Source organism: Collinsella sp. CLA-ER-H7 (assembly GCF_040092345.1).
Classification (GTDB): domain Bacteria; phylum Actinomycetota; class Coriobacteriia; order Coriobacteriales; family Coriobacteriaceae; genus Collinsella.
Genome location: NZ_JBBNLT010000002.1, coordinates 113819 through 170704 on the forward strand (window position 1 = coordinate 113819; position 56886 = coordinate 170704).

Genomic DNA, 56886 nt, shown 5'->3' on the forward strand with positions numbered 1-56886 from the left:
AAATCTCTATCCTCGCGCTGCTGGTCAACCTGGCCGTGAGCCTGTGCTTTTGGGCATGCTCGCTCACGCCCGGCATGTGGGGCGCCTACTACGACACCGGCATGATCGAGGTCAACACCGCCCTTAACGCCACTATCGGCGGCACCTGGTACGTGGTGCTGGGCTCTTCGCTGGCAATGCTCGTTTCTGCCGTGGTTAACTCGACGCTCAACCAGTCGCTCGGCCGTATGCTCAAAAAGAATAACTTTGCGAGCTTTGCCTTCCGCTCCTATGTGTCCACGGGCGTTGGCCAGTTTATCGACAACCTGGTCTTTGCCATTGTGGTAAGCCACACGTTCTTTGGTTGGACCTGGGTGCAGGTCCTTATGTGCTCGCTGACGGGTGCCATCGCCGAACTGCTGTGCGAGGTCTTCCTGAGCCCCGTGGGCTACAAGGTCGTGCGCGGCTGGGAGCGCGAGAACGTGGGCTCCGAGTATCTCGAGCGCCACGCAACCGCCTAAGGAGCAAGTATGCGGGTTTTGATCACGGGCGCTTCGGGCGGTATCGGAGCCGCATGCGTGCAGGGTTTTTTGGACGAGGGCCACGAGGTCGTGGGCTTTGATCTGCTGCCGGCGGCGATCGAACACGAGCGCTATCGCCATCTGATTGTTGATGTCCGCGAGCCGGACGCGTTTCCAGGCGACCTTGAGCCTCAGGTGATCGTGAACGTTGCCGGTACGCAGGATTCGGCGGACGACATCGCCGCCAACCTGCGTGGCACCATCAACGTGACCGAGCGCTACGCCTTTGTGGGGGAGGGGCTTGCCGCCAAGCCGGCACCGGCTATCAAATCCGTGGTCAATGTGGGGTCGGCGAGTGGGCATACGGGATCGGAGTTTCCCGCCTATGCCGCCAGCAAGGGCGGCGTTATCGCCTACACCAAGAACCTTGCAAACCGTCTGGCGCCGCAGGCCATCGCCAACAGTGTGGACCCGGGCGGCGTTATCACGCCGCTCAACCGTTGCGTGATGGAAGACGAGCACCTGTGGAACCAGATTATGGAGCTCACGCCGCTTAAACGCTGGGCCACCGCCCAGGAGATCGCCGAGTGGATCTACTTTGTGGGCGTGACCAACCGGTTTATGACCGGGCAGAGCCTGTTGATCGATGGCGGCGAGGCCGGCCGCACACAATTTATTTGGCCCGAATAGGAAACGCGCCCGATGGGAAGCCTTCGGGCGCGTTTTTGATGTATCGATTTTTAGCCGAGGCAAGTCCAGTTGACGGGGGTCGAGCCGTGCTGTTCGAGTAGCCGATTGGCTGCCGAGAAGGGGCGCGACCCCATGAAAGCGGGGAGTTCTGCCGTGGCACGGTTGGCCGAAAGCGGTGAGGGGTGCGTGGAGGCCAGGCAGAACTTGCCGGCTGCCTTGCCCGCGCCGGTCGCGGCGAGCTTGCCTTCGACCATCTGTTGGGCAAAGCGGCCCCATGCCAAAAAGACGACCGGCTGGGGCAGCTGGCAGCAGCGTTCGATAACGTAGTCGGTGAGCGTGCTCCAGCCTAGTTTGGCGTGCGAGTTCGCGGCGTGTTCGCGCACGGTGAGCGTAGTGTTGAGAAGCAGGACGCCCTGTTGTGCCCATGGCGTTAGATCTCCTGTGGCGGGAATAGGGCAGTCCAGATCGGCATTGAGTTCCTTGTAGATGTTGCGCAGGCTCGGCGGCAACTTGGTTTGCGTCGCGGGGACCGAGAACGACAGCCCCATGGCCTGGTTGGGTCCGTGATAGGGGTCTTGACCCAAGATGACAACCTTGACCTGGTCGGCCGGCGTGTAGGCGAGGGCATTGAGGATGTCGTCTTGTGCCGGGTAGATGGTTTGCTCGGCACGCAAAAGGGCGATGCGCTCGAGCAGCTGGTTCGTAGTGTCACGTACCGGCTGCGGCGCATCGCCCAACCAAGTTGCTATGTTGCGGTCGCGGATCGCGGCGTCCATGGGGCTCCTTTATGGCAGATGCTCTGTTGGCATCTATTGTAAAGGCGCACCGGTTGCCTTTATGCCACGGCTGTATGAAGAGTGGGGTCTACGAGACGTGCTCGGGCGCTCCTGCCATGCGAGCCTGTTCATGTGCGCGGAGGCGCGGAAGCTCGACGGTTGCCACCATGACGCCGGTGAGGATGAGGGCGGCGCCAAAGAAGGCGATGGGGCTCAGGACCTCGCCAACCAAGAAGAACGAAAAGACAGCGGAGCAGACCGGCTCAAGCGAGAAGGCGAAGCCGGTGGTCTCGGCGGGCACGTGGGGCTGCACGAGCGTCTGGGTGATAAAGCCATAGGCAGAGCAGATGAGTGCGAGGGCAACGACGACCACGATCTCGCTGGGCGTACTGGGAAGTGTGAAACCTCCAAAGACGCATGCGGCGATGCCCGAGAACAAGCCGCCGAAGCCCAGCTGCCAAACGCCCAGAGCAAGTGGATCGACTTCTTCGACAAAGCGCTTGGCCACGATAATGTGGCTGGCATAGATAAAGGCCGAGAGCAGCATGATGAGCGCGCCCGGGTTCAGGCTGGTAAAGTCTGCGCCCGAGAGCAGCAACATACCGCAGGTGACGATGGCGGTGCCGACGAGCACTTTGCGCTCGGGGGCGCGACGCAGCAGGGCGGCGTTGGCAAACGGCACGATTACGACCGTCAGGCTCTGCAAAAAGCCGGCGGTGGAGGCGGAGGTGAGGCTGGAGCCCAGGCACATGCAGGTGAGCTCGGTTGCCATGATGGCACCGATGATGGCGGCACGGACCATAAGGTCGCGGTTGATGCGCAACGCGTGCTTGTGGAAGAGCAGCAGGCAGACCACAAAGGCGATGATGCAGCGTAGCGCGACGATGCTCGTGGCGTTCATGCTGTCCATGCCGATCTTCATAAGGGGGTACGAAAAGCCCCATGCGACGGGAACGGAAAATGAGAGCGCGATTGCTTTTTTGCGATCCATGGGACTCCTTTTGTTACAGAACGGTTTCGTAAAAAGGATTCTGCTCCCAGATATTGATGTAGTAAAGCGAATGTATCTTCAGTATGATTAAGAAACGCTAATGTTGGCAGAAAAAGCGCTGGCAAAACGTTTTACGGCTGCATTGATGTGGAGGCACGATGGCATCGCGGTATCAGATTGTTTGTATGGTGGTCGATTGCGGCAGCCTGAAACGCGCGGCGGACGAGTTGGGCTATACGCAAAGTGCGGTGAGTCAGGCCGTCAAGGCGCTCGAGCGCGAGCTGGGCACCACGCTTATCGAGCGCGGTAAGCAGGGCGTTTCGCTTACGCGCGACGGTAAACAATATCTGCCGTACCTGCGCCAGATTGTGACCGCCGAGGCCGAGCTCGAGGGCAAGCGCCAGGAACTGCTGGGGCTTTCGTCGACCGATATTCGCATTGCGACGTTTACCAACGTGAGTCGTACCGTGCTGCCGCGCGTGATCCGCGACTTTGGTGCGCTGCACCCGGGCGTGCACTTTACCCTCAAACAGGGCGATTACACGCGCAACGCCCAGTGGGTGCACGATGGTGTGGTTGATTTTTGCTTTACGGCGCGCGGATTTACCGCTGGGCTCGAGAAACGCGTGGTCTATCACGACGAGTTGGTGGCATTGTTGCCGGCCGCGCATCCGCTGACGGCAAAGGAAAAGGTGACACTCGCCGACCTGGCGTCCGAGCCGTTTGTGCTGCTGGATGAGGGCGAACAGAGCCTGGTGCTCGATGCATTTGCGGCGCATGGGCTGTCGCCGCATGTGACGAGTGAGGTGACCGACGACTACACCATCATGGCGATGGTGGAGGAGGGCCTAGGCGTGAGCATGCTATATCGCCGTACCGTTGAGGGCATGCGGGCCGATATTCGCGTACGTCCCATCGTGCATGCTCCCTCGCGCGACGTAGTGGCGGCCTGGCGCAGCTGGGACACCATGCCCATCGCCACCAGGCGCTTTATCGACTATATGAGCTCGCATATTGTCAATTAATGATTGGCGTGGCGTTGAGTGCGGTGTTTAGCGGGCTGTCGCTTTGGCTTGGGTGGCGCGATAGGTGCGTGCCGGGTGGCAGAGTAGTACCGCCACGACCATAAAGAACGCCGTGGTGCCCAGGCTGATGGGGTAGACCATCATGATGTTCGCAAAGGTGCGGAAGTGCGGGAACACGCAGAACACCCAATAGAAGCGGATGCCGCAGACGCAGATCATGGTGATGAGGGCGGGCGTGAGCGAGATGCCAAAGCCGCGCAGGTAGCCGGACATGTTTTCGTAGAACATGCTAAAGGCGTACGCCGGGAAGATCGAACACACGCGGATATAGCCGATCGAGACAATGTTGGGATCGCTGTTGAACAGCGACAAGATCTCGCGCCCCAGACCGACAATAACGATAATCGTGGTGAGCGCGACGATACCGCCTTCGACTAGGCAGACCTTGAGCGTCTTGGTGCAACGGTCGATCTGGCGGGCACCGTGGTTTTGTCCCACAAAGGTGGTGCAAGCCTGGCTAAAGCTGTTGAGCAGGTTGTAGCATACGTACTCCAGGCTCATGGCGGCGCTCGATGCGGCCATGACCTCGGTGCCCAGACTGTTGATGGCGGACTGGATGATGATGTTGGCGACGGCAAAGACGGCGCTTTGGATGCCGGCGGGCAGGCCGATCTTGACGATGCGCTTGAGGGCGACGGGGTCGATAGCCAGGTCGCGCGGGGTGACGCGGACGACGGAGTCGGTCTTGAGCAGGCGAATAAAGAGCGTAGCGGCGCTGACGGTGTAGGCGATGGCGGTGGCGATGGCGACGCCCGCGACGCCCCAGTGGAGTACGGGGACAAAGATGAGGTCCAGGCCAATGTTGAGGACGGTGGACACGGCAAGCGCCTGCAGCGGCATGCGGGTGATGCCGACGGAGCGGAAGATCGCGGCCTCAAAGTTGTAGAGCAAAATCGAGGGCATGCTGAGCAAAAAGACGCGCAGGTAGAGCGAAGCGAGCGGCATGGTTTCGGCGGGAACGTTGAGCGCGGCGAGCATGGGCTCGGCAAAGATCTCGCCCAGCGCGATGACGACAAAGCCCACGAGCGCCATTAAAATCGAGGTATGGACGGCGCGTTTGACCATGTTCTGATCGTTGCGGCCGATAGCGTTGGCAATGACCACGTTGGAGCCAAGCGACATGCCAATAAACAGGTTGAGCATAAGACTGGTAAGCGGAACATTGGAGCCGACCGCCGCCATGGCGAGGGTTCCCTGGTCGCCCGAGAAGTTACCGATGATGACCGTGGCGATGAGGTTCGACAGCTGCTCCAAGATGCTCGTGGCGGCCACGGGGAAGGCGAACAGGGGAATATTGCGCCACAGCGAGCCGGTGGTCATGTCAATGTGCTTAGATACGGTGTCAGCCATACGCTCTCAATCTCTAATATGCTCTTTCGTGCTTATTTGCGCAGATGATGATACTCCTAATGCAACCAGTCGGCACTTAGGGACGTTCCTTTTCTGTCGGCAGCTGGGGACACTCCTTGTAGTCATTGGGGACGTCCTTAAACGACTAGTCATTCAAGAACGTCCCCAATGACTAGGTGGGAAAGGCGTGCGACAATGGTGGGCGTTGTGTTGTTCGCGCTAAGGAGTTGCCATGTTGTTGTGTCCTGTTTGCCATGAGCCGTTGGTGGACAATGAACGCGGGGCCGCATGTGCGGACGGACACCGGTTTGACCGTGCGCGCGAGGGTTATCTGTATCTTCTGCGTTCGTCCAAGAGCGGCGACTCCATGGGTGACCCCAAGTCGCAGGCGCGCAGCCGTCGTGACTTTTTGAACCGTGGATACTACGCGCCGTTGCGCGATGCGATGGTCGAGCTGGTGCGCGAACGAGCTCAGCGGTGCGCGGCTACGTCGGACAAGCCGCTGGCCTTGCTCGATATTTGCTGCGGCGAGGGCTATTACACGAGTGCCATGGGCGCGGTGCCGGGCGTAGACGCTTACGGGTTCGACTTGGGCAAAGAGATGGTGCGCCTGGCCGCCAAGCGCGGCGATGCGACCTATTTTGTGGCCAACATGAAGGATATCCCCGTGGCCGATGGCGCCTTCGATATGGTGACCGAGCTCTTTGCTCCCTTTAACGAGCGCGAGTTTGCCCGCGTGCTGGCGCCCGAGGGCTCGCTCTACACCGTCGTGCCAGGTGCACGTCATCTGTTTGGGCTTAAGGAGGTACTCTACGACACACCGTACCTTAACGATGAGAAGTTGCCGAAGACCACCGAGTTCGAGTTGGTCGGAACGCAGCGGGTGTCTGCGAATATTACGCTTCAGACCCAGGCCGATATCGAGGCGGTGTTCCAGATGACGCCGTACTACTACCGTACGCGCCCTGCCGACAAAGAGCGCCTGGCAAATTTGGACACCCTTCAAACCGACATCGACTTCATCATCGCTGAGTACCGCCACAGCTAACAACCTACCAAAAAGGGACAGGTTTATTTTGGCAGGTTTTATCTAGGCAAACGTAAAGGGCCGACCGCGGAGATGCGCGATCGGCCCTTTTTAGTTGCTTGGCTGCAGAGGTTATGAGAAGCGAGCGCTTATAGGCGGTCCTTGTTCTCGGCCTTAACGGCGTGTGCCTGCTGAACAAAGAACAGGTCGTAGACCACAATGACAAAGGCGACGATATTGACGGAGCTGCCGCCGAGCGCGGGAAGCGTGAGCACGGCCTGCGCGATCGTGGCGATTACGGCAACGATGCCGAGCTTAAACGCACCATCCACCTGCGAAGGCTTGTTGGCGCCCTTAATGCCCGCAACACCTGCGGCAAGGTCGACAACTCCCTTGGCGACAAGCACGATCGCGGCGAGCATGGCGTTCGATCCGTAGGTGGACTCGAGCTTACCGGTCGCGATACCGGCGATTCCGATGACGAGACTGGCGATGCCCAGAACAAAATAAATCAGGGCAAGGATTTTGAGTGTCTTGCGCGCGGCGCTCATGGCTGGTCCTTTCGATGCGGGCGCGGAGAATCTGTCGCACCCAGGTTGTGGCACATATCGTGAAGCACATTGTAGTTCAACGGGGCGATGCATGTGCCTGAAAGCGCTTTGAGCCCGCGCAGCCCAACCCAACCTTTCAAAAAGGAAAGCTGGGCGTAAGGCAAATCGATGGCAGCTCATGTGCGGCGCTGCGATGATGGGGCCATGGTAAGAGCTGGACCGAAGGAGGAGCCATGATGTACGGAACAGGGCAAGTGCGTGAGCCGCGGTCGTTGGGAAGGCGCATGGGTGATTCTGTGATCGCTGCCGTGTGCACGGGATTGATGGCGGTGCTTTGCATTGGGATGCTGTGGGCCATGTCGCATGTGGGACAATAGCGGACGGTTGGGTGCTGAAATGAGCGGCGCTCGCGTATTCGTTTTGCTTGCTAAGGAGTACTCATGGGCGTCGTCGATCCCTTTTCTGTTGCTCGTGCCGCGGGGCTTGAGCTGACCGGGAAGTCCGAGGGCCTCACGCTCACCGACGGCACGATGGAGCTTCGTGCCGATTTCGCCCGCATGCTTCCGCGGCTCAAACAGGGCCGTCTGCAGCAAGAGCTACTGGTGAAGGCTGCGCGCACAAAAGGCATCGAGCAACCATGGGCGATTGATGCCACGGCAGGCTTTGGCGAGGATTCGCTGCTGTTGGCGGCTGCGGGCTTTATCGTCGATCTGTATGAGCAGGATTGTGTGATTGCGGCGCTCCTCAAGGATGCCTTGGATCGCGCGGCAGATGATCCGGCGCTTGCGACTGCCGTGGCGCGCATGCGCTTGCATGCGGGCGAGGACAGCATTGCCGGCCTTCGCCATACAGCTGAGCTGATCGGGCGGGGCGAGCTTGCCGCCCCCGACGTGGTGTATCTGGACCCCATGTTTCCCGAGCGCACCAAGAGCGCGGCGGTTAAAAAGAAGTTCCAACTCTTGCACCATCTGGAACAGCCATGTACCGATGAGGAATCGCTGGTCAAGGCGGCGCTTGCTGTGCATCCGCGCAAGGTCGTTATCAAACGACCGGTGAAGGGGCCACTGCTTGCCGGCGTTAAGCCGAGCTATCAGCTTGCGGGCAAGGCCGTTCGTTACGATGTTTTGGTGCCGCCGCGCCCGTAGCTTGCGTACGATGGCTGACACTCCGTCAATGCCGTGCCGATGCGGCGCCTATTTCCAAGGGTGCGACGTCAGGTGCCATCCACCGCAGTATTCGCATTTGTAACAGGCCAAACCGCGCCGTCCGCGGTTTTCGCAGTCGGCCATAACGGCCTCGGCCTCGGCGCGTGTGTCGTAACGGTTTTTGCGCTCGCACGACTTGTAGCGCCAGGCCTCATCGCGCTCGGCGTCCAGGGCGTCGCGGCGCTCGTCCTCGCGCGCAAACAGGTCGCTCATATCGCCGCCGGTGGCAGCGCCCAAAAACTCGCTTTTTGCCTTTGACCAGGCGGCTCGCTTTTTGCTTCCCATCTGCTGCGCGCCCCTCTCCAAACGTTGGTATCATTGCTCAATCAAAGTGATACCAATAAACGTGAGGTTGCCGCGTGATGATCAGAAAAACCCTCGATACCGACATTCCCGCCGTCATGGCTATCTATGACGCGGCCCGCGCCTTTATGCGCGCGCATGGCAACGCCACGCAGTGGCCCGAGGGCACGCCTTCTGCCGAGCAGCTGGCTGCCGATATCGCTGCCGGTGGCAGCTATGTGTGCGAAGTCGACGGCCGCGTAGTGGCGACGTTTGCCTTTTTGCCGGGCCCGGACGAGTGCTATGACGTAATTGAGGACGGCCAATGGCGTAGCGACGCTCCATACGCCGTGCTGCACCGTGTGGCGTCCGATGGCACCGTGCACGGTATCGCGGCTGCGATGTTTGCCTTTGCCAAGGAGCGTGCCGATCACCTGCGCATCGATACGCACCAGGATAACCTGCCCATGCAGGGCGCGAGTATTAAGGCGGGATTCGAGCGTGCCGGCGTCGTGTATGTGTCGGACGGCACGCCGCGCGTCGCGTTCGATTGGCTGCGCGAGGCATAAGAGCGAGGGCGCGCATCAACAATTCATGCGAACGAAAATGGCCTCGGGTGGGGCTATTTTCGTCCGCCGCGCTGTTTTGCAAGCCGGCTTTCGCAAGGCGCGAACCTACGAAAATCGCCGCGCGGCAACGCGGGGCGATGAGCTCGGTCGGGGGATAGGGCCCGCTTCGCCCGCCGGCCCGTAAATTGTATCATCCAGTGTGGAACGAGGGTGCCCGTTGCCGCGTGCGATGGGCTTGCAATAAGAGGAGAGCCATGTCGAAGCAAGCGGTCGTTGGAATCTTGGCGCATGTCGATGCCGGCAAGACCACGCTGGCCGAGGCCATGCTGTTTAACGCGGGCCGCATTCGCAAGCGCGGCCGTGTGGACGATGGCGATTCGCATCTGGACACGAATGCGATCGAGCGCGAGCGCGGTATCACGATCTTCTCGTCACAGGCTGTGCTCGACCACGGTGAAACCCACGTCATGCTCGTGGATGCGCCGGGGCATGTCGATTTTTCTGCCGAGGCGGAGCGCACACTGCGTGCCCTGGACTACGCGATTTTAGTCGTGGGTGCCAACGATGGCGTGCAGGGGCACACCGAAACCCTGTGGCGCCTGCTTGCGCGCTATGACATTCCGACGTTCATCTTCATCAACAAAATCGATTTGGAGAATCCCGGCCGCGATGTTTTACTGGCACAGCTGGGGCAGCGTCTCTCCGAGGGCTGTCTGGACGCCAACGAACTGCTGGTGGGTGGGGCCGTTCAGGAGGATGCTGCCGCATTGGACGAGGCGGCGCTCGAGGAGTTTCTTGAGGTGGGTGAGCTTTCCGTCGCAACGCTGTCGCGCATGGTTGCCGAGCGCAAATTGTTTCCCTGCTTTGCGGGCTCGGCGCTCAAGGACCAAGGCGTGGACGAGCTGCTGGATGGCATATGTGCGCTGATGCGCGAGCGAACATGGCCCCAGGAGTTCGCCGCGCGTGTCTACCGCGTGAGTCGTGGAGACCGTGGCGAGCGTCTTGCCTGGGTCAAGGTGACGGGCGGTGTACTGCGTGCAAAGCAAGTTGTCGAGGGATGCTCTGGCGCCTCCACTTGGGAGCAAAAGATCGACCAGGTGCGCATCTATAACGGCGAGAAGTATGAGCTTGCCCAAGAAGTTGCTGCTGGCGGTATTTGTGCCGTGACGGGTCTTGCGCACGTTCGCCCAGGGGACGCCCTGGGCGCGGAGCCCGCGGGCGATGCGCCTGTCATTGCGCCGGTTCTCACCTATACGGTGCTGCCGAACGAGCACGATGTCCATACGGTGTTCCAAGCGCTGGCCGAGCTTGCCGACGAGGATCCCATGCTCGGCGTAAGCTGGAACACGCATCTTGAACAAATACATCTGCAGCTCATGGGAGCGGTGCAGCTCGAGGTCGTGCAGCGCGTGCTTGCCGATCGTTTTGGCCTTGCGGTCGAGTTTGAGCCCGGCGGCATTCTCTATAAGGAGACTATTTCGCAGCCGGTCGAGGGCGTGGGCCACTTTGAGCCACTGCGCCACTATGCCGAGGTGCACCTGCGTCTGGAGCCGTTGCCAGCGGGTTCGGGCGTGCAGTTTGGCACCGTGACCTCGACCGATGAGCTCGATCTTAACTGGCAGCGTTTGGCACTCACCAACGCCATGGAGCGCGATCACTTGGGCGTGCTGACCGGCTCGCCCATCACCGATATTCGCATTACGCTCACGGGTGGCCGCGCTCATGCCAAGCACACCGAGGGCGGCGACTTTCGCCAGGCCACGTACCGCGCGATTCGTCAGGGTTTGATGCAGGCGCGTGAGGCCGGCGCGGCCGTGTTGCTGGAGCCGTGGTACCACTTTGAGCTCGAGGTGCCGGGGGAGTGCGTGGGTCGGGCGCTCTCGGATGCCACGCGCATGGGTGCCGAGTACGAGCCGCCGACGATGGCGGGGGACCGGGCGAAGCTTGTGGGTCGCGTGCCGGCATCAGAGGTGCAGGATTACGCGCTGGAGGTGGCTGCCTACACGAGCGGTCGCGGTCATCTGTACCTGGAGTTCGCCGGCTATGCGGCTTGCCATGATGCCGAGCGCGTCATCGAGGCGGCCGCCTACGAGCCCGAGGCCGATCTGTCCAACACGCCCGACTCGGTCTTTTGCTCTCACGGCGCTGGCTACACCGTCAAGTGGTACGACGTCCCCGCCGCAGCACACGTAAAGGTCGATCCCGCCACCTTCCGCTCCTATCGCCCCGCCGACCCCACCTTCTTCTGCCATTAGGGGACGGGGTAGAAATGGTAGATTTTTGAACCCTCTGATCCTTGACTAATTGATTTTGGCGCCGACGCTGCAAGAGGGACAGTCCCTTTGTCACCTGCTGATGGTATAACTCGGTATAAGTTGGTATAACTGTTACCAGGGTTTACCGATCCGAGGAGGCCGACATGAATCCAAATCCCTTTAAGCCAACGGCAGGCAAGCGGCCTCCGATGCTCATCGGTCGAGAGTCGGTCATCGAAGATTTTGAGGAAGGACTCGACAACGGCGCCGGAGTGCCGGGCAGGCTCATGCTCATTACGGGAAACCGCGGCTGTGGCAAAACGGTTCTCCTGCGGGAGCTGCAGCGTTTAGCCAGCGAGCGCGGATGGGCGGTTGTCTCCGATTCCGCTTCGCTTGGCTTATGCGACCGATTGACCGACGCGCTTCGCTCGAATAAACCCGTTGTGACGTCAATGGGGTTTGGGCCGTCATTTGGCCGGATGTCGGTCGAGGCGGCGCGGGCAAAAGGCGAGACGTTGCGCGGGTTAGTCAACGAACGCCTCAAGAAACTCGGGCCGGGAAAGGGCATACTGTTTGCGATTGACGAGGCGCAGTCTGCGTCCATCGAGGAGCTGGCGGCTCTTGCCGTTCTCTATCAGCAAGTGCTCGGAGATCAGGATGCTACGGGATTGCCCGATAGCGACCAGCGCGGTCTTGCGCTGGTGTTCGCTGGATTGCCCAGTATGATTGATGACTTGCTCGAAGAGCCGAGCGTGACGTTTTTGCGCCGTGCCCAGCAGCGTACGCTGGGGGCGATTTCTTTGCCCAAGGTGCGCGATTCATATATCCAGACGGTCAAAGACGCTGGTCTTTACGTTGACGCGGAGACGGCGGACCTTGCGGCACGCAAGAGCATGGGGCATCCCTATATGGTTCAGCTGGTGGGCTATTACATGTGGCGCTCTGCTGTCCGACGCAACTCGCAGGTCATTGAAAGGTGCGATGTCGAGGATGGCCATGCGGATGCCGTCTCCGAGTTCTACGAAGCGGTCGACGCGCCCCTGTATTATGGATTGCGCAGCCCGCAACGCCTCTTTATCGAGGCCATGGCGGTTGACGAGGGTAAACCGACGCGTATGGCGGATATCATTGAGCGCTGCGACCGTACTCAGAGTTGGGCGAGCAAATATCGCGCAAGCCTGATTCGCGAGCGCGTCATCGAGGCTGCCGGATACGGTCTCGTCCGGTTTACCGTGCCCATGCTGGGCGAGTACATTCGCGATCGAGTTTTATGGCATGAGTAGGGTGATAAAGGTGACGGAACAGAAGATGAGCCCGCAGGCTATCGAGGTGCGTGGCGCGCGTGTCCATAACCTTAAGGACATCGATATTGATATCCCGCTGGGAAAGCTCGTGGGTATTGCCGGCGTGTCGGGTTCGGGCAAGAGTTCGCTGGCACTGGGGGTTCTTTATGCCGAGGGCTCGCGTCGCTACTTGGAAGCACTTAGCACCTATACTCGACGTCGCCTGACGCAGGCCGAACACGCCCAGGTGGACGAGGTACTGCACGTGCCGGCGGCGCTCGCGCTGCACCAGCGTCCGAGCGTGCCGGGCGTGCGCTCGACCTTTGGTACCATGACCGAGCTCAACAACAGCCTGCGTCTGCTCTTTAGCCGTTGCGCCCATCACGTGTGCCCGCATTGCGGGGCGCGTGTGGAGCCGAGCCTTAACGTAGCTGCGGGCCTGTCGCTCACGTGTCCGACATGCGGCCGCGAGTTCTACGCGCCGAGTGCCGAGGATTTGGCTTTCAATAGCGGCGGCGCATGCCCCACCTGTGGCGGCACCGGTGTCATGCGCGAGGTGGACGAGGCGAGCCTGGTGCCAGATGAGTCAAAGACCATCAACGAGGGCGCAGTCCTTCCCTGGGGCACGCTCATGTGGGATCTGATGAAGCAGGTGGCAGGCGAGATGGGCGTACGCACCGACGTGCCGTTTAGCCAACTCACACCTCAAGAGCGCGATATCGTGTTCCACGGCCCGGCGGTTAAGAAGCGCATTCTCTACGTTCCCAAAAACGGCGAGGGCGCCACGCCTCTCGACTTTACCTATTACAACGCCGTCTATACCGTTGAGAATGCGCTCGCCAAGGTTAAGGACGACAAGGGCCTCAAACGCGTTGCGCGCTTTTTGCGCGAGGGTCCATGCCGTGACTGTGGTGGCACGCGTCTCTCCGAGGCTGCGCGCCAGCCCCAGGTGTGCGGTATCAATCTGGCGCAGGCCGCAGCCATGACGCTGGGCGAGGCGATTGAGTGGGTGCGCGGAGTGCCCGCATCCTTGCCGCCCGAGATGCGGCCCATGGCGACGGATATCTGCGATTCGTTTTTGAGCGCGGCCCGTCGTCTGGTCGATCTGGGCCTCGATTACCTTTCACTCGATCGCGCCGGTGCCACGCTCTCCACGGGTGAGCGCCAGCGCGTTCAGCTCGCCCGCGTGGTGCGCAACCGATCGACGGGCGTGCTTTATGTGCTGGACGAGCCCTCGATTGGCTTGCATCCTGCCAATGTCGACGGCTTGGTGGGCGTGATGCGCGATCTGGTGGACGACGGCAACACGGTGGTTGTTGTCGACCACGATACGCGCGTACTGGCGGAAGCCGACTACCTGGTCGAGATGGGCCCCGTTGCCGGAGCAGGCGGCGGTAACGTGATCGCTGCAGGTACGGTAGACGAGGTCGAGCAATCGCAGGGCAGCCGCATCGCCCCGTTTTTGCGCGCAGAGTCCAAGCGCTTGCGTCCGCAGGTGACTGACGAGGAAATGTTCGACCAGGGCCATATCCGCATGGCGACCGATGCCATCCATACCGTCAAGCCGCTCGAAGTCGATATCCCGCGCGGTCGCTTGGTTGCGGTTACGGGTGTTTCGGGTTCGGGCAAGACGACGTTGGTGCTCGAGACGCTCATCCCGGCACTCAAGGCGCAGGCAGCTGGCGAGCGCCTGCCGGGGCACGTGCGTTGGGTCGATGCCGAGGGTATTGCCCGCGCAAACCTGATTGACGCTACGCCCATCGGCGCCAACGTGCGCTCGACGGTAGCGACCTATGCCGACATCCATGATGAGCTGCGCCGCGCCTTTGCCCGTACGCCCGAGGCCAAGGCGGCCGGCTACAAGGCGGGTGCCTTTAGCTACAACACCGGCGCCTTGCGCTGCCCTACGTGCGATGGCACGGGCTCGATATCGCTCGACGTGCAGTTTTTGCCCGATGTCGAGATCGTCTGCCCGGCATGTCGCGGCTCGCGTTATGCAGACGCGGCTTCGCGTATCCATCGCGAGGGCAAGGACGGGAGTCTGCTTACGTTGCCGCAGCTCATGGACATGAGTGTGGACGAGGCCATCGACGCCACACTGGGACTCAAGAAGGTTCAGACGCGCTTGCAGACCTTGCGCGACCTGGGCTTGGGCTATCTCACGCTCGGTGAGCCCACGCCGGCGCTCTCGGGCGGCGAGGCGCAGCGTCTAAAGCTTGCGAGCGAGATGGGCCGTGTGCAGGACGATGCCGTATTCGTGTTCGACGAGCCCACGATCGGCCTACATCCGCTCGATGTTCAGGTGTTGTTGAGTGTGTTCGATGGCCTCGTTGCCAAGGGCGCCACGGTTATCGTGATCGAACACGATCTCGACCTTATCCGTAACGCCGATTATGTGATCGACATGGGCCCAGGCGGTGGCGATGCGGGCGGGCAAATCGTCTGCGCCGGCACGCCGAGCGACATCGCGGCCTGCCCCGCAAGCATCACCGGCCGCTATTTGTAATTGAAAGTGACAAAAGGATAGTCCCTTTGTCACATTCCCGGAAAGCTTGCCTGGCGCAGGGCTTCGTAGAGGACGATGGCGGCGCTGTTGGAGAGGTTGAGTGCGCTGATGCGGTAGTCGTCGGGATTGACGAAGTTGCCGCAGATGTCCTGTTGAAGGATGACCTCGTGGCCGTCCTCGGTATGTCCCAGCGATTCCTCGTGGGCTTCCCAGGCCTCGGCGTTATCGAGTGAGTCACAATCGCGCAGCATCGGGATGCGCTCGCAGCGCTCGGACGCCGCGGCAAGCAGTGGCTCGGGAATGCCCGAGCTCTCGCTGCCAAAGACCAAGTAGTCTCCATCGCGGTAGGTACTCTGCGCATAGGTGCGGCGTGCCTTTTTGGTCAGCAGATGCAGGCGCTCGTCGGCAGGGGAGAGGCCGTTGCGCGCAAGGAAATCCTCCCAGCCGGCATAGGTCGTCACGTCCAAGTTTTGCCAGTAGCCCAGGCCGGCGCGACGTACCGTCTTGTCATCGAGCGAAAACCCCAGCGGCTCCACCAGATGCAGGCGGGCGCCGGTGACCACGCAGGTGCGGCCGATATTGCCCGTATTGGCCGGAATCTCGGGCGCATACAGCACAATGTTGAACATGAATCTCCTTGGCTCAGAACGAAAAACCACCACGAAGGGCACCTTCGTGGTGGTTTGGCGGTTACGTAGGCGGAAAAATACCCGCTTGGATAAACCTAGGCGCGGTGCCAGTCGGTCAGGCAGGCATCGAGGGAGGCGATGAGCGCATCCTTGTCCATGTGACGGCCGATGATGCACAGGCTCGTCATGCGGTCGCCCGTCTCGTCGTCCCAAATCTGCATGATTTCGGGGTTCTCGTCGATGATCTTCTGCTTCTCGCCCTCGGGCGCCGAGTCGACAAACAGGCCGTTCTCCATCAGGCGCATCTGGTGGCCGGCCTGCTCGAACATGTAGCACATGTCCGGATCGCCGGTCTGCCACAGCGGGCCCTTGACGCGGATGACCTCGTCGGGCCACTCCTGCTCAACAAAATCGGTGAACTTCTGCAGGTCAAACGGCTTGCGGCGCGAGTACACAAAGGTCTCGATGTCGTACTCGAGCACCTCGGGGTCATCGTGCTCCTCGGGATGCTCCATGGCCTCGATCCAGGCGGCGGAGTTGTAGGCGCGCATAAAGTCAAAGCGGTCGGTGTCGAGCAGCTCCTCCATAGGAACCTCTCCGTTTTGGGCCTCGACGATCACGGCGTCCTTCTGCAGGCTGCGCACGATGGCCTTGAGCTCGGCGATCTGCTCAGGGCTCACGGTATCGGTCTTGTTGAGGATTAGCGTGGAGCAGAACTCGATCTGCTGGATGAGCAGGCTCTCGATGTCGTCCTCGTCGATATCCTCAGCCAGCAGGTCGCGACCGCCGTTGAACTCGTCGTACATGCGGGCACAGTCGACCACGGCCACGATGTTGTCGAGCGCGAGCTTAGGCTCGCCGCCCACCTTGGCCTCGTCGCAGAAGCTCGAGATGGTGTAGGCGATGGGGATGGGCTCGCAAATGCCTGAGGCCTCGATGATGATGTAATCGAAGTTGCCCGAATCGGCGATGCCCTGCAGCTGGTTGGCCAGGTCATCCGAAAGCGTACAGCAGATGCAGCCGTTGGTGAGCGGGATGAGGTCGTCGGTCTCGGAAAGGCCGCCGTCGGCGATGAGGCTGGCATCGACGTTGATCTCGCCGATATCGTTGACGATTACGGCGGCGCGGATACCGCCATCGTTAGCGAGGATGTGGTTGAGCAGCGTGGTCTTGCCGGCACCGAGGTATCCGGTAAGCATGATGATTTTCACGGGTTTGTTGGGCATGTGCCCTCCTTTGTTAGACATGGCTTACAGTTGAATCATATGCCAAACGCCTGCTCTTATACCCACGCGCTGGCAAATAACACAGGCTACTCCCAGGCTCCCCATACATCGGGGCAATAACCGACGGTGGCCTTTTTGCCGTTACGCACGATGGGCTCGGCTAGAACCTGCTGGTTCTCGAGCAACTTGTCGAAGCGCTGGCTGGGGGTGAGGTGCTGGATGAGCGCGAGCGTCTCCTCGTCCTTAGCCTTGGGGTTGAGCAGCTTGTCCATGCCGCCGACCGCCTGCATCACGCTCGTGAGCTCGCCCTTGCTCATCTCCTTTTCCTTAAGGTCGATAAACTGCACCTTAATGCGGCGCTCCTTAAAATAACGCTGAGCCTTCTTGGTATCGAAAGACTTTTTGGTGCCAAAAATCTGGATATTCATGTTCCGCCGTTCTACCTGATGAAGTTGGTGCGCTCGCGATCGGCTTCGGGCGCGTTGATGCCGGCGGCCTGTCCTGCCTCGATGCAACGAAGGAGCCAGGTCATGTTCTTGCTGATGTTTCGCATAGTGGCCAGGCCCTCGGCATCTCCGTCGGCGTCGCCGGGCACGCAGCCAAACACGTTGTTCCAGTACGTGGAGGCAACCACGGGCATCTGGTTGATGGTGAAGTACTTATTGAGCACATCGAAGGTGGTCGACGTGCCGCCGCGACGGGCGACGGCGATGGCAGCGCCTGGCTTGTGCGCAAAGGCCTTGCTGCCGGCATAGAAGGCGCGATCGAGGGCCGAAAGAATGCGGCCGCTGGGGTGCGCGTAGTAGACAGGCGAGCCAAAGACAAAGCCATCTGCCTGCTCGGCGGCAGCGATGAGCTCGTTCACCACGTCGTCGTCAAAGGTGCAGCGACCGCCGAGCTTGCCGCACTGGCCGCAACCGATGCAATCGCGAATGGGCTTGGCGCCCAGCTGAAACACCTCGGTATCAATGCCTTCGGCAATGAGCTGCTCGGCGACTTCGGCGAGTGCGCGGGCGGTGTTGCCGTTTGCCTTGGGGCTACCATTGACCAAAAGAACCTTCATCACAAACTCCCTCTGCTTTTGGTGACTTCTGCAGAGGATTATCGCACGATGGGGAAGGCGGTGCGGGCGCGGTGCTAATCCAGTTTGGTACCTGGCACCTGCACGGCTTTCCCGAGCAACGCTTTGAGCTCGTTCAAAATGGAAACGGGCTGACGGTCGACGGCGTCCAGATGAAGCGTCGCCACACGAATGGGTGGCTGATATTCAAGCGAGCCGATGAGCACGGGAGAACCCAGGAACCGCTCGATTTCGTCTGCGATCGCGTCGGTCTCTTCGGGATTAAAGTCATCGAAAAGCGCCACGAATGTCGGCCCCGTCGAGCGGAACAGGCGACCCTTGCCGCGCGAACATTCCATAAGGCAGGCGGCGCTTTCGGCGAGCACGCGGTCGCCTGCATCGAATCCAAAGCGGGCATTGACCTCGGCGATATCGTCGACCTTAATGGCAATAAAGCCTGCCTCGCGCGCCACGCGACGCATTTCGCCAATGGCGTTGACCAGGGCGTGAATATCGCCCAGACCGGTTACGGAATCGGTCGTATCCGCTAGGCTTCGGTTGACGATAATGCCCACATACATGCTGGGCTCGGTATCGGTGCCGTCCAAGCGGTAGCCTGTGCAATCGCAAAGCACGTATTTTCCGGTGGCATCCATTACGCGATACTGCATGTAGTGGAAGTGCCACGTGCCGTTTATCACCATGTCGAGCTCGGCGCGTACGTTGTCGCGGTCCTCGGGATGAACGCGGGCGAGCCACATGTCGAGTGAGTTAAAAGGGTGCTGGGAGGGCAGGTCAAAATCGCGCACGGCGTTAACCGACCATTGCGATTCGCCCGTATCGAGGTTAAGGATGAACGGATAGCGCGTCTCGGAGCTCATGGAGATCGCTTGGAATACGCGGTCGTTGCAGGGAAGCTGATCGACGATTGGGCGTTGCGGGGCGTCATCGTCTTTCGGTTGCTGCACACGATGCATAAGCTTATAGCGATACATCTTGCGATCGGCATCCATCGTCATCTGGCGACGCGTGTCGCCAGCAAGTGGATCGACGCGCGAGCAGCCAAAGCTAAAGCTGCCGATCATGGGCGCCTTGCCGCCTGAGCTCGCCTCGATCAGCCCGGCACGTACCTGCTCCAAGCGCTGCTCGAGTTCAGTCTCGTTTGCGGAGGGCGAGATAAGCACAAACTCGTCTCCACCGATGCGGAACAGCATCTCATCGTGCTCCATGGTTTCGGAGAGCGTGCGGCAGATGCTCAGAATATAGCGATTGCCTTCGGCGTGGCCAAACCTATCATTGCAATGCTTGAGATGGTCGATGTCAATATAGGCGCAGGTGAAGGGGTCGCCTTTGCGCCAGAGTTGCTCGACGTGACGGTCGAATCCGTTGCGGTTGCCCAAGTTGGTGAGCGGATCGATATAGGCGTTGCGCTCAAGCAGCTGGCGCTCTTGTTGCAGGATGGCATGCGTCTTTTGCAGTTGCTCGCCAACGGCGCGTAGCCCAGCAGGCAGCGCAGCAACATCGAGTTCGGCGGTCGAGACGCCGTTCGCAAGTCGCTGAAGATAGGCAATAATCGATTGCTCGCCCAGGCGATACGACTCGTTCATGATGGATAACCTCCTTGGGCGGAACAACGGTTTGTATCATATCCCCAATTCGGTTTGAATTGGGGATATAAGTTAGCTAATGGAGACAAATATCCCCTTCGACGGTGGCGTTTTGCGCGCGAGCGTATCAGTTGTTATTGCCGCCATCGAGCAATGCCTCAAAATCCTTCGCCTGCATGGGGCGGTAGTAGAGGAAGCCCTGAGCGTAGCGGGCGCCCATTTGTCGTAGCATGTTCGCCTGCTCATTTGTCTCGACGCCTTCGACCACGACGGGCAGATGGAGCGACTGCGCCATTTCGAGCATCGATGAAATGATTTGCGTGCTGCGGCCTTGATCGCGGTCGGTGGGCACAAAGGTGCGGTCGAGCTTGATGACGTCGACGTTGACGTTCTTGAGCATCGCGAGCGTGGACTGGCCGGTGCCAAAATCGTCCATGTAGGTCGAGAAGCCACGGGTGTGCAGATCCGCGGTCAGCTTATCCACGGCCTCGGACTCTCCGGTATAGGCGGTCTCGGTGATCTCGATGTGCATGAGTTCGGGCGGCAGGTTGTACTGGGCGGCGAGCGACCCCATATGCTCGGCGACATCGCAGGCAAGAATGTCTACGCGCGACACATTGAGGGAAATCGGAACCACGCGAAGTCCTCGATTGAGGCGCTCGCGGAGCCACATGGCGACGCCCTGCCAAACATATTTGTCGAGCGTCACTACAAAGCCGCTTTCCTCGAGTGCGGGGATAAACGTTGCGGGCGAAATGAGAGAGCCGTTCTTGTCAATCCAGCGGGTGAGTGCTTCGGCGCCAATAATCTCGCCGGTTTCCATATCGACCTGGGGCTGAAGATAGTACGTGATGCGACCATTTGACAGCGCGTACTGGAATTCGGTCAGCGTGCGGTTGAACACGATTTCGCGCTTGTACTCCTCGGGGCAAAAAATGGCAATGCGCTCCTTAAAGTCGTTTTTTGCGCACCGATTGGTAAACATGGCCTTTGCCTGCGCATCGATGGTGATCTCCTCATTGGAATCGATGGGGTAAACGCCCATGGACGGCCAAAAACCTACGCCGCCATCATACCTGGCTACTGCCTCGCGAACGCGGTTGTAGATTTGATGGACGGCGATGTGCTTAAAGGGGATGAGTACGCAAAAGTCATCTTGGCCCCAGTACCCTGCGACGCCCATGTCGGCATTCTCGATGTCCTTGAGGACCGTGCCCACATCGGCAAGCAGGCGGTCGCCTTCGGCCTGTCCATACCATTCGTTAAACAGGCGCATGTGGCCCATGTCGACCGTGGCGATGCACCAGGCGCCGTCGCGTCTTGCCTCGAGAAATGCGTTGGCGCGCCGCATAAACTCGCTGGGTCGATAGAGACCCGTGAGCGAGTCGATACGTTCGGCGATGGCGCTTTTGCGCTCAGCCTCGGGTATGGGGAGGCTGTCGTTGGGAACAAGCCCGCCGGCCGTGCGAAGGCGACGGTTGAGTTCGCCTAAAACGGCGGTCGCTTGATGGGTTAAGTGCTCGTAAAAGGCCGGGACGACAAGGCAGACGGGAGTAATGGTGTCGCCTGCGATTCGAACAGGAGCGAAAACGGCCTCTTTAAGGTGGCGGGTCAGTTGCTCGAATGCCTCGTGGTCTAGGTCGTTGCTGAGCACGACGAACTGAACGCTTCGTGAACGGTAGACCCGGCTCCTGCCGCGAGTGATCGACAGCATACGGCCTGCGTATTCGGCAAGCATGTTGTCGACGGCCTCGGCCCCGTAGAGCTCGTTGAGCTTTGTCGTGCCACGAACGCGCACCGCTATAAGCCCTGTCTCGCAACGATCGCGGCGGCAGGCGTCGATGGCGTTGGCCAGCATGCGCTGCGTTCCGAGGCCTGTGGCGGCGTCGACGGTTTCGGCAAGTGAGTGGTTGACGAGCTCGCCGACATAGAGCGGGGGGACATTTCCGTCGCCGTCGATACGAAACCCGCGAGCACGGCAAAGGACGTAGTCGCCGACGGCGTTGCGCACACGATACTGCATGACGCGACGGTGCTTGGTGCCGTTGTAGACTTGGTCGATGTCGTTGATGCAGGCCTCAAGGTCGTCGGGATGGACGCGCGTTTTCCAGTAATCGCGACAGTTGTCTATGTGCTCCGAGGGAAGGCCAAGATCGCGCAAGGCACCTTGTGACCAAAGGGTGCGATGTTTGTCCAAGTTCTCGATAAAGAAATATCGGCCCTCATTGAGCATCGAAAAGGCGTCAAAAATTCGATCGCTTATTTCGAAGTCGTCGGCGTGAACTTGCGTGATATTGCGTCGATCGAGGTGCATGGCATGACGTAGCTTGTAGTCGTACATGCGATGGTCGGCATCGAGCGTCATGCGATTGGAAGCTTCGCCCAGGGCGGGGTCGGCATGTGACACTCCGTAGCTAAACGAGTGGGGCATCTCGGAATCGTTGTTTTTGAGCAGAACCGTTCGGCAGTGTTTCAGACGTTCGGCGAGGTCGTCCTCGGTTGCAATCGTAGATAGGATGGCAAACTCGTCGCCGCCTATGCGAAACGCCGCTTCGCCCACCTTCATATACAGATTAAGATAGAGACTTACCTGCAAGATATAGCGGTTGCCCTCGTCATGTCCAAAGACGTCGTTGCAGTGCTTGAGATTGTCGATATCGATGAACGCCATGGTAACGGGGGCGTCCTGCTCCCAGAGCTCCTCGAGGGAACGGGCAAAGCCGCCACGGTTGCCAAGCCCGGTAAGCTGGTCGGTAAAGGCGGTCCTGATCAGATCCTCCTGCCGCTCGAGAAGGTCGCGGACGGTCTTTTCGAGCGTTTCGGTGTAATTGCTGACAGTTTCCATGTTCTAAGTGGCTTTCTGAGGTCGGGGCGGATTGCGTCGGGCGAGCTCGTTGTGTACACGCGTCGTTGCTCAGCGCTTTGCATGTATCCAGGCCCCCGCCTTGCCGCGTTGTTGAGTTAATTTGCCGGCTAATGTTCGCTGTTGATAACAGCTGAGTAGTGTAAACAGCAGTGCACAATTATATATGGGTGCACATGCTGTGGGCGGCTATTGTTCGACAAGCGGTAGCGCGACGATGCGATGTTCGATAAAAATGCGACTGGGACGATATATGTTGACGGGTATACTTGTCCCGTTTGAATTTGTGGGGACGGAGATGGTCGCATGGCACAGTCAAATACGACGCGCACGGTGGGGCTGGCACTCGAGGGAGGCGGCTACCGCGGTATGTATACGGCGGGCGTGCTCGACGTTTGGATGGAGCACGGCTTAACTTGCGACCATATGGTGGGTGTCTCGGCGGGCGCGGCGTTTGGCTACAACTTTAAATCGCGCCAGATCGGCCGCGCCATTCGCTATAACAAGGCCTATTGTGCCGATAAGCGCTATGCGGGTGTAGCAAGCTGGCTGCGGACTGGCGATATGTTCAATGCCGATTTTGCCTATCACGAGGTGCCCATCGAGCGCGATCCCATCGATTTGGAGACATATCGCGCCTGCCCCATGCGGTTTACGTGCGTGTGTACCGATATCGAGACGGGCAAGGCCGTCTACCACGACCTGCCCTATGGCGATGAGCACGATATCGAGTGGATCCGGGCGTCGTCTGCTATTCCTGTGGCGACGCGTCCCGTTGCTATTGACGGGCATAAGTATCTGGATGGTGGCGTTGCTGATTCTATTCCCAGTGCATGGCTGTTTGCGCAGGGGTATGACCGCAATATCGTGGTGCTCACGCAGCCGGCGGGCTTTGTGAAGCAGCCCAACAGCGTGATGCCCATGCTGCGTCGCGTGTTCCATCACTATCCGGAGTTTGTCGCAGCGCTCGAGCATCGGCATGAGGTCTACAATGCCAAGCTCGATGATTTGGCACGTCGTGAGGCCGCCGGCGATATCTTTGTGGTGCGTCCGAGCGAATCGGTGAAAGTGCCGTCGCTGTGCCGGGAGCCCGATGAGCTCGAGCGCATCTATCAGATTGGTCGTCGCGATGCTGAGGCGACCTTGCCGGCACTGGAGACATATCTGGCAGGGTAGAGGCCGCTGCCGCCATCTCGGCGGAAAGCGCATCCCGGAATGGAGGTCCAAACTGGGATGCGCTTTCCATTGCTGAAGATGTGAGGCTGCGGATCAGCTGCTCGGCTTATGCCTATGCCTGCTGCCAAGTGTCGACGAGCTCCTTGGCCGCGGCGTAGGGGTCATCGGCGCTGCAGACGGCACTCACCACAAAGAAGCCGTCGACGCCGGTGGCCTTGAGCTGCGGCAGGTCGGCCGTCTTGACGCCGCCGCCCACCACGATGGGCACGGGGCTTGCCGCGTGGAGTGCGGCCAGGTCCTCAAAGCTCTTGGTGATGATAGAGCCGTCGGCCGCGCGTCCGCAGTCGCGCTTGGTCTCGGTCTCGTGGAGTGGGCCGATGCCCAGGTAGTCGACTAGGCTCATGTCGGCGGTCTTGACGTACTCGAGCATCTCCTCGCAACGGGCCGAAAGGCCCACGATGGCGTCGGGGCCCAGCAACTTGCGACAGACCTCGACGGGAATATCGCTTTGGCCCACGTGCACGCCGTCGACAGCAATACCCTGCTCGCGTGCGGCAAGCACACAGTCCAGACGGTCGTCGATCAGCAAGGCGACCTGACCGGTCTTGCCGGCCTGAGCGATTGCCTGCGCGGCGTCGCCGGTCAGCGCAATGATCTCGCGGGCGCTTGCCACCTTGGAGCGCACCTGGATGCAGGTAAAGCCGGCGTCGAGCGCCTGGGCCACCACATCGCCCACGGGGCGCCCGAGCGTGTTTTCGGGGCCGAGTACCAGATAGGCCGAGATATCAAGGTTGTCGCGGATGCTCATCGTGTTTCCTCCTGCTTCTTGATCTGTGCTTCCATGCGCTCGAGCTTGCCGGTCATGGTGTCGGTAAATCCGGGCCGGATATCGGCTTTGAGCACGACTTCGGTGCGGATGCCCTTGCTCGCCAACACAAAGGTTGCGTCGCGCACGACCTGCATGACCTCGTCCCAGTCGCCCTCGATCTCGGTGAACATCGAGGTGGTGCGGTTGGGAAGGCCGCTCTCGCGTATGACGCGCACGACCTCAGCGACCTCGGCGGACAGCTCGTCGCCGGTGCCGCACGGGGCGATGGCCACGGCGACGAGCGTGTTCATGCCGGCATTGGTTACGGGCTCGGACATGGCTTATGCCTCCTCGAGCTCGAGTTGGTTATCGGCGATGTCCTGGGCGGTCGCGCGGTAGAGCTCATCGATAAAGGCGACCTTAAAGCTTGCCGGGGCGTCGGCGACAGCGGCGGCACGCGTGCCGGCCACGTTGTAGACGGCGGTGCCGCAGACGGCTGCCGTAAACGGGTCGGCGGCGCAGGCGTACACGGCCAGCACGCCGCCCTGCGAGCAGCCGCAGCCGGTGATCTTGGACATGAGCGGGCTGCCGCCGTGGGACTTGGCCACGGTCGTGCCGTCGGTAATCAGGTCGACTTCGCCCGAGACCACTACGGCGCCGCCGGTGTAGCGGGCGAGCTCCACGGCGGCACCACGGGCGGCGTCGACCGTGTCGGTGGTATCGACACCGCGCACGCGGCTCAGATCGGCCGTCTCGCCCTCAAGACCCCACAGGCCGGCGAGCGCGATAATCTCGGAGGCGTTGCCGCGCACGATGGCGGGCTTGTACTGCTTGAGCTCGTTTACCAGCTGGGTGCGCAGGCTGCCGATACCCAGGCCCACCGGATCGAGCACCCAGGGCTTGCCGGCGTCGTGTGCCGCCTTCGCCGCGCGGGGAATCGTCTGCTCGTAGATAGGGAAGAGCGTGCCCATGTTGAGATAGATGGCGCCGCCGCCGGCAACGAGCGCTTCGCCCTCGTCGGGCAGATAGACCATGGCGGCCGATCCGCCCACGGCGAGCTGTGCGTTGGCGACAAAGTCGATCGTCACCGTGTTGGTGATGGAGCCGGCCATCGGATTGGTGGCGCGAATTTCCTCTACGGCCTTGACCATATGTTGCTTAAGCTGTTCCGAATCAATCACTGCACATGCCTCCTTGGCATAGAAAAGGGGCGCTGTGCATAGACAGCGCCCCTGTAAAGGCGGCATGCTCCCTACGCCAGCATTAACTGACAGGTTCAAAGGATTGGGCCCCATGCCCTCTCAGCCTTGTGGTTTGCACCGCCGGCACTCCCGCATCGAATCTGTTGTTCCCTATACTAGCGCACCTGCCAAAAAGGGACAGGTTTATTTTGGCAGGTCGTTACAATAGGTAGGACCGATACGAATGGGGGCCTTATGATTAAACTTGTGCTGACCGATATGGACGATACACTGATTCCAGCCGGGCATGACGGCGCCAGCGACTACGCCATTGAGGGTATTCATGCCATGCAGGCGGCGGGTCTGCACTTTGGGCCGGTTTCGGGTCGTCAGCCGTCCGCGATGGGCTGGATGTTCAAAAACCGTTCCGAGTGTTTTTCGACCGGTGCGTTCTGTAACGGCCAGGTGATGTTTGTCGACGGCGAAGTAGTCGCTTCGCGCGCAATCGACAACGATGCTCTGATGCGTTTGGCTGACTATCTGGAGCAAGAGACCGACGATACATTTCTAAAAGTCTACAGCCTGGGCGATGACTTTTGGGGCAACGATGCCTATTGCGTGACGAGCAATCCCGAGCGTGTGCGTCGCGCTATGGAGTCGGGCGGCAATGCGTGGCTCAAAGGCGAAGAGGCCCCGTGTCGTCCCGTCGTCGATGGCGCGCCGGTGTTTAAGGCGAATATCTGGAGTGCCCGTTCGCGTGAGGAGCTCGCGGAGCTACGCGAGCGCGTTGCCGTTGAGGTGCCGGAACTCTCGCTTGTGTTTCCCAACAACCGAGTGCGCCTGTTCGACATCCTTCCGGATGGTTGGGACAAGGGCTGCGCTGCGCTGGAGCTGGCGCGCGCCTTGGGCCTGACGCCCGACGAGGTGGCCGTATTTGGCGATTCCGATAACGATCTGCCCATGATCGATGCCGTTCCCAACTCCGTTGCAGTCGCCAATGCCAATGAGGCCGTCACGGCTGCCGCGCGCTGGCATATCGGCGCCGCGGCAGATGATGCGGTCGCCGGGGCTCTGCATCAGATTGCCGCCTGCGCCGCGACGGGGGAGATGCCGCCGTTTATGCGCCAGATGGACGCGGCGGGTCTTGGCATCATGAACGTCTAGGGAGAAGGCTATGAAGCTCCAGCAGCTCAGATATGTCGTCAAAGTTGCCGAATGCGGTAGCATCACCGAGGCCTCGCGCCGGCTCTTTGTGTCGCAGCCTTCGATTACCGCATCGATTCGCGATCTCGAAAACGAGATGGGCGTGCACATCTTTGAGCGCACCAACAAGGGCGTCATTGTGTCCGAGGAGGGCGAGACCTTCTTGGGCTACGCACGACAGGTGCTCGACCAGGCCGATCTGCTCGAAGGCAAGTACAAGGGCGCGTCCGAGCAGGTGCCGCACTTTAGTGTGAGCTGCCAGCATTATTCCTTTGCCGTTAATGCGTTTGTCGATGTGATCCGTGAGTTCGATGCCGCGCGCTACGACTTTACCCTGCGCGAGGAACAGACCCACGAGATTATCGAGGACGTCGCGCATATGAAAAGCGAGCTCGGCATCCTGTATCTGTCGGAGCACAATCGCGAGGTCATCGAGCGCATGCTGGCGGCCAACGAGCTTGTGTTCGAAGGGCTCTTCTGCGCCGCGCCGCATGTCTTTGTATGTGCCGACCATCCACTGGCGGACCACGCCAGCGTGACACTCGAGGATCTCGAGGACTATCCGTTTTTGTCCTATGAGCAGGGCAGCTACAACTCGTTTTACTATTCCGAGGAGCTGACCTCGACCTTTGAGCGTCGCAAGAATATCCGCGTACGCGACCGTGCGACGCTGTTCAACCTGGCTATGGGCCTTAACGGTTACACGGTGTGTTCGGGCGTGATCAGTCACGAGCTCAACGGCCCCGGCATCATCTCGATTCCGCTCGATGTGGACGAATACATGGAGATTGGCATTATTACGCGTAAGAACACGACGCTCACGCGCTATGGGCAGGCCTATATCGACGCGATTCGTCAGCATATCTAGGCTGCTGTGCTCCGCGCTGGTCAAATCTCTTTATGGCAGTCCAGACTGATATAGGAAGCATCTATATCAAACTGTCATAAACGCATATTTTACGATGGCCATAGGAGCGCTCATACTCTGTCCCAGTAAAGCAACCAATTCAAAGGGAGATATCTATGAGCACTTCGATTCAACCGAACGCGCCGTTTCGCGCCGATATCGTTGGCAGTTTTCTTCGTCCTCAGGCCGTGAAGGACGCTCGTGCCGCCTACGCCGCGGGCACGCTTGATGACGACGGCCTTAAGGCCGTCGAGGACGATGCCATTCGCGATTTGGTGGCAAAGCAGAAGGCCGCCGGCCTGCAGGTCATCACCGATGGTGAGTTTCGCCGCAGCTACTGGCACCTCGATTTTATGTGGGGCCTTAACGGCATTGAACGCCGTGCCTCGCGTACGGGTTATATGTTCCACGACGAGGAGACCACAGCCGACACCGCCGTGGTAACCGGCCCCATTAGCGGCGAGAACCATCCGTTCGTCGAGCACTTTAAATTTGTCAAGGCGCTCGAGGGGGAGGGCCAGGTCGCGCGGCAAACCATTCCGGCGCCGATCCAGACGTTCTCCGAAGTCACGCTCGACCGCTGCGACGGCCAGCAGGAGAGCCTGCGCGCTGTCTATAAGACCGATGAGGAACTTGCCGACGCCATCGCAGCCGCTTATCGCACGGTGATCGCCGACCTGTACGCAGCAGGCTGCCGCAACATCCAGTTTGATGACTGCACCTGGGGCATCTACTGCGACACCGATTTTGTCGCCAAAACCGGCATGAGCCCGGTCGACCTGCAAAAGGTAAGCGAGCTGGGCGTGGCGCTCAACAATGCCGCCATCGCGGACAAGCCCGACGATCTGGTCATCAACACGCATGTGTGCCGCGGCAACTACCACTCCACCTATGCTTTTGAGGGTGGCTATGACCCCATCGCGCCGTACCTGTTCGCAAACGAGGATGTCGATGCATTTTACCTGGAGTTCGATACGCCGCGCGCCGGCGGTTTTGAGCCGCTCAAGTACGTTGCCCCGGGCAAGAAGGTCGTGCTGGGCTTGGTAACCACCAAGGCGGCAGAGCTCGAGAACGAGGATGTTATCGTCGAGCGCATCCGTGAAGCCGCAAAGTACGTGCCGCTCGAGAACCTGTATCTGTCGCCTCAGTGCGGCTTTGCCAGCTGCGAGATTGGCAACAAGCTGACCGAGGATGAGCAATGGGCAAAGATCGCGCTGGTCAAGCGCATTGCCGAGCGCGTTTGGAAATAGCGCTAGTGTTTGCAGGTGGCGGCGCGTGCGAGGCATAGTGTATCGCGTACAATGGTTCGGATCGTATCGTTCGGGCAGGTTATCCGATATGCCTGATCGCCCTTCCATTCGAAAGGACATCCATGTCCCAGTCCTCGACGCCCGCCGTCAGCGATGCCATCTACGACGCATCGTCGCTCGGCCGCCCGCGCATGTTCCTGCTCGGCCTACAGCACCTGTTTGCCATGTTTGGCGCCACCGTGCTGGTGCCCGTGCTCACCGGCCTCTCGGTATCGGCAACGCTTTTGTTTGCCGGCTTGGGCACGCTGCTGTTCCACTTCCTGTCGCGCGGTAAGGTGCCGGCATTTTTGGGCTCATCGTTTGCCTTTATTGCCGGTTATGCCGCCATCGCGCCCAACGGCGAGGCCGAGTTATTGCCTTACGCTTGTCTGGGCGTTGCCTGCGCCGGATTGCTCTACCCGGTGCTGGCGGCGCTCTTCCGTGCGTTTGGTGCCAAGCGCGTCATGCGCTTCTTCCCGCCGGTGGTGACGGGCCCCATCGTCATTTCCATCGGTCTGATCCTGGCAAGCTCCGCCATTGCCAACTGCCAGACCAATTGGCTCGTCGCCGTTATCGCCGTGGCAGTGATCGTCATCTGCAACATCTGGGGCCGTGGCATGGTCAAGATCGTGCCAATTCTGCTGGGCGTTGTGGTGAGCTATGCCGTTGCGGCTGCGCTCGGCGAGGTTGATTTCTCGGGCGTTGCCGCCGCTCCGTGGGTCGGTCTGCCCATCGTGTGGGACAACACCGTGTTTGCACTCTTTGGGCCGCAGTTCGATAGCGGTCTTGCCACGACGGCCATCATCACCATCATGCCGCTGGCCTTCGCGACCATGATCGAGCATATCGGCGATATCTCTGCTATCGGTTCGACTTGCGAGCGCAACTACATTGCCGATCCCGGTCTGCATCGCACGCTGCTCGGCGACGGCCTTGCCACGATTCTGGCTTCGCTCTTTGGCGCTCCGGCCAACACTACGTATGGTGAGAACACCGGCGTGCTCGCCCTGACGCGCGTGTTCGACCCGCGCGTAATTCGAATTGCCGCGTGTTGCGCCATCGTGCTTTCGTTCTGCCCCAAGTTCGCGGCTGTCATTGCGGCCATGCCGGCGTGTGTGATCGGCGGTGTGTCGCTCGTGCTCTACGGCATGATCAGCGCTGTGGGCGTCCGCAACCTCATCGAGAACCAGGTCGATTTCCAGAACAACCGCAACGTGCTGGTTGCCGCGCTGGTGCTCGTGCTTTCGCTCGGCATCGCGTACAGCACCGCCGGCGCCATCGTGTTGGAGCTGGGCGGCGTGACCATTTCGCTGTCCGGCATTGCCGTGGGCTCACTGGTGGGCATTGTGCTCAACGCCATCCTGCCGGGTAACGACTTTGAGTTTGATGTCTCCGAGCTTGAGGAGGCTGCTGAGTAGCAGCTGCGTTCAGCTAAAACAAGATATGGTGCCCATGCGTATATGCGTGTGGGCACCATTTTTAATGTGTCAGTATCCAGTGGATGCCGCGGGCCATGCGTAAGTCGGTTTGGGCAAAGTGATTGCCGGGGTTGAGCTCCAGCGTTGTTGGAATGCCGCGCTCGACGAGCAACGTTTCCATCGCGCGTGTGTCGTCGAGTACATGCCGCATCATGCGGTTGGGCGTCTTGGTTTCCTTTTTGCCGAGTGACAGGTAGACGGCTTGCGGGCTGCCGGCAAAAGGGGCCGTGCTGGCACGGTCGACAAAGTCGGGAAACCATAGCGACCCCGATACGCTCGCGGCGCGGTCAAAGGCGTCGGTTTGCCAGAGGGACCAGAGTGCGAAGAGGCCCGCGAGCGAGTAACCGGCAATGCAGCGCCGGGTGGGCGGCTGAGGAAGCGACGACTCGACCTGGGGGATTATCTGATTCAGCAGCTCATCAAGAAAATCGGCAGCTTGGCCGCCGAAAGGCTCGGCATCGCGTACGGTCCCGTCGCATGCCCAGGGGCTCAGCTCGCGATTCCAATCGAGCCCGCCAATGGTGACGAGGGCGAATGGCGGACAGTCGAGCTCTCGGCAACACTTATAAACCTCGCTGCCGTCGCCCACGACCACAGGAAGGTAGATGACAGGCGCGCTTTCCGTATGATTCGAATAAACGGTTATCTGCTTTTGATGCGCTTCCATGACGGGCTTCTCTCAGTGTTGTGATATCGGCAGCCCCAATTGTCGCACGCCAGCGTATGCCGGTTGGGCTAGACCAAAGACAATCTCGTGCATCCCCTGCGGACGCATATGGAAAACGCCACCGCCGGAGGGGAGCTCGGCGGTGGCGTTGTTAAACGGTGCTGGGGCTCGGGGCCTTCGCGGGAGCTGCCATGTGCGCAGAGGCGTTTAAGAACGCTTACGGCTCGCCATGGTGCCTGCGGCGATAGCGGCTGTTCCCGCAAGGACGGTTGCCACGATGGCCGCACCCGAGGTGTCGCCGGTTGCCGCGAGCACGCCGGTAGTCTTGGCTTTCGTGGTTGAAGCCGCAACAGCCTTGGTCGGCTTTGAGCCCTCAGGCTTGGGGTTCTGCTTGGACTCCGTGGGCTTGCTTTCTGCGGGCTTGGTCTCGTCGGGCTTGGGGTCTTCCGGCTTGGCTACCTCGGGAGGTGCGATGGTCGTACTTTTGGCGACTGCTTTGATATAGAGGGAGTCGACCGTGGCGTCGCCCGTGCCGATGGCTTGGCCTGCCTCGTAGATGCCGTCACGGAGCTTGCGATAGTCAATGACCTTGCCGCCTTCGGGCGTCTGGATGGCGGCGTTCTCAATCTTGATGGTGCCGATTGTCTTGCCGTCAGCGCTCATGGCACGGGCAAAGATTGCCGCTGTATCTCCTTCGGCCGTTACCTTGCTGCGGATGATCGAGATGACTGCGGGTGTGACGCCCTCGCTGGTCTGGGCGATGATGCCGATGTTCTCGCCTTGGGGTTCGCGCCTCGTCTCGCCATCTTGGTTTTCGCTGTAGGGGATGGGGCCGTCGCCGTTCTCGACATAGCGGGCTATGGCCTTGACAACGGAGTCGCTGATGTAGATGTGGCCGCCCTTCTCGTTGGGTCGATCGTTTCTGGTGGAGAATGCAGCCGAAACCTCGCCTTCCGCAAACGCGTCCACGGTGGAGCCGTTCTTGACGACGATGTCGTCCTGGTAGGTGAAGAGGGCGTTGGCGCCACCGTATCTGCCTTTACTTGCACGGACCGTCACGTTTGCATGATCGAGGGTGATGCCCTTGTGGGCATAGACGCCATATTCAACACCGTTTACGTTGAGGGAGGCGTTTGTGGCTGCGAGGCTGCCCTTGGCCTCGACGGCAGCATCTTTCTCGGAGCTTGCCTTGACCGTCCCGCCACCCTTGATGGTGAGGTTCTTGTCGGCTCCAATACCCTTGTCCTTGGTAGCCCTGGCGGTGACGGCTCCGCTGTCGTCAATCGTGATATTGCCGTTTGCCCTGATGCCATCCGATGCACCCGTGGCGTTGACGTTGCCCGAACCTTTGATAGCGAGATCACCTCCGGCATTGATGGCATCAAACCCAGTGCTCGTGGCGTTGACGGATCCGGCTCCGTCGATGTTGATATTACCCGTGGAGAGGATAGCGTCCTCAGTAGATGTCACGCTGAGCGTGCCGCCCTCGCCGCCTTGGATATTGAGCTCGGCATTCTCGTTAGTGCCATGAGAAACGTTGATGCTTTCGATCCATTCGGCAGTGACGATGTTGGTTCCCGAGTAATTCACGTTGAGCTTGCCTGCGGCCTGGATCTCGCCGCCGTTATAGTTGTTGAGCTTCAAGTCGTCGGCGCCGTCCCACGACCAGGTACCGGCCTCGTCGCTCGCCGCGGTGTTGTACTTGTTGCCGCCGACCTTGACCCATTCCGCTGCGAGCGAGACGCTCGGCATGAGCAGCGAGCTCACCGTGAGCGCGCACACGGCGCCCGCGACGATGCGGCGCGTCACGCGGCGCCAGCTGCCGTGCGCGAGTCCTATGCGACGGCGAACGTCGGGTTCGGCAACATGGGTTCCGGCGGTAGTGTCATTGCGTTTGGGGGTCGTGAACAAGGCTGCCATGGTTGCTCCCGTTCTCATAGGGCCTATACGACTAGATTCAGCGTATCTGCTGGATGTTGCCGGCGGTAGTGCCGTTTGGAGGGCAAAATGGCCAAAATGGGGGAGAAATAGGCCGCACGCCGGCGCAGGGACCGGCGCTAAAAGAAAAGCGCGGGGCCGCATGGCGACTCCGCGCTTTATTGTTCAGCTTTTGCAGCCTTGCCCTTACGCTACGAAGAAGTAGACGAGGAAGGCAAGGGCCGCGATCCACCCGTCCCGTGCGAAAAAGTGTTTACGAGCGCTTGCGGCTCACCACGGCGCCCGCGGCGATGGCGGCTGTTCCTGCAAGGGCGGCTGCCACGATGGCTGCGTTCGAGGCGTCGCCGGTTGCCGCGAGCTTGCCGGTGGTCTTGGCTCCCGTGGCTGCAACTGCAACGGTCTTGGTCGTCTTCGTGCCCTCGGACTTGGAACCCTCGGGCTTGGTCTCGCCGGGCTTTTCCTCGGGTTTGATCTCCTCGGGAGGCGCGATGACCGTGCTCTTGGCGACAGCTTCGTTATAGGGGGAGTCGATCACAGCGTCGCCCGTGCCGATGGTTTGACCTGCCTCGTAGGAGATGCCGTCGCTGAGCTCTTCCTTGTTGCGATAGTCAATGACTTTGCCGCCTGCAGGCGTCTGGATGATGGCGTCCTTGATCTCGATGGTGCCAATCGCCTTGCCGTCCGCGCTCATGGCAAGGGCGAAGATTGCCGCCGTGTCTCCCTCAGCTGTGACCTTACTGCGGACAATCGAGATGGTCGCGGGCGTGATGCCCTCCTCGGTCCGGGCAAAGATGCCGATGTTCACGCCCCTATGCTCGGGAATGACCGCGCCGCTTTGGTCGTTGCTGTAGTGATCGGGGCCGTCGCCGCCGGTCTCGGCATAGCGGGCTATGGCCTTGACAACGGAGTCACTGATGTAGATATGGCCACCCGCTTCGTCGGAGTAGAAATTACTGGTGGAGATTGCAACCGAGAACCTGCCTTCTGCGAGCGCATCCACAGTCGAGCCGTTCTTGATGACGATGTCGTCCTCATCGGTGAAGAGTGCGCTGACTTCCCCGCCATCTGAGCTTGCGCGGACCGTCACGGTCGCGCTATCGAGCGTGATGCCCTTGTAGACATAGATGCCATACCCAACGCCACTTGCGTTGAGGGAAGCGTTCGTGACCGTGAGGCTGTTTTTACCGTCGATGGCGGTGTCTTCCTCGGAGCTTGCCTTGACCTGGCTGCCACCCGAGATCTCGATGTTGCCGTCGGCCCAAATCGCATTGTCTTTGATAGAGCTTGCCTCTACCTTGCCGCCGCCCTTTATGATGAGGTTCTCGTTAGCATCGATACCCTGATCCTCGGTGGCCTTGGCGGTGACGGTTCCGCTGTTGTCGATCGTGATGTTGCCGTCGGCCCTGATGCCATCCGAATCGCCCGTGGCGTTAACGTTTCCCGAGCCCTTGATGGTGACATCGCCCCCGGCATCGATGGCATCGTGCTCGGTGCTCGTGGCGTTGACAGTGCCAGCGCCGTCGATGTTGATGTTGCCGACGGAAGTGATGGCGTCACGAGAAGATGTCACGTTGAGCGTGCTGGACGCGTCGCCCTGAATATTAAGCTCGGCGTTCTCGTTCGCGCCATCCTTAACCTTGATGCCGCGGCCGTCGCCGTTAGTGACGGTGTTGTTGCCCTCGTAGCTCACGTTGAGTTTGCCCGCTGCCTCGATCGCGCCGCCGTCATAGCCGTTGAGCTTCATATCGTCGGCGCCGTCCCAGCTCCAGGTGCCGGCCTCGTCGCCTGCCGCGGTGCTGGCGTTGTACTGGGTACCGCCGACGTCCACCCACTCGGCCGCGAGCGAGACGCTCGGCATGAGCAGCGAGCTCACCGTAAGCGCGCATACGGCGCCTACAACGGTGCGGCGCGTCACGCGACGCCAACTGCCGTGTGCGAGCAGCGTGCGACGGCGCACGTCGGGCTCGACAAAATGGGCTCCAGAGGTTTTGTCATTGCGCTTGGGGGTCGTGAACAAGGCGGCCATGGTTACTCCCATCCTCATAGGGCCTATGCGATTACGCCCAGCATATCTGCAGGATGTAACCGGCGGTAGTGCCGTTTGGAGGGCAAAATGTCCAAAACTTGGGAAGCAATACATCGCGCGTCCGTGCGTTGCCTGGCTTTAAAAGAAAAGCGCGGAGCCGCTCGATGCGACTCCGCGCTTTGGTGTTCTGCTTTGGCAGCTTTGCCGCTACGCCACGAAGAAGTAGACGAGGAAGGCAAGGGCTGCGATCCACATGAGCGGCTTGATCTTGGAGGCCTCGCCCTTAAAGAGCGCGACGACCACGTAAGCGATAAAGCCCAGGCCGATGCCGGCAGAGATGGAGTAGGTGAAGGGCACGCCGGCGACAATCATGAACGCCGGGAAACCCTGCGACACGTCGGACCAGTCGATCTCGGAGGCCTCGCTCATCATGAGGTAGCCGACGTAGACCAGAGCGCCGCAGGTGGCGGCGCTGGAAACGATGGTGACGATGGGGGAGAAGAACGCAGCGAGAATGAACAGCACGCCGGTGGTGACGGAGGTGAGGCCCGTGCGGCCACCGTCGGCGGCGCCGGAAGTGGACTCGACGAAGGTGGTGATGGAGGAGACACCCATGAAACCGCCCACAGCAGCGGCGGCGGAGTCGACGATCAGGATCTCCTTGATATTCTCGACGTTGCCGTCGTCGGTGAGGAACTCGCCCTGCTTGGCCACGGCCATCGCGGTGCCCATGGTGTCGAAGAAGTCACTCATGAGCAGCGAGAACGAGATGACGAGGAGCGCGGGGTCGGTAAGGACCTTGACGATGGCAGGCACGCCGCCGGCGTCGGCGATGGGGCCACCGATGCTCGAGAAGTCGAGCGGGGCGATGATACCGGTCGGAGCCTGGGTCACACCTAGGGGGATACCGGCGATGACGGCGACGACGATGCCGATGAGCAGCGAGCCCGGCACGTTGCGGGAAGCTAGGGCAACCGTCACGACGATGGAGATGATACCGACGATAAAGGTGGGGGAGGTGATGTCGCCCAGGCCGACGAGCGTACCGGCGCCAGCGGTGATAATGCCGGCATCGCACAGGCCAATCATGGCGATGAACAGGCCCAGACCCACCGAGATGGCGTGACGCAGGACAACCGGGATGGCGTCCATGATGGCCTCGCGCAGGCCACAAAGCACGAGCAGCAAGATGACGACGCCCTCGAGGAAGATGACGCTCATGGCCACGTGCCAGTCACCGCCGCAGACGGTGGTGGTGATTCCGGCGATCATCGCGTTGACGCCTAAGCCCGACGCGCAGGCGAGCGGGCGGTTGGCGAAGATGCCCATGCAGATGGTCATGATGCCGGCGCCCAGGCAGGTGGCGCAGGCGAGCGCTCCCGCATCGATGCCAGCGCCCGAGAGCACCGCGGGGTTGACGGCGATGATGTAGGCCATCGCCAGGAATGTTGTCAGTCCAGCGCGGAGTTCGGTCCCGATTGTGGACTTGCGCTCACTGACGTGAAAAAGTTCGTCCATGCATACCCTTTCCTTGTTCGGCCCCGAGTTTAGGCCGATTGACACGAACTCAACTACTATAGCCCCTATACGACGCTGTTGTTCCTCGCATGTTGATGTTCGGCGCTTTGTAGCAGACGGACGGTATTTTTCGCATGAAAATGTGTGGGTACCGTATACTTAAGCGGTTACAACGACCCCTATGGAGGAACGTATGATTAAAGAGCTTTGCCACGACGAGGCTATCCTGTCCCAGCGTTGCGAGGTTGCGACCGTCGAGGACGAGTCGGTTGCTCAGGACCTGATCGATACCATCAAGTCGCTCGACGATGCCGGCTGCCTTGCCGCTAACCAGATTGGCGTTACCAAGAAGGTTTGCGTCTATCTGGACGACGCCGGCGAGCCCCACGTGCTCTACAACCCCCGTCTGGTGTTTGGCCTGGGCGCCAGCAAGATGGAGGAGAGTTGCCTGACGCACGAGGAGGTCACCAAGTCCACGCGCTATATCAAGTGCAAGGTTGCCTTTGACCAGATCGTCGACGGCAAGATGAAGGAGTGCCGCCGCGACTACGCGGGCTTTGAGGCACAGATGATCCAGCATATGATCGACCACTGCCAAGGTAAACTTGTCTAGGGTGACTACAGCACCGCACTTCGTCTCTTTTGGCCCGGGCATGACGTTGTTGTCATGTCCGGGCTTTTGTGTTTAGCGCCTCTTTGATTGGTGACAATAAGCTTAGAAAGAAAGAACGTAAAGCTAGGAGGCGCCATGTGCACGAGCATTCGATTTACCGATAATTCTGGCCACATGTATCTGGGCCGCAATCTCGACTGGAGCTTTGACTACGGCCAACAGGTTCGCGTGATGCCGCGCGGGTTTCACATTCCGTATTCGTTTATCGACGACGCGACAGCGGCGCACGCGGTGATCGGTATGTGCATCGATTACAGGAACTACCCTATGTTCTTCGATTGCGGCAACGATGCGGGCCTCGCCGTGGCGGGTCTCAATTTCCCGGGTTATGCCGAGTATGCCGAGGACCCTGTCGACGGCAAGACCAATATCGCGGCCTATGAGTTTCCCCTGTGGGTGGCAGCGACGTTCTCGACGGTCGACGAGGTCGAGGCCGCGCTGCGCGATACGGTGATTGTCGCCAAATCTGCCGGAGAGGGGCTGGGCGTGTCGCTGCTCCATTGGATTATCGGCGACAGCCAGCGCAGCATCGTGGTCGAGATGATGGCTGACGGCCTTCATGTATACGACGATCCGGTCGACACCCTTGCCAACCAGCCGACCTTCCCGTGGCACATGGAAAACCTGCGCACCTATATCACCGCCACAAGCGATTTTCCGCAAACGGCGACGTGGCGTGGCGCCGAGCTTAAGCCCTATGGAGCCGGTGCCGGCATGCGCGGCATTCCGGGCGATTGCTATTCGCCGAGCCGTTTTGTAAAGGCGGCGTACCTCAATGCCAATTACCCGCAAAAGGAGAGCGAGACCGAAAACGTCGTTCGCATGTTCCGCTCGCTCGAGGGCGTGGTGATGATTGAGGGGGCGTCCAGGATGGGCGATGGCAAGTTCGAGAAGACTATCTACACCGGATGCTTTAGCGCGCGCACGGGCAATTATTACTACGCGATGTATGGGGATCCGTCGATTCGCTACGTGAGCCTGATGGATGCCGAGGGCGCGAGCCCCGATAGGCTCGTGGTTCCCGAGCCGCGCCGTTCGTAGCCGATAGCTTTACTGCAATGCAAAGCGGCCCTGCGTCTCTCGTGAGGTGCAGGGCCGCTGTCGTTGATTTGTGACGTCGCTAGAAGTTGGCGTCGTTGAGTTGTTCGTTCTCGAGGCCGTCGAGCTGTTGCTGTTCGGGCGTATCGGCGACGCTCTCGAGCAGCTCGGTGGGATCGACGTTCATGTCCCTACCGGCCTCGTTGCCGTTGACCAAGTCGTCCGAGAAGATATCGACTTCCATTTCCTCGGCTTCTTCGATCTGAACCTCGAGCGGCACCTGGGTACGCACGAGCTTAACGGCCGGGCGCATGCGGGCAAACAGCGGCACGTACTCGATGATGATGGCCGAGTTCTCGAGACCGTACCAACGTGCCGGGCTTCCGCAGGCGCGGCGGACGGCGTACTTGATGGCCATGACGCGATGGTCGTTGCGGTTGATGTCCGTCTCGGGAGCAAGCATCTTGCGCAGCATGCAAAAACGGAAGTCGCCTACGTTGCCGCGTGTCTCGTAGATGGAATAGGTGTGATGTTGCGGCGGCAACTCACCCGATGCCATCAGGTCGCCAACGATTTGGCGCAGGTAGGCGTTGATGCGCTGGTTGACCTTAAAGCCCAGGTCCAAGCGCACGCGGAACAGGAAGTCCGTGCCAAAGGTCTCAACGGAATACTCGTGCGTATAGGGCTCGTCGGTAACGTGTACGTTGATGAACCAATATGCCTTGGCGCGCTTGGGATGCTTATCCAAGATGGAGTAGAGCACGTCGCGGTCGAGCGTGAGCGGGTCGGGGCTGTTGGTAAGGAACACCAGATTGTCGGCGAGCACGGGGTAGGTCTCGTCATTGCGCAGGCGATTGAGCTGGTCGATGTACTTGGAGACGGGCAGCAGTATCGTCTGCGTGCGCTCGATGGCGGTGCCGCGGCGCCACACGTACATAAGGCCGAACAGCAATGCGGCCAGGAAGATCATGACGTAGCCGCCGTCAAAGAACATGGTGAGGCACGAAGCGAAGAAGCACAGCTCAATGGCACCAAAGAGCAGGGCGAAGACGCAGGCGCCCAGCTTGTGCTTGAGGATGCCGGCGATGTAGCTCGTCAAAAGCGTCGTGGTCATGAGCATGGTCACGGTAATGGCGAGGCCGTAGGCGCTCTCCATGCGCTCGGAGTTTTGGAACAGCAGCACGATGAAGATGCAGCCGACCCACATGATGTTGTTGACGAGCGGAATATAGAGCTGGCCCTTGGTGTCGCTGGGGTAGTGGATGCGCAGGTGCGGCATGAGGTTGAGACGGGTTGCCTCGGATACCAGCGAGAACGAGCCGGTGATGAGCGCCTGCGAGGCGATGATGGCCGCCACGGCCGAAAGCACGATGGCAAAGGGGCGCAGGGGTTCGGGGAGCATCATATAGAACGGGTTGACGATATCCATCGCGAGCATCTGGGGATTGGAGTTGTTGGCGAGCAGCCAAGCGCCCTGACCCAGATAGTTAAGGATGAGGGCCGCCTTTACGAACGGCCAGGATGCGTAAATGTTAGCCTTGCCCACGTGACCCATGTCCGAATAGAGCGCCTCGGCGCCGGTCGTCGAAAGGAAGACGAAGCCAAGCACCATGATGCCCGAGTGGTTGATGGGCGAGAACAAGAACATGATGCCGCGGATGGGGTTGAGCGCGCGTAGGATGGACAGGTTGCCGAGCATGTTGAACAGGCCGGCGCCCGCCAGGAACAGGAACCATAGCGTCATAAGCGGGCCGAACAGCTTGCCGATTGACGAGGTGCCGGCGCGCTGCATGGCAAACAGACCGCAGATAATGATGATGGTGATGATGATCACATTGGTCTGACCGTCACCCAATAGTGCGTGGCCCCACTCGATGGTACGCAGGCCCTCAATGGCTGTGGTGACCGTGACCGCGGGGGTGAGGATGCCGTCGGCGAGCAGTGCCGCGCCGCCGATCATGGCGGGCAGAATCAGCCATGGCGCCACCTTGCGCACGAGGCTGAACAGGGCGAAGATGCCGCCTTCGTTGTGGTTGTCTGCATTCATGGCAATCAGCACGTACTTGACCGTGGTCACGAGCGTCATGGTCCAGATGACGAGCGAAAGCGCGCCCAGGATCATGTCCTCGCTGACGGTGCCGATGCCGCCGTTGTTGGCGACGATTGATTTCATGGTGTACATGGGGCTCGTGCCGATGTCACCGTAGACGACGCCGAGCGTTACGAGCAGCATGCCAGCGGAGAGGGGAATGGCTCCATGCCCGCCTTGACTACGCTGGTCTTGGAGGCTTGCCTCCAGCTTGTTCTGTGCCACGTGGACTCCCTTGGACATCTGGCCTCTGCAAAGAGCGGTAGACCTTTATGCCATCTTTATACATATAAGAGCAGTTTGGCACATCGGGGTGTTTTAGACAATAATCCCCATCTGGGGATTATTCATATACGCAGGTGGTATTTCAGAGCAGGGGCTATTAAGCACGTGCTGTCTGGGCGATGCCAGCCTTGGTGTTTGCGCGTTTGCCGGCGACTTCGCAAAAGATCGCGCCGCCGATGATCAGCGCGGCGCCCATCAGGCGGACCGGTGTTATGGTTTCGCCCAAAAGGACGGCCGAGAACACGACGGCCGAAAGCGGCTCAAGGTAGCCGACGACGGCGACGGTCTGCACGGGCAGCTTGGCGACGGCGCTAAAGTAGAGCAGGCAACCGATGCCGGTGTTGACAATGCCGAGCATGGCAACGGCGCGCCAATCGATGCCGGCGGCAATGCTGGGGGAGAGGAACGAGGGGGCACCTTGCGTGAAGAGCGTAAGGATCAACGCGGTTACAAAGGCGGCACTCACCTGGAGCGTGGAGTTCTCGAGACCTTTGATATGTGGCGCTCCCTTGCTGGCAACGACCATCAACGCGTAGCAGAAGGCCGAGGCGATGCCGCACACGATGCCCGCGATGGGCATATTGCCGCCGAGGCCTTGGGCCGCGATGAGGAAGGCGCCGCAGGCGACGGCTATGAAGCCGGTAATTTTACCGCCGGTCAGCTTTTCGCCAAAGATGAGCGGGGAGAGCGCCATAACGATGATGGGGCCGCAGTAGTACAGCAGCGAGGATATGCCGACGCCGATCGTCTGGTAGGCGCGGAACAGAAAAATCCAGCTGGCGCCCAGCGCGGCTCCCGAGAGGAGGAGGGCTGCGGCTTCGCGGGGGCGAGATGGCGCCTGCAACTTATGGCGTTGGGTGCTGGCGAGGACGGTGACAAGCGAGAGTGCGCCCAAAAACGTGCGCAGGAGCACGATATCGGAGCTCGGTAGCGCGATGGCAGCGGCGATGATGCCGTTGGAGCCAAACAATAGCAATGCTGCTAGGTACGTAAACAGTCCGTTGTTCATGCGCTGACATCCCCTCTATATCCGAGCATGTTCACTATGGGTGAACTGGCTTTAGAAGAAAAGCGAATATAATGCATGGCAAACATGAAAAAAACTCATGCAAGGGTGGAGGCGTGTCGTGGAAACGAATATTCAAAAGATGCAGGTGCTGCTGGAGACCGTGCGCGCCGGAAGCTTTACGCGTGCTGCCGAGCGCCTGAGCTACTCGCAGTCGGGCGTGAGCCGCATGGTGGCCGATCTTGAAGCCGATTGGGGCTTTAAGGTGCTCGACCGCAGTCGCGAGGGCGTGGTGCTTTCTGCCGACGGGCGGCAGGTGATGCCGGCAGTCGAGGCGTTATGCGAAGAGTTTGGCCGCCTGCAGCGACGCGTGGACGAGATGCGAGGGCTCATGCGTGGCAAGATCTGTATCGGTACGTTTTCGAGTGTGGCGACCCATGTACTGCCACCGGTGATCGCGCTGTTTCGCGCCGATCACCCGGATGTCGATTACGAGCTGCTGATGGGTGATTACTCCGAGATTGAGCAATGGGTGGCGGAAGGCCGCTGCGACCTGGGTTTTATTCCGCGTGAGCCACGCGGCGTCGGCGTGGCGTCGCGGCCGTTGGTGCAAGACGAGCTGATGGCCGTGGTGCCAGCGGGCTCCTCGCTTGCCACCGCGGAGGTCGTTTCCCTTGCCGATTTGGCCAACGAGCAGTTTATTCTGCTGGAACGCGGTAGCGACGACGAGATTACGCCGCTGTTTCGCCGTGCGGGCCTGGCGGTGCGCTCTAAGCTGTCGACCTGGGATGACTATGCGATTATGGCCATGGTCGAGGACGGCCTGGGCGTGAGCATTCTTCCGGCGCTCATCTTGCGCCGCTGCCAGTTCGATGTTGCCGTGCGCCCGCTCGAGGGACATCCTCATCGGCAGATCAACGCCATATACCGCACCGCTGACGTTTCGCTTGCGGCGGCTCGTTTCCTTGAATATCTCTAAAAGCGCGTACCCGTTGTCTACTTTGGGACAATTCTCGAGGCTCGGTACATTTTCTTGTGAAATTGAACTTTCAGATAATGCGCCGCGCTATACTGCTGCCTAAATTGAACTCAGGTTCAATTTGTGTTCTATAAATTGAACTTTGCCAGCAAGGAGGTTCCTGTGGCCCAAGAGACGTTTTGCGATCGCCTGCGACAGACCATGTCCGATCGCGACGTACGCCAGTCGGACGTAATCCGCGCATCGGAGATGCTCGGCAAAAAACTCGGCAAGAGTCAGATGAGCCAATATGTGAGTGGCAAGACGATTCCGCGGCGCGATGTGGCAGAGCTGCTCGCCCGCATTTTGGAGGTCGATGTTACCTGGCTGCTTGCCGGTGACGCCGATCAAGGTGAGACATCATCGCCTCGCAACGATTCCAAGCCAGAACTCCATCCCTCAGCTCAAATTCCAAGGAGCACCATCATGCGTACTTTTTCTAAATCCACCAAACTCGAGAACGTCCTGTATGACGTGCGCGGTCCCGTCGTCGACGAGGCCGCCCGTATGGAGGACGAGGGCGAGCGTATTCTCAAGCTCAACATCGGCAACCCCGCGCCCTTTGGTTTCCGTACGCCCGATGAGGTCATTAAGGATATGCGTCAGCAGCTGCCCGACTGCGAAGGCTATTCCAACTCGCGCGGCCTGTTCTCTGCACGCAAGGCGATTATGCAGTACTCGCAGATCAAGGGCCTGCCCAATGTTCAGATGGAGCACATCTACACGGGCAACGGCGTGTCCGAACTCATTCAGCTTTCGATGAACGCACTGCTCGACAATGGCGACGAGATTCTGATCCCCAGCCCCGACTATCCGCTCTGGACGGCGTGCGCAACCCTTGCCGGCGGTCATCCCGTACATTATTTGTGTGATGAGCAGGCGGATTGGTATCCTGACCTGGAGGATATGGAGTCCAAGATCACGAGCGCGACCAAGGCTCTCGTCATCATCAACCCCAACAACCCCACGGGCTCTGTCTATCCGCGTGAGGTGCTCGAGGGCATCGTTGAGATTGCGCGCAGGCACCAGCTCATGATTTTTGCCGACGAGATCTATGACCGCCTGTGCATGGACGGCTACGAGCATGTCTCCATTGCCTCGCTCGCCCCCGACCTGCCTTGCATTACGTTTAGCGGCCTGTCCAAGTCGCATATGATCGCGGGCTATCGCATTGGCTGGATGGTGCTTTCGGGCAACCAGCGATGCATGAGCGACTTCATCATGGGCGTCAACATGCTCTCTAATATGCGCCTGTGCTCCAACGTGCCAGCCCAGTCGATCGTCCAGACGGCGCTCGGCGGCCATCAGTCGGTCAACGACTACATCCGCCCCGGCGGTCGTGTCTACGAGCAGCGCAACTTTGTGTATGAGGCACTCAACAAGATCGATGGCATCTCGGTGGTCAAGCCGCGCGCGGCGTTCTATATCTTCCCCAAGATGGATGTTAAGAAGTTCAACATCACCGATGACGAGCAGTTTGCCCTCGACCTGCTGCACGAGAAGAAGATCCTGATCACGCGCGGCGGCGGCTTTAACTGGGGCGAGCCCGACCACTTCCGTATCGTGTACCTGCCGCGCATGGAAGTGCTCAAAGAGTCCCTCGACGACCTCGCCGACTTCTTCGATCATTACCGCCAGAGCTAAGGGATAGAGGCTCCATACAATCGAAAGCTCCCTGCAGTTGCTTGGCTGCAGGGAGCTTTCTTGAATCGGTGGAACTAAATAACGATTCCGTTGCAGTGGTCGATTTCGTGCTGGATGATTTCGGCGGTGTAGCCCGAGAAGTTTTTGATGCGGTGGACGAAGTTCTCGTCCAAATACTCCACCTTAATGCGGCGATAGCGGGTGCAGGGACGCTCGCCGATCAGCGAGAGACATCCTTCGCTCGTCTGATAGGCATTGACCTGCTCAAGAATTTGAGGGTTGTACATCAGGAGCGTCCTGTTGCCGTCCTTTACGCAGATGATGCGTTTGCGCACGCCGATCATGTTGGCGGCGAGACCCACGCACTCGTGCTCATGCTCGTGGAGCGTATCCAGGAGGTCCTGCCCGGTCGCGGCATCGTCGGGTCCCGCGTCTTCGGAAGGCAGGCGCAAAAAGAACTCGGATTTCATGATGGGCTTAATCATGGCGGGCTCCTCATGTCTCATGCTTTCGTGGACTTTTAATAATAGCGCGGAAGGAAAGCTGCGCGTTCGCGTTACAATCTTTCGACGTTGGACCATGTTGCCAGACTCGTCGTGTACGGCGTCTGGCGTAAGTCTAGGGCTCATTTTCGCCCTGGACTGTTCCTCTGGGGCGATGCGACTGTCGTTCCAAGAGGAAGGAAATGCATGGGGAGCAAATCTCAGCAACAAGTTCAAGCACCGCCATCGGCCACTGCGGCAATTCTCGTCGTAATGTATATTGCAGCCTTTGTTGCCGCGTTTAACGAGAACATCATTAACGTGGCGTTGCACGACATTATGGCAGCCTTTTTGGTGAGTGCCACCACGGCGCAGTGGCTCGTTTCGGGCTACATGATCGTGACGTCGATCTTTACGGCCATCATGGCCTTCCTGTCCGGCCGATTCTCGACGCGCAAGCTGCTGTTTTTCGCATGCGGATGCATGGTCGCCGGCGAAGTCCTGTGCCTGTTCGCTCCGTCGTTTAGCGTTTTGCTGCCAAGCCGTATTTTGCAGGCCGCGGGATCGGGCATCTTGTTCCCGCTCATGATGGACGTGGTGCTGTCTTGCGCCCCGCGTGAGAAGCTCGGTCTCTACCTGAGCCTGGGCGGCGCCTGCATTACGCTGGGGCCGGCGTTTGGACCCGTGATCAGTGGTCTAATGTGCACGTTGTTTGGCTGGAGGGCGGTGTTCGTAGTACCGCTGGTGGGCGGTATTGTGGTCGCTGCGGCGGGCGTAAAGCATGTTCAGAATGTCGGAGAGCGCTCGAACACCACGCTTGATATTCTGTCGGTTGTTTTGCTCGCCGCCGGCGTTACGGCTTTTGTGTATTCCGTAGGCGAGTTCTCGACCGATTTGATTACCGGCATCGTGACGCTCTTCGCCGCCATTGTGCTGCTCGGCCTGTTTGCGGCCCGCCAGCTCAATCTCGAGCATCCGGTGCTTAACGTGCGTCCCATGGCGAGCGTTCGTTTTTGGCCTGCGTGCCTGCTTGTGGTGGTGTCGATGATGACGACGTTCTCGATGAGCGTTTTGTTGCCGCTCTATTTTGAGGGTGCATACGGCATGACCGCACTTATTGCGGGCTTGCTCATTTTGCCGGCGATTGCCTGCAACGCCGTGACCTCGATTGTAGGCGGACGCGTGATGGACGCCCGCGGCGCATGGCCGCTGCTGCCGGTCGGCTTTGCCCTGATTGCCGTGGGACAGACTGCCATATCGATGACGGCGGCAAGCATGAACATCGGCGTCGTCGTGGCGCTGACCGTTGTGGTGTATGCCGGAGTCGGTTTGGTGCTGAGCCCCTCGCAAACGGCCGGCTTGGAGACGCTGCCTGCCGCTGAACATCCTCACGGAACGGCATTGCTCAACACGTGGAACATGATTGCCGCATCGCTTGGCCCGTCGCTGTTTATCGGCCTGCTCTCGAGCTCTGCGGCGACTGCCGGTGCCGCTGGCGTTGCGACGGACGTTGCCCAGGCGATTGGATTTGCAACTGCCGTGCGTGTGGCGGCTGTAATTGCCGTGGTCGGGTTTGTGGCGTCGCTGGTGTACGCTCGTCGCGAGTCGCACATGTCGCATTAATGTGTGCACATAGATTCTGCAGCTAGATTGGATGGCGACACCATAAACTAATGGACGTTTTGCCGAGAGGCATGATTGTTTAAAGCGCAAAGAGTGCGCGACGGGCCCCGCGAATGGGGCGATGATGCCCGAGAGGGCCAAGAAGGAGTCTCATGTCCGAGAACGAAGAGATCATGAACGAGACCGAGAACGAGACCATGGCTGCCGAGGTCGAGGCAGTCGAGACCGTGGAGACCGAAGCTGCCGAGGTTGAGGCTGCTGACGAGGTTTCCGCCGAGGAGGAGGCCGAGGTTGTCGAGGCCGCCGTTGATTACGATGACGAAGAGCTGATGGACAAGATGCAGAAGGCCGCCCGCCTGCTGCGTAGCCGTCGCTTTGCTATTTCCAAGGAGGAGGAGGCCAAGGCCGAGCGCATGGCGAACATCGAGCGCGCCATCAAGCTTCTTGACCTCAAGCCCAAGATGGAGCAGAAGGAAATGTCTGACCTGCTGGGCATGCGCCTCCGTGAGCTCGATGGCCTGATGGCCGAGGCCGAGGCTGCCGATCTGGTCGGCCGCATCGACGACGCCGAGGGCGATATGCGCAAGATCGTCGTCTTCGCCGCCGAGGATGCCGCTGAGGGCCTGGTCGAGCTTGCCAACAAGAAGGAGAAGCTCCTGCCCGAGCTTTCTTACGAGGAGGCCACCGAGCTGATGGCCGCTCTCGATAAGGTTATTGCTCCGCTCGTCGCTATGGGCCTGGACGAGGACCGCGGTCCTCGCGGCGGCCGTGACGACCGTGGCGGCCGTGGCGGCGACCGTGGCGGTCGCGGCGGCTTTGGCGATCGTGGTGGCCGTGGCGGCGACCGTGGGGGTCGCGGTGGCGATCGTGGTGGCCGTGGCGGCTTTGGTGACCGTGGCGGCGACCGTGGCGGTCGGGGCGGCTTTGGTGGCAACCGTGGTGGCTATGGCGACCGCGGCGGCAACCGTGGCGGCTTTGGCGGCAACCGTGGTGGCGACCGCGGCGGTCGCGGTGGCGACCGCGGCGGCCGCAACGGCGGCGGCTTCCGCGGCAACCGCTTCTAGGGGTTACGCGGTTCTACGAACCGCGTAACTAGTTGACGCTGCGCGCCCACCAGAGCGACAACTTGTCATTCAAAGAGGACGGCATGACCAGAAGGTCTATGCCGTCCTCTTTTCATGTCAATTTGTTCGCTCTGGTGGGCGCTCGCTGTCGGTACCAAAACATCGGCATCCCCAAGGGATCATTTGCTATGCGTCCGAAAATCCACGCTCGTTTGTTTTCTGCCTACATTTGGAGGAAGAGCTCGTGGAGGCGCGTGTCGTCGTCGAGCTCGGGGTGGAAGGTTACGCCGAGCTGGTTGCCCTGACGGGCGGCGACGATACGGCCGTCGACTTTCGCTAAGGCCTTGGCATTGCCGTGCACTTCGACGATGCGGGGTGCACGGATAAATGTTAATGGCACTTCACCGTCGATGCCGGACACCTGGCCCTTGGTGCGAAAACTGCCGAGCTGTCTGCCATAAGCGTTGCGCTCAACGAGTACGTTCATGGTTGCTAGGCGCGGCGTTCCCTTATCGTCGTGTGCGGCAAGATCGCGCGCCAATAGAATCAAGCCGGCGCAGGTGCCAAGGACGGGCATGCCTTCAACAATGTGGGTGCGAAGCTCCTCGAGCATGTCCAACTCATCAAGCAGCTTCCCTTGAACGGTAGACTCGCCGCCGGGAAGTACTAGACGGTCAAAGTCCTGCTGCAAATCGGCCGCCTGCCTCAGCTCAATACAGTGTGCGCCAAGCTCGGATAGTCTTGCCTCGTGCTCGGCAAAAGCGCCTTGGACCGCCAGCACGGCGACCGTCTGGTCTGCATAATCGCTCATGTGCGATCCTTTCTGCCGGACTAGCGCCCGCGCTCCTCCATGATGATCTCGATCTCGTCGGCGTTGATGCCCACCATGGCCTCGCCCAGGTCCTCCGAAAGCTCAGCGATGAGCTTGGCATCGGTGAAGTTTGCCACGGCCTTGACGATGGCGGCTGCGCGCTTGGCGGGGTCGCCGCTCTTAAAGATGCCCGAGCCCACAAAGACGCCTTCGGCGCCCAGCTGCATCATCAGCGCGGCGTCGGCGGGGGTCGCTACGCCGCCGGCGGCAAAGTTCACGACGGGAAGCTTACCCGTGGCATGGACCTCGCGCACCAGCTCGACCGGAACCTGCAGTTGCTTGGCTGCCTCAAAGAGCTCGTCGTCGCGCAGGGCAACAACGTCGCGGATCTGCTTTTGGATCTTGCGCATATGGCGCACAGCCTGGACGACGTCGCCCGTGCCCGGCTCGCCCTTGGTGCGAATCATCGTGGCACCCTCGGCAACACGGCGCAACGCCTCGCCCAGATCGCGGGCGCCGCAGACAAACGGGACGTCAAACTGGGTCTTGTCGATGTGGTAGACATCGTCGGCGGGGGAGAGAACCTCGGACTCATCGATGTAGTCGATCTCGATAGCCTGAAGGACCTGAGCCTCGACGATATGACCGATGCGGCATTTGGCCATGACGGGGATGGAGACGGCCTCTTGAATGCCCTTGATCATCTTGGGGTCACTCATGCGCGAGACGCCGCCTGCGGCACGGATATCGGCCGGGATGCGCTCGAGTGCCATGACGGCGCAGGCGCCTGCCTCTTCGGCGATGCGCGCCTGCTCGGGCGTGGTGACGTCCATGATGACGCCGCCCTTGAGCATCTGCGCGAGCTCGCGATTGAGTTTGACGCGATCGGCCTTGCTGGTCTGTTCTGCCATGGTTGCTCCCTTGGTTGGCATGTGCATTGCTTGACGGAACATCCTATCGGGGAGCTGGGTATGGCGAAATACTCAGTTTTCGAGATAATAACAAGGTCAGACTAATACCAGATTGAATGGCTTAATAAGGTCAGGTGATAGGCTCATGCTTGACTACAATTTGGAAAAACGCGGCGAAGCATCGCTCTATGAGTATGTTTACCAGCAAATTCGAGACGATATTGTTGCTGGACGCATTGCGGCGGGGGAGCATTTGCCGTCTAAGCGCGCCTTTGCCAGTCATCTGGGAATCAGTGTCATTACTATCGAAAATGCATATAGCCAGTTACTTGCCGAGGGCTATATTTGCTCAATGCCGCGTCGTGGCTACTACGCTTGCGAGCTTCCGGATGCACCGGTTTTGCCTTTGGCTACGGGGAACATCGACCGAGATGCCGTCTCTGTGGGCCCCAGCGCGCATGATGTCAACGGACAGGTCGAGCGATTCGACGCGCTCTCTCCTTCCGCTTTGGAGGCGGCGCGGCTTTGGCAAAGCGCACTGCGGGCGACGCTGGCATCCGAAGACGAGCGCGAGATCTTTTCGCCCGCACCGGCACAGGGCACCGCTCGGCTACGACGCGCAATTGCTCGCCATCTGCGCGGGACAAGGGGTATGAATGTCAATTCCGATAACATTGTTATCGGTGCGGGCGCCCAGCTGCTCGATACCATGTTGGTTCAGCTGCTTGGAGCCGACAAGGTGTATGCCGTTGAGGATCCGGGCTATTTACGCCTGACGCGCATCTATCAGGCTATGGGCTGCAAAGTTCGACATATCCCGTTGGATGATGAGGGCGTGGACTTGAGCACTCTGCAGAAAAGCGGGACCGATGTCCTTCACCTGATGCCGTCCCATCAGTATCCGACCGGCCTTGTGACGAGCATTGCACGTCGCTACGCGCTGCTGAGCTGGGCCGCCGAGCGACCAGGTCGGTATCTCATCGAAGATGACTTTGATTGTGAGTTTCGCCTTGCCGGCAAACCGATTCCCACGCTCGCGTCAATCGATGCCGCTCAGTCGGTTATCTACACCAACACGTTTTCGAAGAGCCTGTCATCGGCGTTGCGTCTAGCGTACATGGTGTTGCCCGATGAGCTAATGGAGCGGTTTAGGCGCAACCTTGGTTTTTACGCCTCATCGGTGAGTTCTGTTGACCAAGTCGCTTTGGCTCGCTTGCTGGAATCGGGTGATTATGAGCGGTATGTGAACCGTGTGCGCGTGCGTGCTCGCGAGGCGCGCGATGGCCTGGCGTCGCTTGTACGGAAAGCGTTTCCGGCGGGGGAGGTCTCGATTGAACATGCAGACGCAGGCCTTTACTGCACCGTGGCTGCAGAGCGCGGAGCGGGTGGAAGCTCTTTTGTGCGGGCCCTCACGCGCTCGGGTATCCCGTTCGTCGATGTCAGTGACTGCTATTGGTGTGCCGATGGCGCATCTGTCCCTGAAAACTCAAGTCAAATTCTTGTTCAGTATGACGATTTGAGTCCAAAAGTGCTTAATACCTTGGAATTGCAGCTAATGGGAGCACTCTGCAACCTAAGTGAGTAGACCTTTGGAACTTTGGCGACCAGGCAGTTTTGTAACAAGCTATCTACCTGCGGTTTTGAAAAGCAGGATGACCGGCCTGCTCGGGATGTTCAAAAAAGTCTACTCACTTGCCGCGCAAAGTTTCTGCATAAGAAAAAAATGGGGTTTTCAACAGGGCTTCGTCCAGCTCTCGACAAGCTTTTGGCCAGTTGGGGAGGGCTGTTGAAAACTTGGCAGTCCGTTCGGCGCCATTTTTGGTGCGTTCGCGCCAATGCGTGACTGACTGGGTTGAAATTCGTGTTCTCCTGTGCCTATGAAGGATCTACTTTGTGACATATCGGCTTTTAGGTACTGGCGTTTGCCCCCTCAAGTCCGCGCTTTGTGTCCGCCGCTTCCGCGACCGGAAGAAGACCGGCAGCGATATGACCTCGCCCGTAACCCGACGGCTGCGGTTGCACTCGGCTTTCCGTTGTATACATTGGTTCGGACGAGAAACAAACGGACTTGTCCTGCCAGCATTAGGCAGCGGCTGTTCCTTGGTGAGCTTCCCAGGGAATCCGTGCTGGAAACGGAGCATGGGTTTTTGATTACGTCTCCTCTACTGACGGCATTCATCATGTTGCGGCATCTGACGGATCTTCAGCTTCTTTTGGTATTGGCGGAGATGTGTGGCTTGTTTGCGGTGTGTGCCCTGCCGGCGGCACTTGAGGCGGAGCTTTCGCGTGCAATTGATTCGGGCGCGATTTCGACAACGTTCGGTTGGGTGCGCTGCCCGTCCGAGGACGGCACCGCCTCAAATTTATGGCGTCGAGACGCTTTGGTTTTGGGCGGAGACCTTGACCGTTTTTGTTCAGATGTTTGCGGGATGCGTTACGGCAATAGATTTATGGCGGTATCGCAACTCGTTCCATTGGGTGCCGCGTCGCCTTTTGAGGTCGAGGCGTATTTGCTACTTGCACTGCCGCGATCCCTGGGAGGCGAAGGTTTTTGCGGCATAGAGCTTAATGTTGAAGTGACGTTAAGCACAAGTGCCCGAGCGATTGTGGGAAAGTCCCGTGTATATATCGACCTACTTCTTTCTTCACCGGACGGTAAGCGACAGGTGGCCATTGAATGTCAGGGAAAGGCCTCGCACGGACGCGCAGGGGATGGCTTGCGTGACGCTGACCGCATGACAGCCCTTCAGGCCATGGGCTACGATGTACTTCTCCTGACACACAGACAGATATCCGATGAGGATAGATTCCGCGCGATCGTTAAGGCCATATGCAGGATGCTCGATGCTGAATATCGTGATAAAAGCTCGGATGAGCAAAGGGCTGAGACATTACTCCGGTCTGAACTATTCGTTGACTGGACAAAATTGGGAGTAATTGACGGAAAGATGCCCGTTAGACACAAAACAGCTCGATCGTGGACGGCTGCGGTTCTAAGTGAGTAGGCTTTTGGCACTTTGGAGACCAGGCCGTTTTGCAACAAGGCATTTACCTGCGGCTTTATAAAGTGATATGGATGGCCTGCTCGGCAAGTTTCGAAAAGTCTACTCACTTAGTTTTTGACGAGAGACCGGTGCCGAAGATAGCTCTATTTCAGGGCGTTAACGAGTCCTCGAGACACAAAAAGGCCCGAACCAATACGGTCCGGGCCTCATCGAGCTAGAGGTTATGTCTCAAGCGGTTGGCTTAGCCAAAGTAGCGCTTCAGCAGGCCGGCGAAAGCCTTGCCGTGGCGAGCCTCGTCGCGAGCCATCTCGTGCACGGTGTCGTGGATGGCATCGAGACCAGCGGCCTTGGCGCGCTTGGCAAGATCGGTCTTGCCGGCGGTGGCGCCGTTCTCGGCCTCAACGCGCATCTCGAGGTTCTTCTTGGTGGAGTCGGTCACGACCTCGCCCAGGAGCTCAGCGAACTTGGCGGCGTGCTCGGCCTCCTCGTGGGCAGCCTTCTCCCAGTACAGGCCGATCTCGGGGTAGCCCTCGCGATGAGCGACGCGAGCCATGGCCAGGTACATACCGACCTCAGAGCACTCGCCCTCAAAGTTGGCGCGCAGGTCGGCAACGATGTCCTCGGAGACGCCCTCCATCTTGGCGACGCCCACGACGTGCTCGGCAGCCCACTCGAGCTGGCCCTCCTCCTGCTTCAGGAAACGAGAACCGGGAACGCCGCACTGGGGGCACTTGAAGTCCTCGGGCAGCTGGTCGCCGTCGAACTCTTCCACATAACCGCAAACGGGGCAAACAAACTTCATGATTCGATCCTTTCGATCGATGGCGATGGGGCGCTTGTCCGGTCCCGTAAGGGCCCTCTCCGGACGTGCGTCTTGACGAGTTCTATTATCCATAAATGCAACCAAATGTGAAGCCTATTAGGAATGATTTTTAATAAAACAATTTTGAGATATGAAGATGTTGATTGATTAACGATTGGCAGGTTGTCTTTGACCGCCGCTGAGTACAATCGGTCGAGCAAATGTTGACCAATCAACAAATGAAGGAGTTTCCTTTATGCATCTAGCCCGCCGCGCCTGGTGCCGAACGTATCAAACGGCTTTTCGCATCGCATTGCCGGTGCTGCCCTATACCGAGCCACGCATTTTGGAGCACGCTGAGGATGTGCTCGCAGTGCTTCAAAAGCGCTCGATTCAGAAGGTTCTTATCGTGACAGACCCTGGTATTGCACGTTTGGGGCTCACGGCATCGCTCGAGCGTGCGCTTACGGCTCAGGGGATTGGCGTTACGGTCTATGCCGAAACGAGTATGAACCCCACGGTCTCGAATGTGGAGGAAGCGGCGGCGCTGTATCGCGAGAGCGACTGCCGGGCCATTATCGGCTTTGGTGGCGGTTCGGCCATGGACTGCGCCAAGGGTGTGGGGGCGCGCATTGCGCAGCCAAACAAGCCCATCAACAAGATGCGCGGCCTACTGCGGATTCATCATCGCCTGCCGCTGCTCATTGCCGTTCCCACCACGGCAGGCACGGGAAGCGAGGTCACGCTTGCAGCGGTAATTACCGATGGCGAGACGCACTACAAGTACCCCATTAACGACTTTGTGCTTATCCCGCGCTTTGCGGTGCATGACCCCGAGTTTACGCGCGGTCTGCCCGCCTCCATTACGGGGCAGACGGGTATGGATGCCCTGACGCATGCTGTCGAGGCCTTTATCGGGCGAAGCACCACGCCCTATACGCGTAAGATGGCGCGTCAGGCGGTCCAGCTCATCCATGACAATTTGCTCGAGGCCTATGAGCATGGCGATAACATGCGTGCGCGTCGCAACATGCTTTCGGCGGCGTATAAGGCGGGTGTTGCCTTTACGCGCTCCTATGTTGGATACGTTCATGCCATCGCACACAGCCTGGGCGGGCGTTACGGGATTCCGCACGGCTTGGCCAACGCCATCATCCTGCCGCATATGCTTCGCGCCTATGGCGAAACTGCTGCTCCTAAGCTCGCCGATCTCGCCCGCATGGCCGGTATCGCGCCGGCTAACGCGCAGGACAGCCTGGCGGCCGAGGCCTTTATCGATTGGGTCGATCGAATGAACGCCGCCTTGGGCATTCCCAAATATGTGACGGGCATTCGCCGCTCTGACATTCCCGAAATGGCGGCGCATGCCGATGCCGAGGCCAATCCCCTGTACCCCGTTCCGCTCCTAATGGACCGCTTGGAGCTCGAACGTATGTACGAGGTCGTCGCGGGTGGTATGTTTGAGGACGAGAACTAGGAGGGTACATGAACACCGAGGAAATTGCGCGCATCGTCGGCAATCAGCGCACCTACTTTAAGACGCACGCCACGTTTGATGTCGATGCTCGACGTCGCGCGCTCGCGAGCTTACGCGATGCGGTGCGGGCCCACGAGGCCGATATTGCCCATGCGCTCAAGACCGATTTGGGTAAGTCGCATGACGAGGCCTACATGTGCGAGATTGGCACGTCGCTTTCCGAGATTCGCCATCAGATTGCGCATGTGGCTCGATGGAGTCGTCCGCGCCTGCGTCCGTGCGACCTCGCTAACGCCGTGAGCGTGTGCAAAACGCAAGCCGTGCCCTATGGTGTCACGCTCATCATGGCGCCCTGGAACTATCCGTTTTTGCTGACGCTCGAGCCGCTCGCTGGCGCCCTTGCCGCGGGCAATACTGTGGTCATCAAGCCGAGCGCCTATGCTCCGGCATCGAGCGCGGTGCTCAGGCAAATCTGTGAAGAGGCATTTGATCCGCGCCTGGTGACGGTTGTCGAGGGCGGGCGCGCCGAAAACGAAGCGTTGCTCGATGAGTGCTGGGACAAGATCTTCTTTACCGGTAGCGTTCCGGTCGGCAAGCTCGTCATGGAGCGCGCGAGTAAAAACCTCACGCCCGTGACGCTTGAGCTGGGCGGCAAGAGCCCCTGCATCGTGGATGCGACGGCAAACTTGAAGGTCGCGGCACGGCGTATCGCCTTTGGCAAATGGCTCAACGTAGGGCAGACCTGCGTGGCGCCCGACTACCTGCTGGTCGATACGCGCGTGCACGACGAGCTGCTGGGCCTCATCAAGGAAGAGGTCCGCCGTATGTTTGGCGAGCATCCGCTCGATAACGAGGATTACGGGCATATCGTCAATGCTAAGCATTTTGCGCGCGTGCGCGGGCTGATCGATCCCGATAAGGTCGTGCTGGGAGGCACGGCGCGCGAGTCGTCGCTCAAGATTGAGCCGACGATTTTAGACGGTGTGGCGCCTGAGGACGCCGTAATGCAGGAGGAGATTTTCGGCCCCATCTTACCGGTACTGACGTTTGAGAGCCTAGACGAGGCCGAGACGTTTATTACGGATCGTCCGACGCCGCTGGCCCTGTATATCTTTAGTCGGGATCGCGAGGTTCAGCAGCGCTTTGTGCGCTACGTGCCTTTTGGCGGCGGCTGCGTTAACGACACCATCATGCACTTGGCTACGAGCCATATGGGCTTTGGCGGCATGGGCGCGAGCGGCATGGGGCAGTACCATGGCCGCGAAAGCTTCGATACGTTTAGCCACAAGAAGAGCATCGTGAACAAGGCAACCTGGCTGGACGTGCCATTCCGCTATGCGCCCTACGCAAGCTGGAAGCACAAGTTCGTGCGCATGTTTGTACACTAGAATCAGATGGCGTAGCGACAAACGGTCGAAAAGACACGAGGTGGGGCGAATTTGTGTCCGCACGAGTTCGTAGACTTCTCAATAAGGTTAAGCGCCGGTTTATCCGGCCGTTAGGGGAGTTGCCATGTACGAGCCTTCACGTGTTCTTCTGTCGTTTCATATTGCGGGATTTCAGTATGCCGACGGCGCTTTGGTCCTAGGCGATCTTAAAGCGGGCGATAAACTGACGCTGTGCGCCGAGCGCGATAATCCCCATGACTCCGAGGCGGTTGCAATCTACTATGGCAAGACCAAACTTGGCTATGTTCCGGGAAACGAGGTCGGCCCGCTGTCCTTGATGATGTATTACGGCCACGATGACGTATTTGAGGCCCGCGTGCAACAGGTCGCTCCCGAACGCAGCCCGTGGCATCAGGTGCGCGTTGGACTCTACGTGGTGGATGCTCGCTAGTCGGTAAAGGGGACTGCCATGTTTGATGACGACGACCAGTTCGATCTGGCAGACGATCCGTTTGAGTGGGATATGCTACTCGATGACGATGAGTTGGAGCAGGATCGCAAAAAGCAAAAGGACAAGAATGCCCAGGGTGACGCTTCGAAAAAGCAAGACAAACGCCGCCGCGGACTGTTCGGCGGGCTCTTTGGATAACCGCCACATCGCTGCGTCTGTATACTTAGCACGAGTTGAACACGTTGCGAAATGAGGGCATAAACGATGATGTGGTTTACCGCCGACCTGCACCTGGGCGATACGAATATCTTGCACGACATGGATCGGCCGTTTGGCTCGGTCGAGGAGATGAATCGCAAGGTCATCGATGCCATCAATGAGTGCGTGGCTGCGGATGACCGCCTCTATATTCTGGGTGACTTTACCTATCGTTTGCCCCTGGCGGATGCTGTGCGCCTGCGCGAGCGTATCGA

General features: G+C 59.7%; 51 protein-coding genes and 1 riboswitch (2 of these 52 only partly in view). Of the genes, 27 read left to right on the forward strand and 24 right to left on the reverse strand.

The window, feature by feature from the left end:
• Both AAAX75_RS01885 and AAAX75_RS01890 read left to right on the forward strand, forming a co-directional pair.
• Positions 1-500 carry the 3' portion of a VUT family protein gene (locus tag AAAX75_RS01885; RefSeq protein WP_349090899.1) on the forward strand. 223 nt of this gene lie to the left of the window's left edge, so 500 of the gene's 723 nt are visible here — the last part of the coding sequence; the start codon falls outside the window, past its left edge; it ends in the stop codon at positions 498-500.
• Between the two features lie 9 nt (positions 501-509).
• Positions 510-1190, forward strand: a complete 681-nt coding sequence (locus AAAX75_RS01890) for an SDR family oxidoreductase (protein WP_349090900.1) — start codon at positions 510-512, stop codon at positions 1188-1190.
• A gap of 50 nt (positions 1191-1240) precedes the next feature.
• Here the strand turns inward: AAAX75_RS01890 and AAAX75_RS01895 are convergent, their stop codons facing one another.
• Positions 1241-1966, reverse strand: coding sequence for a uracil-DNA glycosylase (locus AAAX75_RS01895; RefSeq protein ID WP_349090901.1), 726 nt, complete (start codon positions 1964-1966; stop codon positions 1241-1243).
• 88 nt (positions 1967-2054) lie between these two features.
• A complete protein-coding gene (locus tag AAAX75_RS01900; RefSeq protein ID WP_349090902.1) occupies positions 2055-2957 on the reverse strand; it encodes a DMT family transporter in 903 nt (300 codons plus the stop codon).
• Between the two features lie 158 nt (positions 2958-3115).
• Between AAAX75_RS01900 and AAAX75_RS01905 the strand changes: the two genes are divergently transcribed.
• Positions 3116-3982 (forward strand): LysR family transcriptional regulator, encoded by an 867-nt coding sequence (locus AAAX75_RS01905; protein WP_118065642.1) that lies wholly within the window; start codon positions 3116-3118, stop codon positions 3980-3982.
• Between the two features lie 27 nt (positions 3983-4009).
• Here the strand turns inward: AAAX75_RS01905 and AAAX75_RS01910 are convergent, their stop codons facing one another.
• The gene (locus AAAX75_RS01910; protein ID WP_215673313.1) at positions 4010-5392 is read right to left on the reverse strand and encodes an MATE family efflux transporter; all 1383 of its coding nucleotides are present in this window, start codon (positions 5390-5392) and stop codon (positions 4010-4012) included.
• Positions 5393-5624: 232 nt separating this feature from the next.
• Here AAAX75_RS01910 and AAAX75_RS01915 point away from each other — a divergent pair, with 232 nt between their 5' ends.
• Positions 5625-6440 (forward strand): putative RNA methyltransferase, encoded by an 816-nt coding sequence (locus AAAX75_RS01915; protein WP_349090903.1) that lies wholly within the window; start codon positions 5625-5627, stop codon positions 6438-6440.
• Between the two features lie 128 nt (positions 6441-6568).
• Here AAAX75_RS01915 and AAAX75_RS01920 read toward each other — a convergent pair whose 3' ends face one another.
• Positions 6569-6970 (reverse strand): hypothetical protein, encoded by a 402-nt coding sequence (locus AAAX75_RS01920; RefSeq protein WP_349090904.1) that lies wholly within the window; start codon positions 6968-6970, stop codon positions 6569-6571.
• A gap of 440 nt (positions 6971-7410) precedes the next feature.
• On the opposite strand from AAAX75_RS01920, the gene AAAX75_RS01925 reads away from it, so the two are divergent.
• Positions 7411-8115, forward strand: coding sequence for a class I SAM-dependent methyltransferase (locus AAAX75_RS01925; RefSeq protein WP_349090905.1), 705 nt, complete (start codon positions 7411-7413; stop codon positions 8113-8115).
• Between the two features lie 48 nt (positions 8116-8163).
• Here AAAX75_RS01925 and AAAX75_RS01930 read toward each other — a convergent pair whose 3' ends face one another.
• Positions 8164-8460 (reverse strand): hypothetical protein, encoded by a 297-nt coding sequence (locus AAAX75_RS01930; protein ID WP_055310006.1) that lies wholly within the window; start codon positions 8458-8460, stop codon positions 8164-8166.
• Positions 8461-8537: 77 nt separating this feature from the next.
• Here AAAX75_RS01930 and AAAX75_RS01935 point away from each other — a divergent pair, with 77 nt between their 5' ends.
• The 4 genes from AAAX75_RS01935 (at position 8538) to AAAX75_RS01950 (ending at position 15070) form a co-directional block, all read left to right on the forward strand.
• Positions 8538-9026, forward strand: a complete 489-nt coding sequence (locus AAAX75_RS01935) for an N-acetyltransferase (RefSeq protein WP_349090906.1) — start codon at positions 8538-8540, stop codon at positions 9024-9026.
• 254 nt (positions 9027-9280) lie between these two features.
• On the forward strand, positions 9281-11281 hold the full coding sequence (locus tag AAAX75_RS01940; protein WP_349090907.1) for a translation factor GTPase family protein: 2001 nt from the start codon (positions 9281-9283) through the stop codon (positions 11279-11281).
• A gap of 164 nt (positions 11282-11445) precedes the next feature.
• Entirely contained in the window at positions 11446-12564 is a 1119-nt protein-coding gene (locus AAAX75_RS01945; RefSeq protein WP_349090908.1) for an ATP-binding protein, read from the forward strand.
• 10 nt (positions 12565-12574) lie between these two features.
• Entirely contained in the window at positions 12575-15070 is a 2496-nt protein-coding gene (locus tag AAAX75_RS01950) for an excinuclease ABC subunit UvrA (protein WP_349090909.1), read from the forward strand.
• A 29-nt stretch (positions 15071-15099) separates the two neighbouring features.
• Here the strand turns inward: AAAX75_RS01950 and AAAX75_RS01955 are convergent, their stop codons facing one another.
• The 6 genes from AAAX75_RS01955 to AAAX75_RS01980 form a co-directional block, all read right to left on the reverse strand.
• Positions 15100-15699, reverse strand: a complete 600-nt coding sequence (locus AAAX75_RS01955; protein ID WP_349090910.1) for a tRNA (cytidine(34)-2'-O)-methyltransferase — start codon at positions 15697-15699, stop codon at positions 15100-15102.
• Positions 15700-15794: 95 nt separating this feature from the next.
• Positions 15795-16925 (reverse strand): GTP-binding protein, encoded by a 1131-nt coding sequence (locus tag AAAX75_RS01960; protein ID WP_035137003.1) that lies wholly within the window; start codon positions 16923-16925, stop codon positions 15795-15797.
• A gap of 86 nt (positions 16926-17011) precedes the next feature.
• On the reverse strand, positions 17012-17353 hold the full coding sequence (locus AAAX75_RS01965; protein WP_349090911.1) for an ArsC/Spx/MgsR family protein: 342 nt from the start codon (positions 17351-17353) through the stop codon (positions 17012-17014).
• 11 nt (positions 17354-17364) lie between these two features.
• Positions 17365-17988: a flavodoxin family protein gene (locus tag AAAX75_RS01970; protein WP_349090912.1), complete on the reverse strand. Its 624-nt coding sequence runs from the start codon at positions 17986-17988 to the stop codon at positions 17365-17367.
• Positions 17989-18062: 74 nt separating this feature from the next.
• On the reverse strand, positions 18063-19592 hold the full coding sequence (locus AAAX75_RS01975) for a diguanylate cyclase (protein WP_349090913.1): 1530 nt from the start codon (positions 19590-19592) through the stop codon (positions 18063-18065).
• Between the two features lie 127 nt (positions 19593-19719).
• Entirely contained in the window at positions 19720-22437 is a 2718-nt protein-coding gene (locus AAAX75_RS01980) for an EAL domain-containing protein (protein ID WP_349090914.1), read from the reverse strand.
• 324 nt (positions 22438-22761) lie between these two features.
• Between AAAX75_RS01980 and AAAX75_RS01985 the strand changes: the two genes are divergently transcribed.
• On the forward strand, positions 22762-23631 hold the full coding sequence (locus AAAX75_RS01985; protein WP_349090915.1) for a patatin family protein: 870 nt from the start codon (positions 22762-22764) through the stop codon (positions 23629-23631).
• Between the two features lie 112 nt (positions 23632-23743).
• Here the strand turns inward: AAAX75_RS01985 and AAAX75_RS01990 are convergent, their stop codons facing one another.
• Genes AAAX75_RS01990 through thiM form a run of 3 tightly spaced genes read right to left on the reverse strand, consistent with a single transcriptional unit; the run spans position 23744 to position 25620 of the window.
• Positions 23744-24439: a thiamine phosphate synthase gene (locus AAAX75_RS01990; RefSeq protein ID WP_006234517.1), complete on the reverse strand. Its 696-nt coding sequence runs from the start codon at positions 24437-24439 to the stop codon at positions 23744-23746.
• Positions 24436-24777, reverse strand: coding sequence for a thiamine-binding protein (locus tag AAAX75_RS01995; RefSeq protein ID WP_349090916.1), 342 nt, complete (start codon positions 24775-24777; stop codon positions 24436-24438). Before AAAX75_RS01995 ends, AAAX75_RS01990 begins: the two co-directional genes overlap by 4 nt.
• 3 nt (positions 24778-24780) lie before the next feature.
• Positions 24781-25620: a hydroxyethylthiazole kinase gene (thiM, locus tag AAAX75_RS02000; RefSeq protein ID WP_349090917.1), complete on the reverse strand. Its 840-nt coding sequence runs from the start codon at positions 25618-25620 to the stop codon at positions 24781-24783.
• 51 nt (positions 25621-25671) lie between these two features.
• A riboswitch (TPP riboswitch) is annotated at positions 25672-25782 on the reverse strand.
• 93 nt (positions 25783-25875) lie between these two features.
• Here thiM and AAAX75_RS02005 point away from each other — a divergent pair.
• The 4 genes from AAAX75_RS02005 to AAAX75_RS02020 all read left to right on the forward strand — a co-directional run bounded on the left by AAAX75_RS02005 (position 25876) and on the right by AAAX75_RS02020 (position 30437).
• Entirely contained in the window at positions 25876-26784 is a 909-nt protein-coding gene (locus tag AAAX75_RS02005) for an HAD family hydrolase (protein WP_349090918.1), read from the forward strand.
• Between the two features lie 10 nt (positions 26785-26794).
• Entirely contained in the window at positions 26795-27691 is an 897-nt protein-coding gene (locus AAAX75_RS02010) for a LysR family transcriptional regulator (protein ID WP_253056567.1), read from the forward strand.
• 155 nt (positions 27692-27846) lie between these two features.
• Entirely contained in the window at positions 27847-28980 is a 1134-nt protein-coding gene (locus tag AAAX75_RS02015; RefSeq protein ID WP_349090919.1) for a 5-methyltetrahydropteroyltriglutamate--homocysteine S-methyltransferase, read from the forward strand.
• Between the two features lie 122 nt (positions 28981-29102).
• Positions 29103-30437 carry a uracil-xanthine permease family protein gene (locus AAAX75_RS02020; protein WP_349090920.1) on the forward strand — a complete coding sequence of 445 codons (1335 nt, stop codon included), beginning with the start codon at positions 29103-29105 and terminating at the stop codon, positions 30435-30437.
• 61 nt (positions 30438-30498) lie between these two features.
• Here AAAX75_RS02020 and AAAX75_RS02025 read toward each other — a convergent pair whose 3' ends face one another.
• The 4 genes from AAAX75_RS02025 to AAAX75_RS02040 all read right to left on the reverse strand — a co-directional run bounded on the left by AAAX75_RS02025 (position 30499) and on the right by AAAX75_RS02040 (position 36646).
• On the reverse strand, positions 30499-31164 hold the full coding sequence (locus AAAX75_RS02025; protein ID WP_349090921.1) for an alpha/beta hydrolase-fold protein: 666 nt from the start codon (positions 31162-31164) through the stop codon (positions 30499-30501).
• A 207-nt stretch (positions 31165-31371) separates the two neighbouring features.
• Entirely contained in the window at positions 31372-33084 is a 1713-nt protein-coding gene (locus tag AAAX75_RS02030; RefSeq protein WP_349090922.1) for a hypothetical protein, read from the reverse strand.
• Between the two features lie 271 nt (positions 33085-33355).
• Positions 33356-35128: an LPXTG cell wall anchor domain-containing protein gene (locus AAAX75_RS02035; protein ID WP_349090923.1), complete on the reverse strand. Its 1773-nt coding sequence runs from the start codon at positions 35126-35128 to the stop codon at positions 33356-33358.
• A gap of 207 nt (positions 35129-35335) precedes the next feature.
• Positions 35336-36646, reverse strand: coding sequence for an NCS2 family permease (locus AAAX75_RS02040; protein ID WP_349090924.1), 1311 nt, complete (start codon positions 36644-36646; stop codon positions 35336-35338).
• A gap of 193 nt (positions 36647-36839) precedes the next feature.
• On the opposite strand from AAAX75_RS02040, the gene AAAX75_RS02045 reads away from it, so the two are divergent.
• Positions 36840-37259 (forward strand): peptide deformylase, encoded by a 420-nt coding sequence (locus AAAX75_RS02045; RefSeq protein ID WP_022094377.1) that lies wholly within the window; start codon positions 36840-36842, stop codon positions 37257-37259.
• A 135-nt stretch (positions 37260-37394) separates the two neighbouring features.
• Positions 37395-38360, forward strand: coding sequence for a choloylglycine hydrolase (gene bsh, locus AAAX75_RS02050; RefSeq protein ID WP_035137018.1), 966 nt, complete (start codon positions 37395-37397; stop codon positions 38358-38360).
• Positions 38361-38439: 79 nt separating this feature from the next.
• On the opposite strand, the gene AAAX75_RS02055 is transcribed toward bsh, so the two are convergent.
• Together AAAX75_RS02055 and AAAX75_RS02060 are read right to left on the reverse strand one after the other, a co-directional pair.
• On the reverse strand, positions 38440-40689 hold the full coding sequence (locus tag AAAX75_RS02055) for a KUP/HAK/KT family potassium transporter (RefSeq protein WP_349090925.1): 2250 nt from the start codon (positions 40687-40689) through the stop codon (positions 38440-38442).
• A 139-nt stretch (positions 40690-40828) separates the two neighbouring features.
• Positions 40829-41740 (reverse strand): DMT family transporter, encoded by a 912-nt coding sequence (locus AAAX75_RS02060; protein WP_349090926.1) that lies wholly within the window; start codon positions 41738-41740, stop codon positions 40829-40831.
• 118 nt (positions 41741-41858) lie between these two features.
• Between AAAX75_RS02060 and AAAX75_RS02065 the strand changes: the two genes are divergently transcribed.
• The gene (locus AAAX75_RS02065; RefSeq protein ID WP_349090927.1) at positions 41859-42716 is read left to right on the forward strand and encodes a LysR family transcriptional regulator; all 858 of its coding nucleotides are present in this window, start codon (positions 41859-41861) and stop codon (positions 42714-42716) included.
• A gap of 201 nt (positions 42717-42917) precedes the next feature.
• Complete coding sequence (locus tag AAAX75_RS02070; RefSeq protein WP_349090974.1) at positions 42918-44399, forward strand: aminotransferase class I/II-fold pyridoxal phosphate-dependent enzyme; 1482 nt, start codon at positions 42918-42920, stop codon at positions 44397-44399.
• 74 nt (positions 44400-44473) lie between these two features.
• Here AAAX75_RS02070 and AAAX75_RS02075 read toward each other — a convergent pair whose 3' ends face one another.
• Positions 44474-44884 (reverse strand): peptide deformylase, encoded by a 411-nt coding sequence (locus AAAX75_RS02075; protein WP_055286616.1) that lies wholly within the window; start codon positions 44882-44884, stop codon positions 44474-44476.
• Between the two features lie 204 nt (positions 44885-45088).
• On the opposite strand from AAAX75_RS02075, the gene AAAX75_RS02080 reads away from it, so the two are divergent.
• Entirely contained in the window at positions 45089-46504 is a 1416-nt protein-coding gene (locus tag AAAX75_RS02080; RefSeq protein ID WP_349090928.1) for an MFS transporter, read from the forward strand.
• 152 nt (positions 46505-46656) lie between these two features.
• On the forward strand, positions 46657-47568 hold the full coding sequence (locus AAAX75_RS02085) for a hypothetical protein (RefSeq protein ID WP_349090929.1): 912 nt from the start codon (positions 46657-46659) through the stop codon (positions 47566-47568).
• A 223-nt stretch (positions 47569-47791) separates the two neighbouring features.
• Here the strand turns inward: AAAX75_RS02085 and pdxT are convergent, their stop codons facing one another.
• Positions 47792-48379 (reverse strand): pyridoxal 5'-phosphate synthase glutaminase subunit PdxT, encoded by a 588-nt coding sequence (gene pdxT / locus AAAX75_RS02090; RefSeq protein WP_349090930.1) that lies wholly within the window; start codon positions 48377-48379, stop codon positions 47792-47794.
• Positions 48380-48399: 20 nt separating this feature from the next.
• Positions 48400-49290: a pyridoxal 5'-phosphate synthase lyase subunit PdxS gene (pdxS, locus tag AAAX75_RS02095; protein ID WP_022094325.1), complete on the reverse strand. Its 891-nt coding sequence runs from the start codon at positions 49288-49290 to the stop codon at positions 48400-48402.
• A gap of 145 nt (positions 49291-49435) precedes the next feature.
• Here pdxS and AAAX75_RS02100 point away from each other — a divergent pair, with 145 nt between their 5' ends.
• Positions 49436-50875, forward strand: a complete 1440-nt coding sequence (locus tag AAAX75_RS02100; protein WP_349090931.1) for a PLP-dependent aminotransferase family protein — start codon at positions 49436-49438, stop codon at positions 50873-50875.
• 538 nt (positions 50876-51413) lie between these two features.
• The gene (locus tag AAAX75_RS02105) at positions 51414-52295 is read left to right on the forward strand and encodes a hypothetical protein (RefSeq protein WP_349090932.1); all 882 of its coding nucleotides are present in this window, start codon (positions 51414-51416) and stop codon (positions 52293-52295) included.
• 241 nt (positions 52296-52536) lie between these two features.
• On the opposite strand, the gene AAAX75_RS02110 is transcribed toward AAAX75_RS02105, so the two are convergent.
• A complete protein-coding gene (locus AAAX75_RS02110) occupies positions 52537-53100 on the reverse strand; it encodes a ferritin family protein (RefSeq protein ID WP_070097113.1) in 564 nt (187 codons plus the stop codon).
• A gap of 253 nt (positions 53101-53353) precedes the next feature.
• Here AAAX75_RS02110 and AAAX75_RS02115 point away from each other — a divergent pair, with 253 nt between their 5' ends.
• The 5 genes from AAAX75_RS02115 to AAAX75_RS02135 form a co-directional block, all read left to right on the forward strand.
• Entirely contained in the window at positions 53354-54574 is a 1221-nt protein-coding gene (locus AAAX75_RS02115) for an iron-containing alcohol dehydrogenase (RefSeq protein WP_349090933.1), read from the forward strand.
• A gap of 8 nt (positions 54575-54582) precedes the next feature.
• Positions 54583-55962, forward strand: coding sequence for an aldehyde dehydrogenase (locus AAAX75_RS02120; RefSeq protein ID WP_349090934.1), 1380 nt, complete (start codon positions 54583-54585; stop codon positions 55960-55962).
• Positions 55963-56086: 124 nt separating this feature from the next.
• Complete coding sequence (locus AAAX75_RS02125; RefSeq protein ID WP_349090935.1) at positions 56087-56413, forward strand: HIRAN domain-containing protein; 327 nt, start codon at positions 56087-56089, stop codon at positions 56411-56413.
• 18 nt (positions 56414-56431) lie between these two features.
• A complete protein-coding gene (locus AAAX75_RS02130) occupies positions 56432-56611 on the forward strand; it encodes a hypothetical protein (RefSeq protein ID WP_349090936.1) in 180 nt (59 codons plus the stop codon).
• Between the two features lie 66 nt (positions 56612-56677).
• Positions 56678-56886 carry the 5' portion of a metallophosphoesterase gene (locus AAAX75_RS02135; protein WP_349090937.1) on the forward strand. It continues 337 nt past the right edge of the window, so the window shows 209 of its 546 coding nt (coding positions 1-209); it begins with the start codon at positions 56678-56680; the stop codon falls past the right edge of the window.

Excerpts from the sequence above, each read along its gene's own strand:
- AAAX75_RS02130 (WP_349090936.1), top strand. The coding sequence starts at position 56,432 with ATGTTTGATGACGACGACCAGTTCGATCTGGCAGACGATCCGTTTGAG.
- AAAX75_RS02115 (WP_349090933.1), top strand. The coding sequence starts at position 53,354 with ATGCATCTAGCCCGCCGCGCCTGGTGCCGAACGTATCAAACGGCTTTT.
- AAAX75_RS01960 (WP_035137003.1), bottom strand. The coding sequence starts at position 16,925 with ATGCCCAACAAACCCGTGAAAATCATCATGCTTACCGGATACCTCGGT.
- AAAX75_RS01945 (WP_349090908.1), top strand. The coding sequence starts at position 11,446 with ATGAATCCAAATCCCTTTAAGCCAACGGCAGGCAAGCGGCCTCCGATG.
- AAAX75_RS02055 (WP_349090925.1), bottom strand. The coding sequence starts at position 40,689 with ATGTCCAAGGGAGTCCACGTGGCACAGAACAAGCTGGAGGCAAGCCTC.
- AAAX75_RS01890 (WP_349090900.1), top strand. The coding sequence starts at position 510 with ATGCGGGTTTTGATCACGGGCGCTTCGGGCGGTATCGGAGCCGCATGC.
- AAAX75_RS01940 (WP_349090907.1), top strand. The coding sequence starts at position 9,281 with ATGTCGAAGCAAGCGGTCGTTGGAATCTTGGCGCATGTCGATGCCGGC.
- AAAX75_RS02080 (WP_349090928.1), top strand. The coding sequence starts at position 45,089 with ATGGGGAGCAAATCTCAGCAACAAGTTCAAGCACCGCCATCGGCCACT.
- AAAX75_RS02060 (WP_349090926.1), bottom strand. The coding sequence starts at position 41,740 with ATGAACAACGGACTGTTTACGTACCTAGCAGCATTGCTATTGTTTGGC.
- AAAX75_RS01985 (WP_349090915.1), top strand. The coding sequence starts at position 22,762 with ATGGCACAGTCAAATACGACGCGCACGGTGGGGCTGGCACTCGAGGGA.
- AAAX75_RS02035 (WP_349090923.1), bottom strand. The coding sequence starts at position 35,128 with ATGGCCGCCTTGTTCACGACCCCCAAGCGCAATGACAAAACCTCTGGA.
- AAAX75_RS01930 (WP_055310006.1), bottom strand. The coding sequence starts at position 8,460 with ATGGGAAGCAAAAAGCGAGCCGCCTGGTCAAAGGCAAAAAGCGAGTTT.
- AAAX75_RS02040 (WP_349090924.1), bottom strand. The coding sequence starts at position 36,646 with ATGGACGAACTTTTTCACGTCAGTGAGCGCAAGTCCACAATCGGGACC.
- AAAX75_RS02070 (WP_349090974.1), top strand. The coding sequence starts at position 42,918 with ATGTCCGATCGCGACGTACGCCAGTCGGACGTAATCCGCGCATCGGAG.
- AAAX75_RS01920 (WP_349090904.1), bottom strand. The coding sequence starts at position 6,970 with ATGAGCGCCGCGCGCAAGACACTCAAAATCCTTGCCCTGATTTATTTT.
- pdxT (WP_349090930.1), bottom strand. The coding sequence starts at position 48,379 with ATGAGCGATTATGCAGACCAGACGGTCGCCGTGCTGGCGGTCCAAGGC.
- AAAX75_RS01970 (WP_349090912.1), bottom strand. The coding sequence starts at position 17,988 with ATGAAGGTTCTTTTGGTCAATGGTAGCCCCAAGGCAAACGGCAACACC.
- AAAX75_RS01935 (WP_349090906.1), top strand. The coding sequence starts at position 8,538 with ATGATCAGAAAAACCCTCGATACCGACATTCCCGCCGTCATGGCTATC.
- AAAX75_RS02020 (WP_349090920.1), top strand. The coding sequence starts at position 29,103 with ATGTCCCAGTCCTCGACGCCCGCCGTCAGCGATGCCATCTACGACGCA.
- AAAX75_RS02125 (WP_349090935.1), top strand. The coding sequence starts at position 56,087 with ATGTACGAGCCTTCACGTGTTCTTCTGTCGTTTCATATTGCGGGATTT.
- AAAX75_RS01980 (WP_349090914.1), bottom strand. The coding sequence starts at position 22,437 with ATGGAAACTGTCAGCAATTACACCGAAACGCTCGAAAAGACCGTCCGC.
- AAAX75_RS02015 (WP_349090919.1), top strand. The coding sequence starts at position 27,847 with ATGAGCACTTCGATTCAACCGAACGCGCCGTTTCGCGCCGATATCGTT.
- AAAX75_RS01915 (WP_349090903.1), top strand. The coding sequence starts at position 5,625 with ATGTTGTTGTGTCCTGTTTGCCATGAGCCGTTGGTGGACAATGAACGC.
- AAAX75_RS01895 (WP_349090901.1), bottom strand. The coding sequence starts at position 1,966 with ATGGACGCCGCGATCCGCGACCGCAACATAGCAACTTGGTTGGGCGAT.
- AAAX75_RS01900 (WP_349090902.1), bottom strand. The coding sequence starts at position 2,957 with ATGGATCGCAAAAAAGCAATCGCGCTCTCATTTTCCGTTCCCGTCGCA.
- AAAX75_RS02005 (WP_349090918.1), top strand. The coding sequence starts at position 25,876 with ATGATTAAACTTGTGCTGACCGATATGGACGATACACTGATTCCAGCC.
- AAAX75_RS01990 (WP_006234517.1), bottom strand. The coding sequence starts at position 24,439 with ATGAGCATCCGCGACAACCTTGATATCTCGGCCTATCTGGTACTCGGC.
- AAAX75_RS01910 (WP_215673313.1), bottom strand. The coding sequence starts at position 5,392 with ATGGCTGACACCGTATCTAAGCACATTGACATGACCACCGGCTCGCTG.
- AAAX75_RS02120 (WP_349090934.1), top strand. The coding sequence starts at position 54,583 with ATGAACACCGAGGAAATTGCGCGCATCGTCGGCAATCAGCGCACCTAC.
- pdxS (WP_022094325.1), bottom strand. The coding sequence starts at position 49,290 with ATGGCAGAACAGACCAGCAAGGCCGATCGCGTCAAACTCAATCGCGAG.
- AAAX75_RS02085 (WP_349090929.1), top strand. The coding sequence starts at position 46,657 with ATGTCCGAGAACGAAGAGATCATGAACGAGACCGAGAACGAGACCATG.
- AAAX75_RS02030 (WP_349090922.1), bottom strand. The coding sequence starts at position 33,084 with ATGGCAGCCTTGTTCACGACCCCCAAACGCAATGACACTACCGCCGGA.
- AAAX75_RS02025 (WP_349090921.1), bottom strand. The coding sequence starts at position 31,164 with ATGGAAGCGCATCAAAAGCAGATAACCGTTTATTCGAATCATACGGAA.
- AAAX75_RS01995 (WP_349090916.1), bottom strand. The coding sequence starts at position 24,777 with ATGTCCGAGCCCGTAACCAATGCCGGCATGAACACGCTCGTCGCCGTG.
- AAAX75_RS01975 (WP_349090913.1), bottom strand. The coding sequence starts at position 19,592 with ATGAACGAGTCGTATCGCCTGGGCGAGCAATCGATTATTGCCTATCTT.
- AAAX75_RS01955 (WP_349090910.1), bottom strand. The coding sequence starts at position 15,699 with ATGTTCAACATTGTGCTGTATGCGCCCGAGATTCCGGCCAATACGGGC.
- AAAX75_RS02100 (WP_349090931.1), top strand. The coding sequence starts at position 49,436 with ATGCTTGACTACAATTTGGAAAAACGCGGCGAAGCATCGCTCTATGAG.
- AAAX75_RS02075 (WP_055286616.1), bottom strand. The coding sequence starts at position 44,884 with ATGATTAAGCCCATCATGAAATCCGAGTTCTTTTTGCGCCTGCCTTCC.
- AAAX75_RS01925 (WP_349090905.1), top strand. The coding sequence starts at position 7,411 with ATGGGCGTCGTCGATCCCTTTTCTGTTGCTCGTGCCGCGGGGCTTGAG.
- AAAX75_RS01965 (WP_349090911.1), bottom strand. The coding sequence starts at position 17,353 with ATGAATATCCAGATTTTTGGCACCAAAAAGTCTTTCGATACCAAGAAG.
- AAAX75_RS02010 (WP_253056567.1), top strand. The coding sequence starts at position 26,795 with ATGAAGCTCCAGCAGCTCAGATATGTCGTCAAAGTTGCCGAATGCGGT.
- bsh (WP_035137018.1), top strand. The coding sequence starts at position 37,395 with ATGTGCACGAGCATTCGATTTACCGATAATTCTGGCCACATGTATCTG.
- AAAX75_RS01905 (WP_118065642.1), top strand. The coding sequence starts at position 3,116 with ATGGCATCGCGGTATCAGATTGTTTGTATGGTGGTCGATTGCGGCAGC.
- AAAX75_RS02045 (WP_022094377.1), top strand. The coding sequence starts at position 36,840 with ATGATTAAAGAGCTTTGCCACGACGAGGCTATCCTGTCCCAGCGTTGC.